The sequence below is a fragment of the Massilia rubra genome (assembly GCF_011682065.1).
In the GTDB taxonomy this organism is placed as follows: Bacteria; Pseudomonadota; Gammaproteobacteria; order Burkholderiales; family Burkholderiaceae_D; genus Telluria_A; species Telluria_A rubra.
In genome coordinates this window covers 288,358-344,969 of record NZ_VUYU01000004.1, presented here as the reverse complement: position 1 = coordinate 344,969, position 56,612 = coordinate 288,358, and the positions used below count along the sequence as shown (strand labels likewise).

Below are 56,612 nucleotides of genomic sequence, written 5' to 3'. Positions count from 1 at the left end.
ACCCTGGCCGCCGCCGCCCTTCTCGCACTGGGCACCGGTGCCGCCTGTGCCGAGGTCACCGAGCAAGACGCCATCCAGGCGCAAGTGGCCGGGGCCATGGCCTCGGGCGACTACGCCACCGCCAAGTGCCCCAACCTCACCGTCGACAAAGAGCGCCTGGCCGAACAGATCAAAAAGTCCGGCAAAACAGCGGAACAACTGCGCGCGAGCGAAAACTACGCTGAGCAGCGCGATGTCATCAAGACCATCGCCGCCACCGACAAGGCCCTCATGCTGTGCATTTTGCTGCCACAGGCGCACGGCGGATACGGCCGCGGCATCGTCGTCGAGAAAGAATAGCGGTGAACCCATCCCGCCTCAAACAGCACAAGCCAAACTGAAGGTGCGTCATGTGGAAGGGACGGCAGCCGGCATGCTGTTCCTGTTGTCGCCGATCTTCCCCGCGCTCTTCGCGGCCCCAAAGCAGTGAATTGATAAAAACTATCGCTTGGATATATTTAATTGCCTTTGACTAAATAGTTGACTCAACTACACTCCTTGCATCGAATCACCACTGAGGAGTTGCAAGCATGAGCCAAGACCAACAGATCACCACCGCTTCCGGCATCCCGGTCGACGACAACCAGAACTCCATCAGCGCGGGCCCGCGCGGCCCCTTGCTGCTGCAAGACTTCCACCTGATCGAAAAGCTCCAGCACTTCAACCGCGAGCGCATTCCCGAGCGCGTGGTGCACGCCAAAGGCTCGGGCGCTTATGGCACCTTCACCGTCACGCACGACATCAGCCACTTGACCAAGGCCCGGCTGTTTGCCGCCATCGGCAAGAAGACCGACACCTTCGCGCGCTTCTCCACCGTGGGCGGTGAGCGCGGCAGCGCCGACACCGAACGCGATCCACGCGGTTTCGCCCTGCGCTTTTACACGGAAGAAGGCAACTGGGACCTGGTCGGCAACAACACGCCGATGTTCTTCATCAAGGACCCGATCAAGTTCCCCGACTTCATCCACACCCAAAAACGCTGCCCGCGCAGCAATCTCAAGTCGCCCAGCATGATGTTCGACTTCTGGAGCCGTGCGCCCGAAAGCCTGCACCAGGTGACGATGCTGTTTTCGGACCGGGGCACGCCGGACGGCTACCGCCACATGGACGGTTTCGGCAGCCATACCTATAGCCTGATCAACGCCGCCGGTGAACGCGTCTACGTCAAGTGGCACTTCAAGACGCGCCAGGGCATCAAAAACCTCAGTGCGGCCGACGCCGCGCGCATCGCCGGCGAAGACCCGGACTACGCCCAGCGCGACCTGTTCGGCGCCATCGAACGCGGCGACTTCCCGCAGTGGGAAGTGCGGCTCCAAGTGGCCAGCGAGCAGCAGCTGGAAGACTGGGAAGCGCGCACCGGCTGGAATCCGTTCGACCTGACCAAAGTCTGGCCGCACCGCGACTTCCCGCTGCACCCGGTCGGCATCTTCGAGCTCAATCGCAATCCCGACAATTACCACGCCGAAGTCGAACAGGTGGCGTTTTCGCCGGCGAACGCTGTGCCGGGCATGGGCTACTCGCCGGACAAGATGCTGCAAGGCCGCCTGTTCGCCTACCACGACGCCCAGCTGTACCGGGTCGGCACCAACCACCAGCACCTGCCGGTGAACGCGCCACGCTGCCCGTTCCACAACCAGCAGCGCGATGGCGCGATGGCAGTCAATAACGGCGGTGCGGCGCAAAACTACGCCACCGTCAACGCCACCGGCAGCGCACCGCGCGGCATGGGCCACGGCGAACCGGAACTGGCGCTGCGCGGCGGCGCCGGCCGCTTCGATGGACGCGGCATGGAAGACGACTACACCCAGGCCGGCAACCTGTTCCGCCTCCTGACGGCGCAGGAGAAGCTGAACCTGTGCGCCAACCTGGCCGGTCCCCTGAGCCAGGTCAGCGACGAGATCCTGCAGCGCCAGCTGGCCCACTTCGACAAGGCCGACAGCGCTTACGGCGACGGCGTGCGGGCCGCGCTGAACATGAAGTAAGGATGCTGTGCGCGGGCCGCGCCGGCCCGCGCATCACTGCTTCTTGAAGCCCAGCTTCTTCATGGCCGCCGTCAGCGTCTTGGCGGCTTTTGCGTAGCCGTCCCACGGCGCGTTGCCGTGATCGAGACGTGTATGCGCGTTATGCACCGTCCACTGGTCGCCGGACTTGAGCGCGGCCAGTTCATCCCACCCCACCGGCACCGAAATCCCCAGCCCCGGCCGTACCCGCGCCGACCATGCGCAGGCGGTGGTGGCGCCACGCCCGTTGCGCAGGTAATCGATGAAGATTTTGCCAACCCGGTTTTTCGGGCCGCTCTTGAACGCAAAGCGCTCCGGCAAGGTAAGCGCCATATGCCGCACCACCTCTTGCGAAAAGTCCTTTACCGTGTCCCAATCGAGGCCGCCCTTGATCGGCACCACGACATGCAAGCCCTTGCCGCCGCTGGTTTTCAGAAAAGACGGCAGGCCCAGTTCGTCCAGGAATGCGTGCATCAGCTGCGCCGCCTCCTGGATCGCGGCCCAGTCGACGCCTTCGCCCGGGTCCAGGTCGAACACCATGCGGTTGGGCGCCTCGTAGCTCTTGCCGGTGGCGTTCTGGGTATGAAACTCCACCACGTTCCACTGCGCCGCCGACAGAATGCCGCCCACGCTGCCCACTTCGAGCATCGGTGGATGCTCCGGGTCGAGCGCCGGGTCCATCTGCTTCACGCCGGGCAGCTTGTCCACGTCAGCATGCTTCTGGAAAAACAGCTCGCCCCCCACGCCGCTCGGGGCGCGCACCAGCGACACCGGCCGCCCTTTCAGGTGCTCCATCATCATCGCGCCGACCAGCGCGTAATAGCGAATCAGCTCGATCTTGGTGGCGCCGCTTTGTTTGTCGATCACGCGCTCGCCGTGGGTCACCTTCAGGGTTGCGGGCAGCTTGCCTAGCGGCGCCACCGGCCCCGCTTTCGCGCTTGCGCTCTTTGCTTTGGTTTTGCTTTGCGTCTGCATCGACTCCTCCATATGTGTGGCGACTTCACGCCCGATCGCCCTGGCCGGCTTGTCGCTGCGCAGGCCCTGGAACACGGCGTGGCGGATTGCCCCGGCGCTGGTCCACTCGGCAAAGCTGACCTCCGCCACCAGCGTGGGCTTGACCCAGTGATGCTTGCGGCGCGCCACCGCCTTGGGCGGAAACGGGCTCTCGTCCGTATCGAGGGCGCTTAGTTTTTCTTTCAGGTCGCGCAGCACGGCCTGGGTAAAGCCGCTGCCGACGTTACCGGCGTAGCGCAGCACGCCGTCCTTGTCGTGGGTGCCGAGCAGCAGCGCGCCGATGCCGGTGCGCGCACCCTGCGGATCGGTATAGCCGCCGATGACGAATTCCTGGCGCTGGCCGCATTTGAGCTTGATCCAGTCGGGCGAGCGGCGCGTGACGTAGAGCGAATCGCGCCGCTTGCCGATTACCCCCTCCAGTCCCAGCTTGCAGGCGGCAAGCACCAGTTCTTCCGGATCGGTCCCGAATTCGCCCGAAAAGCGCACCGCGTCCGACGACGCCTTGCCAAGTGCCGCGCCAAGCAGCGCGCGCCGCGTTTCGAGCGGAACGTTGCGCAGGTCGTATCCCTTGAAATACGGCGCGTCGAACAGGAAGTACACAATGTCGGCCGTGTTCGCGCCGTCGAAGGCCAGTTGCAGCAATCCGAAGTTGGGCCGTCCGTTCTCGTCATGGACCACGATTTCGCCGTCGTACCAGCCATCCGGCAGCTTGAGTTTGACCAGTTCCTTGTGCAGCGGTTCGAGCTTGTGGGTCCAGTCGTGGCCATTGCGGGTCATCAGTTGCACCTGTTTGCCCTCGATCCGCGCCAGCAGGCGGTAACCGTCGAACTTGACCTCGAAGATCCATTCGGCCGGGTCGCCAGGGGGCTGGTCGACCAGGGTCGCCAGTTCGGGCGAGAGCGACGCTGGCAGGGCCGCCTTGGGCGCCTGCGCCGGTATGCCGTGGCCGGTGGCCCTGGCTGCGGACTTGAGCGGCGCGGCCTTGGCTTTGGCTTTCGCCTTGGCGGCCTGCGCGCCCGGCATGGGCAACTTGCTGACACTGTCGGGCATCTCGTCGACCACCGAAAACTCGGCGGCGGGCCTGGCGTAACCGTCTTTTTCCTTGATCAGCAGCCAGGGCTCCTGCTTTTCGCCCTTGCCCTTCATACGCACCAGCACCCATTTGCCGCGCATTTTATGGCCGTGAATCTCGAACTTGAGGTTTCCGCCCTGGTAGCCCTCGTGCGGATCGCCCAGCGGCTGCCAGGTGCCCTTGTCCCAGATGATCACCTTGCCGGCCCCGTACTGCTTTTCCGGGATGGTGCCTTCAAAGCTCGCATACGAGATCGGATGGTCCTCCACGTGCACCGCCATCCGCTTGTCTTTGGTGTCATAACTGGGCCCCTTGGGCACGGCCCAGCTTTTCATGGTGCCGTCCAGTTCCAGCCGAAAGTCGTAATGCAGGCGGCTGGCCCAGTGCTTCTGGATGACGAAGGTGAGCGCATCGGGAGTCGCCTCGCCTCCCTCGGCCGGCTCGGTGGTGATCGAAAAATCGCGTTTGGACTGATACACTTTTAATGCATCCCGCATGGCGGCAACCTCGTGATTGTGGTTTTTTGCCGATTTTGGGGCCAGGCGGACAGAACGACTGTTCGCCAGCTAACCGAGCGACTTTCCCGGCTGATTGTAAGTAGTTGTAAATCGCGTCAACTGGGATGCAAGTGGCCGCGTTAGTGACTCTGTAGCACCCAAGAATTGCTCCACCATATAACCACACTGAGGAAACACCATGAAAAAAGTTATCGCATCGTTGATCGCCGGTCTGTTCGCTACCTCGGTTTTCGCCCAGGCTCCTGCCGCACCTGCCGCTGCCGCACCAATCGCCAAAGCCGAAGCAAAAGAAACCAAAGCCGTCGTCAAAGCTGACGCAAAAGCTGCCAAAGCCGACGCAAAAGCCGATGCAAAAGTAGAAAAAGCAGCCGCTGAAGCCAAGTCCGACGTCGCCGAAGCCCACGCTGACGCCACCAAAACCAAAGCCAAAGCCCATTCGAAAGCTAAAAAAGCCAAAGCAGAAGCCAAAGCCGACAAAGCTGTCGACACCGCAGAAGCCAAAAAAGACGCAGCAATGAAGTAAGTTGTTCCCGCAGTGAGAAGAAAAAGACAGGCTACCTGTCTTTTTTTTCGTCCCGTTTTTCGTTTCCCCGGATCAAAACACGTTCTTTATAAAGAATGTGCGTCGATCTCACCCTGCTTTAACCCCTTTTTTCGCGCCGCTCCGTTTCACAGTCAATGCCGGCACCAGCGCCGGCCAACCGGAGCTTCCCCATGTTCAACCGAATCCTGCCCCTGGCGCTGCTGTTTTCCGCCACGTCCTTAGCGCTCGCGCAATCGCCGCGCCTGATCCAGCGTCCACCACCGTTAATGCAGAGCGCCGCCGACGCACGGCCGATCGAACTGCAATCGCTCTCAATCAGCGCCGACATCAGTGGCGGCATGGCGCAAACGACCGTGCGCATGGAGTTCTACAACCCCAACGCGCGCCAGCTCGAGGGCAACCTGCAGTTTCCGCTGCCCGACGGCCAGCAGGTCAGTGCCTTCGCCCTTGATATCGACGGCAAAATGCGCCCCGCCGTGCCGGTCGAAAAGGAGCGCGGCCGCGCCGTGTTCGAAGAAATCGTGCGGGGCCGCGTCGACCCCGCCCTGCTCGAAGTCACCCAAGGTAACAACTTCAAGCTGCGCGTCTACCCGATCATGCCGGGCAAGACCCGCACCGTCGAACTGACCTACGCCGGCCCGTTGACGCGCAGCGCCGCCAACTGGCTCTATCAGTTGCCGCTGGCCTTTGGCGAGGTACGCAATTTCGACCTGGCCATCCGCGTCAACGACGCCGCCGAGGCGCCGCAGCTGCTCGCCAACGGCCACGAGCTGCGTTTCGAGCGGACCGGCAGCGCCTATGAAGCGCGCCTTCAGCGCCAGAACTACAAGGCCGAGCGCGAAATCGGCATCCAGACCGTGGCCTCAAGGGACGCGCGCATCTATCGCGAAACACGCCTCGGGCAATCGTGGTTCCTGGCCGAGATTCCGGTCGCGGCGGCCCCTGTGGCGCGTGCACGTCCGCGCGTCATCGGCCTGCTGTGGGACAGCTCGGGCTCGGGCGAGCAGCGCAACGTCGGACAGGAACTGGCAGGACTCGATGCCTATTTCCGCGCGCTCGGATCGGTGCAGGTGCGCCTGACGCGCCTGCGCGACCGTCCCGAAGCGCAGCAGGTTTTCGACATCCGTGGCGGCGACTGGAGTGCCCTGCGGCGCGTGCTGGAGGCCACCCGCTACGACGGCGCCAGCGCCCTCAATGACTGGAAGCCGGAAGCGAGCGTCGACCAGTACCTGCTGTTTTCCGACGGCCTGGCTAACTATGGCGCGGCGCGCGCGCCGGTACTGGCGCAGCACCAGGCGCTGTTTGCGCTGGTTTCGTCCGCGTCGTCCGACACCGGCCGCCTGGCCGCACTGGCCGAACGCAACCGCGGCCAGATCATCCGCATCGACCCCGCCGCACCTGGCCGCGCCAGCGAGGCCCTGCTGTCGGCGCAGCCACGCATCGAACAGGTATCGGCCACCGGCGCCACCGACATCGAAGCCGGCAGCGGCGTGGTTGAAGGCGGCATGCTGCGCATCGCCGGCCGCCTGCTCACCGACGACGCCACCCTCAATGTCACGCTGGCCGGCGGCACCAAGAAGGAAACCGTGAACCTGCAGATTCGCCCCGACAGCCCTCAGCATCCGCTGGCCGCGTCGACCTGGGCGACACTGCGCCTGCGCGCGCTGGAAGCGGACCCCGAGCTGCACCGCTCCGAAATCGGCCGCATCGGGCGCCGCTTCGGCATTCCGACCCGCGAAACGTCGCTGATCGTGCTCGACCGGCTGGAAGACTATGTGCGCTACGAGATCGAGCCGCCGCAGGACTACCTCGACGCCTGGCGCAAGCTCAAGGACCTGCGCGGCGGCCAGCGCAGCAGCGCGCGCGTCAAGCATCTGGAGCAGGTGGTACGACATTTCGCGAGCCGCACCGCGTGGTGGAACACGGCCTTCCCGCGCGTTGCCGCCAAACCCGCGCAAGAGCGCTACCACCCGTTCGATAACCTGAGGGCAGCGCCTTCCGCACCGATGCCGGCGCCCGCGCCTGCGCCTGTGGGGCAGGCGTTTTCAGAAAAGGCAGCGCCGGAGCCGGAGCGCGTCGAGATAACGGCATATTCAATACGACGCCCCGAGATGGCATCGATGCTTGCGCCGCAAATGGCATCGGCCAAGCAAATGAGCGTGTCCGAGCGCGCGCCGTCGATCGGCATGGGCCTGAAAAAATGGGTGCCGAACGCGCCCTACGTCAAGCGCCTGCGCGACGCCGACGCCGCCAGCGTCTACGCCATTTACCTCGACCAGAAACCGGATTACGCCAACAGCAGCGCCTTCTATCTGGACGCCGCCGACATCCTGCTCGAAAAACGGCAGCCCGACCTTGCGCTGCGCGTGTTGTCCAACCTGGCCGAAATGGACCTGGAAAACCGCGCGGTGCTGCGCATCCTCGGCTACCGCCTGTTGCAGGCCGGCGCGCCGCAGCTGGCGGTGCCGGTCTTCGAAAAAGTGCTGCGCCTGGCCAGTGAAGAACCGCAATCGTACCGCGACCTGGGCCTGGCGCAGGCCGCCAGCGGCCGTACGCAGGAAGCGATCGATACGCTCTACGAGGTGGTCGAACGGCCGTGGGACGGCCGCTTTCCGGATATCGAGACGATTGTACTGGCCGAAATCAACGCCATCGTCGCCGCCTCGTCCAAGCCGCTCGATGTGCGCCGCATCGACCCGCGCCTGCGCGCCAACCTGCCGCTCGACTTGCGCGTGGTGCTGACCTGGGACGCCGACAACAGCGACATGGACTTGTGGGTCACGGCGCCGGATGGCGAAAAATCGAGCTATCTGCACCGCTTGTCCAGCCAAGGTGCGCGCATGACCAACGACTTCACGGGCGGCTATGGTCCGGAAGAGTTTTCAGTGCGGCGCGCGGCGCCGGGCAAGTACAAGATCGAGGCCAACTACTATGGCAACCGCCAGCAGGTGGTGGCCGGCGCGACCACCTTGCAGGTCAAGCTGTTTACCGCGTTCGGCACGCCGCGCCAGAAAGAACAGGCGATCACCTTGCGCCTGAAGGACCGCAGCGAAACGGTGTTCGGGGGCGAGTTCGACATCAAGCCCTGAGTTGGCGGCGCGTCTTGATAAAGATGCGCCGCATTTAACCCCATCGGCGCAGATGGTGCGTTTCATTGGTCATGCCGGCACGCCCGGCCAACCGGAGACCACCATCTTGAACCGACTTCTCGTCCTGGCGCTGCTGTGCTTCGCCAGCAGCGCCGCGCATGCCCTTGCCCCAGCCGATTACGTGCGCCATGATATCGAGCCGCCGGCCGCCATGCTCGACGCCTGGCACCAGCGCAAAAACGCGGAAGCGCTCGACAACGACACGCAGCGCCGCGAACACCTGGAGCGGGTGATCGCCAATTATGCGCAGCGCACGGTGTGGTGGAACACGACCTTGCCGCCTCCCGCGTCCAAGGCGCCCGGTCCGGTCGTCGTCAACGGGGTACAGATCGTGACAGCGCCGAGAACATGGCTGCCAGCACACTATACATGCCACCTGCCGGCAGTCGTGCCAGACGCACCGGGAGACAATGATTCGACCACGCGCCCGATGCAAGCGCACGCAGAACAGCCGCCTCCTGTCAGCCTGGCGTCATGGACCCCTGACGCTCCCTACCTCGCCCGTCTGCGCCAGACGGCCGCCGCCGACGTGTATGCCGCCTACCTCGGCCAGAAACAGGAATACGCCAACACCAGTGGATTCTTCCTCGATGCCGCCGACATCCTGTTCGACAAAGGCCGCCGCGACCTGGCGCTGCGGGTGTTGTCGAACCTGGCCGAACTGGATCATGAGAACCGCGCGCTGATGCGCCTCCTCGGCTTCCGCCTGATGCAAGCCGGCGAGCCGGCGCTGGCCGTGCCGGTATTGCGCAAGGTGCTGCAACTGGCCGGGGACGAACCGCTATCCTACCGCGACCTGGGGCTTGCGCTGGCGGCGAACGGCCAAACCCAAGAAGCGGTCGACATCTTGTACCAGGTGGTCGAGCGCCCTTGGCATCCACGCTTTCCGGAGATCGGGAACATCGTGCTGGCCGACATGAACGCCATCATCGCCGCCGCCAACAAGCCGCTCGACCTGCGCCGCATCGATCCGCGCCTGCGCGCCAACCTGCCACTCGACCTGCGCGTGGTGCTGACCTGGGATGCCGACAACAGCGACATCGACCTGCGGATCACCGCGCCGGATGATGAAAACGCACAGTCCCTGGAAGATCCGGCGCGCTACGGTGCTCGCATGTCGCACAACATCACCCGTGGCTACGGACCCGAGGAATACTCGCTGCGCCGCGCCGCGCCGGGCAAATATCGCATCCACGCCAGCTATGCCGCCGACGGCCGGCAAGTACTGCCCGGGCCGACCAGCGTACAGGTCAAGGTAGTGAGCCATTTTGGCACACCGCGCCAGAAGGAGCAGTCAGTCACCTTGCGTATGAAGGGACGCGGCCAAACGGTATTGGTGGGCGAATTCGAGGTCAAGCCCTGAACAAGGTCAGGGCTTGATCGCTGCGATCCGGTCGCGCGTTGCGGCCGGTACCGGATAATCGGGATAGGCGGCGCGGAACCTGGTCCATTCGGCCAGCGCGTCCTTGTCCAACTTCGCCTTGAGCATGGCGTCGATCACCGCCAGCCAGTCGAGCGCGCGCTTGTCATGGGCATCGAACGGGCTCGCCTTCGACAGCTCCAGTTCGGTCTTCGACTCGCGCCCCGCCACGCGCGCGCGCGCCGGGCGCGCGGCCGGCGCCGCGGCAGCCGCCCTCGCGTCGTCGGCAACCGGTTCGGCGGGAGGCGCCGCCGCCACCCTCACTGGCGCTGGTGCTGGCGCCGGGGCCGCCACCGGTTCAGGCGCCCGCGCTGAAGCCACTACCGGTGGCGACTGCATCTCGGGAACCGGGTTGTCGCTGCTGTACCCTTGATACGACTGCTTCGAATCCTTCTGCTTCAACGCCTCCACCGGCAGCGTGCTTTCGGCAACCGTGCGTTTGATCGACGAGCCGGTGATTTCAACGCGCTGAAGTTCTTGCGATGGCGGTGCGGCGGCCACCTGCACCGGCGCCGGCGCCGGCGAAGGCGGCGCCGCCTTCATGACAGGGGCCGGCGCGGGCGCCGGAGCAGCCGCCACGCGGGCCGGAGCGGGCGCCGAAGGCGCTGGCACATCCATCGCCACCGGCGGCGCGGGCCGCTCCATGTCGAGCGTCACGTTTGCCACAACCTGCGGCGCCTCCGCCGTCGGCGCGGCGGCCATTCCGCCTTCCATGCCCGCCCCGCCGCCGCTGCCCTGGTAGATCTGGTGCCCCAGCACGCCGGCCAGCACCCCCGCCGCAATCCCGGCCGGAATGCGCCAGCGCCGCCCAAGCCCGGGCGCCAGCCGTGGCGGCGCGCCTTCGATGACGGCGTCATTGGCCGCCGCCGGCCGCGCCGCCCTGGCCTCCTGCTCCAGGCCCGCCTTGACATACCCCAGGATGGCGGCATCGAGCTTGGGGCCGGACGCCGGCTGGGTCAATCCTTGCAGACGGCGCGACAGATCGTCTTCCCCACGCAGGAAGGCGTCGAATTGTTCGTCGCTCATGTCATCGTTGTCCACTCAGGCTCCCTTCGCGCAGTTTGCGCATGGCGTAGCGCAAACGGCTCTTGACCGTTTCCACCGGTGCTGCCACCACGGCGGCGATGTCTTCGAGGCTCATGCCGCAAAACTGTTGCAGCACCAGTGCCTCTTTCTGCTCGCTCGGCAGGCCCGCCAGCGCTTCATGCAGGCTGTCGTTGCGCTGCTTGTGTTCGAGCGCCACATCGGGCGAGACCACATCCTGCGCCGCATCGGCCAGCGAGTCAAATACGTCGCGGCCATCCGTGCCGCTGCCCAGCTCCGCCGCCAACAGCGGTTGCTGCTGGCGCAGCAGGTCGAGCAGGCGGTTGCGGGCGATCTGGAACAGATAGGTGCGAAACGCCGCGTCGGGCTGATAGCGGCTGCGCGCGTGATGCAGGTTGATCCAGCTGTCCTGCACGATCTCGTCGACCCAGTCCGCACGCGGCGAACGCCAGGCGACGAAGCGGTACAGGCCCGCATGGTGACGGCGATAGAGCTCCTCGAAGGCGACCAGGTCGCCATCGCGGTAGCGCAGCATGAGCTGCTCGTCTTGTAGGGTGGCGGGCATGTGCCGCCATTGTATGGCTTGCCCTGTGAATACGCAAATGGCGCGGCTGGTCGGCCGCGCCATTTGCGAGGGGATTACAGCCCTACTGCCAGCCGCCGCCCAGGGAGCGAATCAGCGCCACGGTGGTCACCGCGCGGTCACCCCGCAGTTGCACCGCGTTGCGCTCGACCGCAGCCAGGTTGCGCTGGGAGTCGAGCAGGTCCAGGTAGCTGGAGCGGCCGGCGTTATACAGCTTTTGCGCCAGGTCGGCCGAACGGCGCGCCGACACCACGGCCGCGTCGATCTGCTCGGTCTGGCCGGCCAGGATGCGCAGGCCGGCCAGGTTGTCTTCGACTTCGGCAAACGCCACCAGCACGTTCTGGCGGTAACTCGCCACCGACTCTTCCAGCACCGCTTCGCTGCGCGCGATGTTGGCCTTGTTGCGGCCACCGTCGATGATTGGCATCGACAGCAGCGCGCCCAGCACCCACGAACGCGCGCTCCAGTTAAACAGGTTGCCGCCGCCGCCCGATTCGGTGCCAAGGCCGCCGGTCAGGCTGAGCGACGGGTACATGGCCGTTTTCGCCACGCCGATGCGCGCGTTGGCGGCGACCATCGCGCGCTGGGCGGCGGTGATGTCGGGACGGCGCTCCAGCAGGGCCGACGGCAAGCCGGCCGGAATGGCCGGCAGCAGCGCCGACTCCACCAGCGGGTTGACGTCGGCGCTGAACATGGCCGCCGGTTTACCGAGCAGCACGGCCAGTGCGTGCTCGTATTGCACGCGCTGGCGTTGCAGGCCGATCGCCTCGGCGCGCACGGTCGACAGTTCGGTCCTGGCGCGGGCCAGGTCGAATTCGCCGATGTCGCCATTGTCGTAACGGCTCTGGTTCACTTTCACGCTCTGGGTGCGCAGGTCGACCGTGCGCGCCAGGGTGGCCAGTTCGGCGTCCGTTTCGCGCAGCTTGAAGTAGGTCTGCGCCACGTCGGCCTGCAAGGCCAGCAGCACCGACTTGTAGGTCGCTTCGCTGGCCGCCGCATCGGCATTGGCCGCGCTCACATTGGCCGCCACGCGGCCGAACAGATCGAGCTCGTAGCTGGCCGTCAGCCTGGCCTGGTACACATTGCCGGGAGCGACCGACGCATCGTCGGCCAGACCGCGCGAGACGCCCGAGGTGCGGCTGCGCTGCGCGCCCATGCCGGCGCCGACCTGCGGCGAGCGGTCCGCTTGCGAGATGCCGGCCAGCGCCCTGGCCTGCTTGACGCGCGCCGCCGCCACCGCCAGGCTGGCGTTGGCGTCGGTCGCCTCGCGGATCAAGGCCGTCAGGTTGGCGTCCTTAAACGCCAGCCACCACTCGCCGCGCGCCTGCCCTTCGGCCGGCTGCGCCACTTTCCAGCGGGTGCCGTCGGCCGCTTGCAACGGCTCGGACGACTCCTTGAAGGCGGACGGCATGTCGAGCGCCGGCGCTTTCAGTTGCGGGATGCTGGAACAGGCCACCAGCAGCAGCGCCGCCAGCAAGGGTGAAATGCGCCTCATGATGGTTGTCTTCATATCAGTCATTACACTGCTCCTTCCAGATGCGCAGGCACTGCCACGCTTGATTTCTTTTCCAGCTTCTTGGCGAAGGTACGCAGCAGCACGTAGAACACCGGCGTGAGGAACAGGCCGAAGAAGGTCACGCCCAGCATGCCGCCGAACACCGCCACGCCCATCGCATGGCGCATTTCGGCGCCGGCGCCGCTCGAGAACACCAGTGGCACCACGCCCATGATGAACGCGATCGACGTCATCAGGATCGGACGCAGACGCAGGCGGCACGATTCCAGCGCCGCTTCGACGATGGTGCGGCCGTGGTCTTCGAGTTCGCGGGCGAATTCGACGATCAGGATCGCATTTTTCGACGCCAGCCCCACCAGCACGAACAGCGCGATCTGGGTGAAGATGTTGTTGTCGCCACCGGTCAGCTTGACGCCAACGAGGGCGCACAGGATCGACATCGGCACGATCAGGATCACCGCCAGCGGCAGCGTCCAGCTTTCGTACTGCGCCGCGAGCACCAGGAACACCAGCAGTACGCACAGGGGGAAGACCAGCACCATCGTGTTACCCGACAAAATCTCCTGGTAGGTCAGTTCGGTCCATTCGTACGACACGCCTTTTGGCAGCGTTTCGGCGGCGATCTTCTCCAGCGCGGCCTGGGCCTGGCCGGACGAGACGCCGGGAGCCGGGCCGCCGTTCATGTCGGCCGATACGTAGGCGTTGTAGCGCTGCACGCGGTCCGGGCCATAGGTATCCTTGATGCGCATCAGCGACGACAGCGGAATCATTTCGCCCTTGTCGTTGCGGACCTTGAGCTGGGCGATCTGGTCGGCGTGCGAGCGGAACGGCGCATCGGCCTGCACGCGCACCTGGTAGGTACGGCCAAACTGGTTGAAGTCGTTCACGTACAGCGAACCGAGGTTGATCTGCAAGGTCTGGTAGATCGTCGTCAGCGGCACGCCGAGCTGCTTGGCCTTGACCTTGTCGACGTCGGCGAACAGTTGCGGCACGTTGATCTGGAAGCTGGAGAACACCCCGGCCAGCTGCGGGTTCTGCCAGGCTTTCATCTGCATCGCCTGGGTGGCCTTATACAACTCGTCATAGCCCACGTTGCCGCGATCCTCGATCATCATCTTGAAGCCGCCCACGGTGCCAAGGCCGTTGACCGGCGGTGGCGGGAATACCATGATGAAGGCGTCCTGGATGGCGCCCAGGCGTTTGTTCACCTCGGCCGCGATCTCGGGACCGGACATGCCTTTGCCGGTGCGCTGCTCGAACGACTTGAGCGTGACGAACACGATGCCGGCGTTAGGCGCATTGGTAAAGTCGTTGATCGACAAGCCAGGGAAGGCGATCGACGATTCCACGCCCGGCACCTTGGCCACGATGTCGGACATCTGGCGGATCACGGCGTCGGTGCGGTCCAGCGAAGCCGCGTCGGGCAATTGGGCAAAACCGACCAGGTACTGCTTGTCCTGGGCCGGCACGAAGCCGCTCGGCACCGCCTTGAACATGAACACGGCGGCAACCGCCAGCACGGCGTACACCATCAGCGAAATGCCCTTGCGTTTCAGGACCACGTTCACGCCACCTTCATACTTGGTCGACGCGCGGCCGAAGAAGCGGTTGAACCAGGCGAAGAAACGGCCGAACAGTTTGTCCATCACGCGCGTCAGTCCATCTTTCGGCGCATGGTGGGGTTTCAGCAAGGCGGCGGCCAGGGCTGGCGACAGGGTCAGCGAGCTGAATGCCGAAATCACGGTCGAAATGGCGATCGTCAGCGCGAACTGGCGATAGAACTGGCCCGACAGGCCGGCCACGAAGGCGATCGGCACGAACACGGCGCACAGCACCAGGGCGATGGCGATGATCGGACCGCTCACCTCTTTCATCGCTTGCACGGTGGCGTCGCGCGGGCTCAAACCCGCTTCGATATTGCGTTCCACGTTTTCCACCACCACGATGGCGTCATCGACCACGATACCGATGGCCAGCACAAGGCCGAACAGGGACAGCGTGTTGATCGAAAAGCCGAAGCCCAGCATCACCGCGAAGGTGCCGATGATCGATACCGGCACGGCCAGCAGCGGAATGATCGATGCGCGCCAGGTTTGCAGGAAGATGATCACCACCAGCACCACCAGGGCGACCGCTTCGAGCAAGGTGTGGATGACGGACTTGATCGATGCGCGCACGAACTGGGTTGGGTCGTACTCCACGCTGAAGTCGACGCCTTCCGGGAAGTCTTTCTTCAGTTCCGCCATTTTGGCGCGTACGTCGGCCGACAGTTGCAAGGCGTTCGCACCCGGCGCTTCGAAAATACCGATGGCGGCAGCCGACTTGTTGTTGAGCAGCGCGCGCAGGGAGTAGGAATTCGATCCCAGCTCGATCCGCGCCACATCCTTGAGGTGGGTAATGGCGCCGTCGGCGCCGGTGCGCACGATGATGTCGCCAAATTCCTCGACCGACGTCAGGCGGCCCTGGGTATTGACGGTCAACTGGAACTCCGCGCCTTTCGACGGCGAAGCGCCGATCACGCCGGCGGCGACCTGCACGTTTTGCTCGCGCACCGCGGCCACCACGTCGGACGCGGTCATGCCGCGCGCCGCCACCTTTTGCGGATCGAGCCAGATGCGCATGGCGTAGTCGCCAGCGCCGAATAGCTGGGTGTCGCCCATGCCCGGGATACGCGCCAGCTGGTCCTTCACGTTGAGCACCGCGTAGTTGCGCAGGTAGACGTCGTCATAACGGCCGGTCGGCGACAACAGGTGCACCACCATGGTCAGGTTGGGCGAGCTTTTGACCGCCGTCACGCCAATCTGGCGCACTTCTTCGGGCAGGCGCGGCAAGGCGCGCTGGATGCGGTTCTGCACCTGCGACTCGGCCTGCTCGACGTTGGTGCCGACCTTGAACGTCACGGTCAGCATCAGCGAGCCGTCCGAGGTGTTCTGCGACGACATGTACAGCATGTTTTCGACGCCGTTGATCTGCTCTTCCAGCGGGGCGGCGACGGTTTCGGCGATCACTTTCGGGTTCGCGCCGGGATACTGGGCGCGCACCACCACCGATGGCGGCACCACGTCGGGATATTCGGAGATCGGCAATGCAAAAATCGACAGCAGGCCGGCCACGAATATGATGATCGACAGGACGGCCGCGAAAATCGGCCGGTCGATGAAAAATCGTGAAAAGTTCATGTGAGTTATTCCTTGGTTTTAGCCGATGCGTCGGCAACCTTGACTTCTTTTTTGGTGTCGGCGACGTCCGGGGCTTTGGCGTCGTCGGCCTTCGCTTGCGGCGCCTTGCTGTCCTGGTCCATCGCCACGATCTGCGCCGTTACCGGTGCGCCAGGCTGGACGCGCTGCAAGCCGTTGATGACGATTTTTTCGCCCGGCTTGACGCCGCTGCGCACCACCCGCAGGCCGTCCACGCTCGGTCCCAGGACCACGGCGCGGTATTCGGCCTTGCTGTCGGCGCCGATCACGTACACGAACTTGCGGTTCTGGTCGGTGCCGACGGCGCGGTCGTTGATCAGGATCGTCTTGGCCTGGGCGCCGTCGCCGCCGCCCAATTGAACCCGTGCGAACAGGCCCGGAACGAGGGTGTTATCGGTGTTGTCGAACATGGCGCGCATGCGCACGCTGCCGGTGGCCGAGTCGAGCCGGTTGTCGATGAATTCGAGCTTGCCTTCGTGCGGGAAGCCGCTTTCATTCGCCAGGCCGATCTTGACCGGCACCGTGGTGCCCTTCTGGGCCACGCGGCCGACGCGCAGGTAGGTGTCTTCGTCGCCGTCGAAGGTGGCGTAGATCGGATTACTCGATACCACCGAGGTCAGGATCACGGCGCCGTCGACCAGGTTGCCGGTGGTGACTTCGGCTTTCGAGACGCGCCCGCCGATCGGCGCGTGCACATTGGTGTAGCTCAGGTTTAGGCGCGCCGCTTCGAGCGAAGCCTGGGCCGCGCGTACGTTGGCGTCCAGTTCCTTCAGGCCCGATGCCTTTTCGTCGAACTCGCGCTGGGCGATCGCCTTGTCGCCCAGCAGGCGCTCGGCGCGGGCCAGTTCCAGCTTGGCCAGGTCGGCGCGCGCGCGGGCCGAACTGACGGCCGCTTCGGCGCGATTGGCTTCGGCCTGGTAAGGGCGCGGGTCGATCACGAACAGCACGTCGCCCTTCTTGACAATGCTGCCCGGCTTGAAGTTGACCGAGGTGATAAAGCCGTTCACGCGCGCCCGGATGTCGACCCGGTCGACCGCTTCGAGCCGGCCAGAGAATTCCTGGGTCTCGTTGACCGAACGCTCGATCACGGTGGCGGCGGTGATCGGCGGGCCGGCGGGAGCCGCCGGCTGGGCCTTGCTGTTCGCCTCTTCACACCCCGCCAGCGACAGGGCAGCCAGTCCCGCCAAGGCCATCGCGGCCGCGAGCGGGCGGGCGAAGGTCATTAATCGATTAGTGGTTTTCATTTTTTTCCTCTTATTGATGAAAATGTTTAATAAATCAGCCGGATAGACGACGAAAGACGAGCTGTGCTGTTTCAAAAGGCGAAAAGGGTCCGTACGCTGCGCCGAGGGTTTCTCAGCGCAGCTGCACGGGGGTAACTGGTGGTGGTGTTACGAGTAATGCGCTAATTCAGGATGGCGGCGTATCGAGGCCATGTAAAAAATTGCCGATTTCCTGTAACGCCACGGCCCTGCAGGCGCACTCGTTGCGCGCGGCCGTGTCGTCCAGGGGCGCCGCCGCCATGCGCTTGACCGTGGTGGTCACGCCGCAGGTGGCCAGCTTGGCGCCGTATTGTTCAGCCTCGTCGCGCAATGGATCGTCTTCGGCGGACAGGATCAGCGCGGGCGGCAGGTTTTTCAGGCGGCTCGATTGCAGCGGCGAGGCATACGGGTGGGTGCGGTCGGCCGCATTCGGCAGGTAGCCCCGGTAGCTGGCGGCGCATTGCACGGCCACCCCGGCCAGGGTGGCGTCTTGCGGAATGGCGCGCATCGAACAGGTGGACAGGCCCGGGTCGAGCATCGGCATGATCAGGATCTGGCCGACCAGCGCCGGCCCGCCGCGGTCGCGCGCCATCAGCGTGCACACGGCGGCCAGGTTGGCGCCGGCCTCGATGCCCGCCACCAGCAGGCGCTTGCCGCTCCATCCCAGCTTGGCCTTGTGCTTCTTGGACCAGGCCAGCACCGCGTGCGCATCTTCGGCGGCGGCGGGAAACGGGCGCTCGGTGGCCAGGGTGTAGCGCGACGCCAGCACCAGGTGCTGGGTCGAGCAGCTGGCCAGGTGGCGCAGGAACTCGTCCGCCTCATCGAGGTCGCCGCCGATAAAGCCGCCGCTGTGGAAGAACACGATCAAGCCATCTTTCTTGGCGCCGGCGTCACCGCCGGAATACAGACGCGCGGCCAGCGGGCCTTCGGCCCCCGCAACCTCGAGGTCGCGGATCTTCAGCTGCACCGGCGCGTCATGGGAGCTCATTGCGGCTCCGCCAACTCGTCGTCCGCACAGGCCAGCAGGGACGTGCCGAACAAGTCATGTGCAAGTGCGTCAAAACCGACGCTTTCCGCACTCGCGGCCTGCGGGAACTGGTCGGACAAGGCGGTACCCGTCAACGTCAGCATCGCCATCGCGAGTGTCACGATCATCATGATTGCTTTTTGATAACGCATAAGAGTAGCCCTTTCCTTCCGATTGTCCCGACATCCTTTGATGCAGTACGGCCACTTTAAACTTGATCTACAATCTGATAAAGAGGGCAAGAGCGAATTGATTGTTCAGGATTCTGAACAATACGGAGAAATATGAATAAATTACAAGCAATGGAAGTGTTTGTGCAGGTGGTCGACGCCGGCGGCTTTACGCGCGCGGCCGAGAACATGCAGCTCCCCAAAGCCACCGTGTCGACCCTGGTGCAGGCGCTCGAACTGGCGCTCGAAGTCAAGCTGTTGCACCGCACAACGCGGCATGTGAGCGTGACCGCCGACGGCGCCGCCTATTATGAACGCTGCCTGCGCATTCTGTCGGATGTGCGCGAGGCCGAAGAATCACTCTCGCGCAATCGCGCCAATCCGAGCGGACGGCTGCGCGTGGATGTCTCGAGCGGGTTCGCCAACGACATCCTGCTGCCGGCCCTGTCCGATTTTTTCGATCGCTACCCCGACATCCGGCTCGACCTCGGTATCGGTGACCGCCCGGTGGACCTGATCGAAGAAGGCGTCGATTGCGCCATCCGGGGCGGCAACCTGCCCGATTCGGCGCTGATCGCGCGCCGCGTGGGCGTGCTCAATTTTGTCACCTGCGCCACGCCGGGCTACCTGGACCGGCATGGACGGCCCACCCATCCGCACGACCTGGCCAGCCACCGCTGCGTCAACTACTTCTCCACCAAGACCGGCAAGATCTTCGACTGGGATTTCATCCGGGGCGATGAAGTGATCACCGTCGCAGCCCCCGCCTGCCTGGCCGTGAACGACTCCACCGCCTATATGACCGCCGGAATGCAGGGGCTCGGGCTGATGCAGATGTCGAGCTTCATGGTCGACCAGATGGTCGCCGTCGGCAAGCTCGAAATCGTGCTCCCCGACTGGAGCAGCATGCCAGTGCCGGTAAACGTGGTCTATCCCCAGAATCGCCACCTGTCGGCCAAGGTGCGCGTGTTCGTCGAATGGGTCGCCGACCTGTTTCTCACCCACCCACTCCTGCAACTGCCAAGGCCCTGATATGCACAACATCGTCTTCCTCGACCGCGACAGCCTGATGGCCGACGTGCGGCGTCCCGCATTCGAACACGCGTGGCGCGACTACGGCGCCACCAGCGCCGGCCAGGTGCTCGAACGCCTGCGCGGCGCCACCATTGCGATCACCAACAAGGTGCCGCTGCGCGCGGCCGATATTGCGCAACTGCCGGCGCTGAAGATGGTGGCCGTCGCCGCCACCGGCGCCAACAACGTCGATCTCGACGCCTGCCGCGCGCGCGGGATCGTGGTATCGAATATCCGCAATTACTCGCTGGTGTCGGTGCCGGAGCATTGCCTGAGCCTCATTCTGGCCCTGCGCCGCAACCTGAAGGCGTATGGCGCGGACGTCGACGCGGGCCGCTGGCAGGCCTCGAACCAGTTTTGCCTGCTCGATCACCCGATAGCCGACCTGGCCGGCAGCCGGCTCGGCATCGTCGGCTACGGCGCGCTGGGCAAACAAGTGGCGGCGCTCGGGCGCGCGTTCGGCATGCGCGTCGCCGTGGTGTCGCGCTCGCCGGTAGACGACGCCGATGTCGATGTCGTGACGCTGGCCGAACTGCTGGCGACGTCCGACGTGGTCAGCCTGCACCTGCCTTTGAGCGCGCAGACCACGAACATCATCGGCGCGCGCGAACTGGCCAGCATGAAGCGCAGCGCATTGTTGATCAACACCGCGCGCGGCGGCCTGGTGGACGAAGCGGCGCTGGCACAGGCGCTGACCGATGGGGTGATCGGCGGCGCCGGCTTCGATGTGTTGAGCCAGGAGCCGCCCTTGCCCGGCAATCCGCTGCTGGCGCTACGCCTGCCCAACTTCATCCTGACGCCGCACGTGGCCTGGGCCAGCGCCGGTGCCATGCAGACCCTGGCCGATATGCTGATCGATAACCTGGAAGCGTTCGAAGCGGGCAAGCCGCAGAACGTGCTCTAAAAAGTCCCCGGCAACAGGATATTGCTGTCCACGTCATTCACGTCGCGCAGGCCGCAAAACGCCATCGTCAGATCGAGCTCGTTGCGGATGATCTCCAGGCACTTGCTCACGCCCTGCTCGCCCAGCGCGCCCAGCCCGTACAGGAATGGCCGGCCGATATACACCCCCTTGGCGCCGAGGGCCAGCGCGCGGATCACATCCTGCCCCGAGCGCACGCCGCCATCCATATGCACCTCGATGCGCTTGCCGACCGCCTCCACGATGGCCGGCAGCGCCCCGATGCTCGACTGCGCGCCATCGAGCTGGCGCCCGCCATGGTTCGATACGATCAGCGCATCGGCGCCGGAATCAAGCGCCAGGCGCGCGTCTTGCGCATCCATGATGCCCTTGATGATCAGTTTTCCACCCCAGCGCCGCTTGATCCATTCCACATCGGCCCATGACAGGGCCGGGTCGAACTGCTGCGAGGTCCATGCCGACAATGACGACATATCCGTCACATCGCTGGCATGGCCGACGATATTGCCGAAGCCGCGACGCGGCGTGCGCAGGATGCCCATGCACCAGCGCGGCTTGGTCATCAGGTTGACGATGTTCGCCAGCGTCATCTTGGGCGGCGCGGTCATGCCGTTGCGGATATCCTTGTGGCGCTGGCCCAGCACCTGCAGGTCGAGCGTGAGCACCAGCGCCGAGCAGCGCGCCGCCCTGGCGCGGTCGATCAGGCGCTCGATGAAGGCGCGGTCCTTCATCACATACAGCTGGAACCAGAACGGCTTGGTGGTATGCGCCGCCACGTCCTCGATCGAGCAGATGCTCATGGTCGAGAGGGTGAACGGCACGCCGAAGCGTTCGGCGGCGCGCGCGGCCAGGATCTCGCCGTCCGCATGCTGCATGCCGGTCAGCCCGGTCGGGGCCAGCGCCACCGGCATCGCCACCTCCTGCCCTATCATCGTCGTGCGGGTGGTGCGGTCGACCAGGTTGACCGCCACCCGCTGGCGGAATTTGATCTTCGCAAAATCGTCGCTGTTGGCGCGGTAGGTCGATTCGGTCCAGGAACCGGCGTCGGCGTAATCGTAGAACATGCGCGGAACGCGCTTCTTGGCCAGTACCCGCAAGTCTTCAACGGTCGTGATGATGGTCATGCATCTCCTTGTGTGTGTTCGCCTGCGCCGCCACCCTGAGCGGCAGGTCGATGAAGAACGTGGTGCCGCGTCCCGCGCCGCTTTCGACGCGAATACTCCCTTCCAGCAGCGACGTGACGATGTTGTACGTGATATTGAGGCCCAGGCCGGACCCGCCCTGCCCCATCTTGGTCGTGAAAAACGGATCGAAAATGCGCGCCTGGTGCTCGATCGGAATGCCGACACCGTCATCGACGAACACCAGTTGCACCCGTTCCGTCCCTTGCCGGCCGGCCGTGACCGTGATCGCGCCGCCGATGCGCCCTTCGAACGCATGCAGCAAGGCGTTGTTAATCAGGTTGATCATCACCTGCCCGAACGGTCCGGGGTAGCTCTCCATCTCGATGCCGGGTTCCACCGTCAGCGTGAGCGTGTGGCCGGCCTTGCGCACCTGGTTCATCATGGTGGCCACGATTTCGTGCGCGGCCTGTTCGAGATCGAAGCGGCGCCGCTGCGCGCTGGCCTGGTCCACCGCCACCTGCTTGAAGCTGTTGAGCAGGTCGGCCGCGTTGAACAGACTGCGCATGATCAGCTCCGACGCCTCCTGCGACGCATCGATGAACACCTTCAGGTCGGAGCGGCGGATGGTGGCGCCGTCGAACTTCTCGGCGATCGCGCTGGTTTTCTCCTGCAAGGTGCTGGCCATCAGCAGGCTGTTGCCGATCGGGGTATTGAGTTCGTGCGCCACTCCGGCCACCAGCGAGCCGAGTGCCGCCAGCTTTTCCTGCGCGACCAGTTGCGCCTGGGTGCTCTGGAGCTGGCGGTAGGCGTCGGCATTGTCGAACGCCACGCCGACGTAGGACGCCAGCGTGCGCAGCATGTCGAGGTGAATGCGTTCGTAGGCATTGGTCGCATAGCTGTGCACCGACACCACGCCCAGCATGCGGCCGTTGACCGCGATCGGCACATACAACAGCGAGCGCGGCGTGGTCGGCAGAGAGCCGTCTTCGAGCGTGCCCAGGTTCTCTTCGCTGGATGTGAGCAGCAGGTCGCCGATGTAATTGCCGTACTCCTTCTCCAGGTCATTGATGAATACCTCGCGCTCGTTAACGATGCACCATACCGCCAGCTGGTTCGGCTGGTCCATGCTGCGCGAATACGGCAAATAGCGCTTGCCACCCTCCATCGCGAACGGATAGTCGATGCAGGCGCGCTCCGGCCGATACAGGCCGATGCCGAACACGCTCGCATCCATCAGCTCATTGACGTGGGCGTACAGCATCAGCATGATCGACTCGCTATCGAGTTTGGCGGTCAGCTTGCGGCCGATGTCGCTCAGGAGCGCGATATTGCGGTGCGCCTGCTCGACTTCCGCTTTCTGGCGTTCGACCGAATCCTTTTGCAGCCGCAGTTCCGCCGTGCGCGAGCCGACCAGGCGCTCGAGCAGGGATTTTTGCCGCACCAGCGCGCGCACCCGCAGGCGCAGCAGCGCATAGCCGACGCCCGCCACCAGCGCCGCCAGCGCCAGCCGGAACCACCAGGTTTTCCAGGCCGGCGGCGTAATCGTGATGGCCAGCGTGGTCGGCGCCTCGTTCCACACGCCGTCCTTGTTGCTGGCCCTGACGCGGAATACATACCGTCCCGGATCGAGATTGGTGTAGGTGGCGAAGCGCTTGCCGGCGTCGGTGCTGACCCATCCCTGGTCGAAGCCTTCGAGCTGGTACAGGTAGCGGTTGCGCTGGGGGTCGGCAAAATGCAGGGCCGCGAATTCGAGCGAGAGCACCGAATCGCGGTACGACAGCGTGAGCTCGCGCGCGTCTTCGATGGCGCCTTTGAAGGTGGCGTCGCCAAGCTGCTGGCCGGCGCGCAGCGGACGGTTGAAGATCAGGAAATCGGTGATCATGACCGCCGGCGGGTAGGGATTTTCGCGGATCGCCTCGGGACGGAACGAGGTCAGGCCATTGATGCCGCCGAAGTGCAGGCTGCCGTCGCCGCTGCGCGCGGCCGCGCCGACGAAATACGAGCCATCGGTCAGGCCATCCCTGGCGGTGTAGTGCTTGACCTGGCCGTTGGACGGGTCCAGCCGCGCCAGCCCGGCGGTGCTGCTCACCCACAGCATGCCGGCGTCGTCTTCCGCGATGCCGCCGATAGGGTCGGCGGCCCCAGTGCCGTTAAGATCATAAAAGCGAAAGCGCACCTTGCCGTCGGCCCCGGGATCGACCCGGTGCAGGCCCCCCGCGGTGCCTACCCACAGCTGGCCGGCGCGCGACTCGAACAGATAATAGATGCGGCTGTGGCGCAGGCTGGCCGCATCGGCCGGGTCGTAGCGGTAATGGGTAAAGCGGCTGGTGGCCGGGTCGAGCCGTTCGAGGCCGTTGTCGGTGCCGATCCAGACGATGCCGCGCTGGTCTTCCACGATCGCAAAGCCGTGGTTCTCGCCCAGGCTGTGCGGATTGTGCGGATCGTGGCGCCAGCCGATCCGGGTGTCGCTGGCCGGATCGTAGCGCACCACGCCGCCGCGCGTGACGATCCACAGCTTGCCGGCGCGGCCGATCAGCAGGCGCTGGATATATGAGGCGTTGGCGTCGCCGCCGAGCGGCAGCGGCGTGACGTGGCCGCCCTCCTTGTCCATCGACGACAGGCCGGTGGGCGTGCCGACCCAGACGCGCTCGCCCCCGACCGCCAGCGCCGTCACCAGCTCGCCCGCGCGCAGGCGGGTAACGCTGCCCTTTTGCAGGTCGACCTTGTTGACGCCGCCGCCGGTGGTGCCGAGCCACAGCGTGCCATGGCCGTCCGGCGCCAGCGCCCGGATCTTGTTGGAACTGAGGCTGGCCGGGTCGTCCGGCGCGTGCGCGAGCCGGTTAAAGCCGCCGCTGGCGATGTCGACCCGGTTCACGCCGCCGAACCAGCTGCCGACCCAGAGGGTGCCGCTGCGGTCGAGGAAGCTGGCCGCGATGCGGTTGTCCGACAGCGAATGGCGGTCGAGCGGCTGGTGGCGGTAGCTCACGAATGCGCCGCTGGCGGGGTCGCGCAAGAACAGGCCATCGAGTTCGGTGCCGGCCCACAGGTTGCCCTTCGCGTCGTGATACAGCGACTGCACGCGCACCGCGCCGATGCCGTCGGCCGCGCCGAACTGGCGCCGCGCCGGCTGCGCCGCGCCCAGCTGCCACGCTTCGAGCCCGGCGCCGGTGCCGACCCATAAGGTGCGGTTCGCGCCGAGCGCGAGCGAGAGCACCTGGTTGCGCCGGGCGTCGCTACGCCGGGGGTCGTCGCCCGAGGCGATCGTAAAGCGCTCGAAGCGCTGTGCGCCGCGTGCCAGCCGGTCCAGTCCACGGGCGGTCGCCACCCACAGGCTCCCGTCGGTGTCGCGCACCAGCGCGTTGACGCGGTCGTCGGAAAGGCTGGTGGCGTCGCCCGGATCGTGGCGCAACGTGGCAAAGCGCGCGCTGGCCGGGTCGAAGTGCTTGAGTCCTTCGCCGGTGGCCAGCCACAGGCCGCCGCCGCCGTCGGCCACGATGGCAGAGACCACGCGGTTGTTCATGCCATCGGCCGCGTTGCCGGCGGTCGCGTAGCGGATGAATTTGCGGGTGGCGCGGTCGTAACGGATCAAGCCGCCCTTGGTGCCGAACCACAGGCGGCCCTGGTCGTCCTCGAACGAGGCGGAGATGTAATTGTCGGCGATGCTGTCCGGATCGGCGGGATCGTTCTTGAAGACGGTCATGCGGTAACCGTCGTAGCGGTTCAGGCCCGCCTGGGTGCCGAACCACATGAAGCCCTGGCGGTCCTGCAGGATGCTCTGCACCGACTCCTGCGACAAGCCCTGTTCGAGCCCGATATGCTCGAAGCGCAGGCTGCGCACGGGAGCGGCCAGCGCCATCCCCACGCACGCCAGGCCCAGCAGCCAGGCAAGGGCCAGCCGGAACAGTGTCGCGTTCGGTCGGGTCGTCAAACGAAGCATCATGAGCATTCCACGCAGCAATTGGAGTAATCTAACAGATGGCTGGCCCGGGGTGAAAATTACTTGCCGGGCGCTCCTTTCGGTTTGCCCTCTGGACAAACGGCGAAGGCGCCACTACAATAGCGCCTTCTTCGGAAATGCAAGCGATCCGGAGAGTAGTAGAAGCACCGAGCGACAGGCGCCAGCAAAACAAGGTTCCAGAAACAAGGTGAAGCTGCTATAATAGTTGCTTAAGCGGCTGTAGCTCAGCTGGATAGAGTACTTGGCTACGAACCAAGGGGTCGTGGGTTCAATTCCTGCCAGCCGCACCAAAATTCGTAAGACGAAGGGCCTGTAGAGAAATCTCCAGGCCCTTTTTCTTTGCCCTACTGTTTGCTTGTTCGGTATTTTCAAAAGAAATGCGTGAGAAGATTTGGCAAAGTCATCGCGCACTGCTATAATATTTGCTTAAGCGCGGCTGTAGCTCAGCTGGATAGAGTACTTGGCTACGAACCAAGGGGTCGTGGGTTCAATTCCTGCCAGCCGCACCAACATTCGTAAGATAGAGGGCCTGTAGAGAAATCTTCGGGCCCTTTTTCTTTGCTCGACGGTTTGCTTATTCGGCGAGTTCTCAAGCAAGCTGTGAGAATATTTGGCGAATGAAGAAGTTGCTGCTATAATCTTTGCATACGCGGCTGTAGCTCAGCTGGATAGAGTACTTGGCTACGAACCAAGGGGTCGTGGGTTCAATTCCTGCCAGCCGCACCAATATTCGTAAGACGAAGGGCCTGTAGAGAAATCTTCAGGCCCTTTTTCTTTTTCCCACCCCCGGTGTCAGGTCTGACATTCGGACACGGGCTCAACTCTAGATGGCTGCGTAGTTGTACTTAAGGATCAGCTCGTGTCCGAATGTCAGACCTGACACCATGCGTTTAGAAAGAACGGCCGACGGTGAGCACCAGCCCGTTGCGCGAGCCGATACTGCCGCTCGAGCGCGCGTAGGCGCCCCGCTCCGCGTGCAGCGCGTCCCACGCGGCCTGCACTTTCCAGGCCTCGATGCTCATGCTCACGCCGATCCGTGCGTCGGCCCGCGCGCCGGAAGTGTAGCGCGGCACCGTTGACAGCGGGCGCAGGTAGCCGACCCGCGCGAACAAGCCCACATCGTCGGTGAGCGCCACGCCGCCATTGAGTTCCCCGTACACCGTGCGCATGCTGGTGCCCAGGTAGGCCGGCGAATACGACACCCTGCCACTGAGCCGGTCGCCGCCCAGCCCCGCATACACTTCGCGGTAGTTCAGGGCCGACATGCTGGAAAAGGTGTGGTTCGACGCCCCCACTTCCCACGACGGCCCCGCCGACATGCGCCGCGCATAGCCGGCGTAGCCGATCGCGTACACGCCGCGCGGCGTGCCGCTCATTTTGAGCTGCGACGCGAACGTGCCCGCATAAAAGCCGCTGCGGGTGTCGAACGAGAGGTTGAACTGGGCCACCGGGTCGCCCTTGCTGTAGCCGACGCCGCGATAATTATAGTCGGAGACCAGCGACACGCTGCCGCTGGCCTGGGCGCAGGCGTTGCCGCCCGCGAGGCAGCACGCCAGTGCGAGCGCAAACCGGCATCTACGCAAGGGCCGCTCCGCGCGCGGCGGCGTTCAGGGCAGGCGGACGATCTTGGGCGGCGTGACCTCGACGCAGACGCATGTACATTTTCCTGTGAGGCGGGTGACGGTGGCGCAAAGGTTGATGCCTCCCGGCTGGAGCACGATGCTCGAGCGGACCTGCGGCAAGGTGAGCCCGGGACGCAGCTCGCTCAGCACGGCCATCATGCCAGAGATATGCGCCGCTGAATAGGACGACCCCGACACCATGCCCCAGCGCGCGCCCGGCGCCGCCGTCGGGATGTCGCGCCCGGGCGCCATCAGCACGTGCGCGTTCATCTGCCGGCTGCTGTCGGCCGCCACCGCGAACACGCCAGGATGCGAGGCAGGAAAACCGCCGTCGGCGCTGGCCGCGTCCACCGCGCCCACCACCCGCACGCCGCGCGCGCAGGCGACGTCGATCAGTTCGCGCAGCAGCCGGTCGGACGGTCCCGACAGACTCAGGTTGATCACCTGCGCCCCGTGCATCAGCGCGAAATTGATCGCCTTGGCCAGCGTGAAGCTGTTGCAGCGGGTGGTACCGCCAGCCACTTGCCAGCATGCCCGCAAGGCCATCAGGCGCGCGTCCGGCGCCACGCCTTCGATTCCCACGCCATTGCCGGCCAGCGCCGCGATCACCCCGGCCACGCCGGTGCCGTGGGTCTCGGCGGCATATGCCTGGCCGTCCACGAAATTCTCCTGGAAGGCGACCTGCCCGGCCAGGTCGGGATGGTCGCTTTCGACACCGCTGTCGATCACCGCCACCAGCACCTTGCGCCCGGTGGCGGCCTTGCGCACTTCGCCCAGTTGCCACTGCAGCGCGGCCGGCTGCACCGGGTACAGCGGGTCGCTGGCCTGGGCCGAGAAGGTATTGATCGATTGCGCCCAGTCGACCCGGGCGTCGCGCGAGAGCGCTTCGACGATCTTGCCCGGCTCGGCGCCGGCCGGTTCGGCCATGCGGTAGCAGTCCACGTTCAGGGCCGGCATGGGCCAGCCTTCGAGGATGGTCAGGCCGTGTTCGCGCGCCAGCGCTTCGGCGACGCGGCGCCGCGCCAGGCGCCCGGCGTCGTCGCGGTAGTTGGCGCCGTAGGCGGCGTCGGGCCGGAAGTGCGGCGCCGGCAAATGCAGCATCACCAGGATCTGGCGCACCTCCGCCTGCGCCGGGGCCGGGGCCGGGGCCGCCTCCTGGGCGCGGCCGCTGAGCGCCGCCAGGAGCAGCAGCGCCGACACCAGCAGGCGCATCACGGTGCGCTCCGCGGCGTGAGCGACTCGGCCAGTTGCACGCCGGCGTCGGCACGCAGCACGGCAAGCGCGTTCGATTGCCCGCCCGGCGGCGCGCTCAGGACAAAGGCGCCGCTGACGGTCGGGCCGTCGACCACGCGCGCGCCGCTGGCCTGCAAGGTGCGCTGCACCTCGCGCAGGCTGGCGTCGGGCCGGAATATCACGACAATGGTGCCGGCCAGCGCGGGTGCGCCGTCACTCAAGGCCTGGTAGGCGTCGCCCTTGCCCACCGGCGCAATCATCTGGATCACCAGCACGGTGATCAAGGCGCATTGCCCCGCCAGCGCCCACGGCATCCAGCCGTTGCCGAACCAGGCGCGCAGGCCGGACGCCTTGGAAGGCGCCGCACTCGCCTGGGGGCCGAGGCGCGGCATCAGGCGCGCCAGTGCGCGCTCCGGATCGAGGCCGGGCGGTTCGGCCGGCGCCGCATGTAACTGGCGCTGCCATGCGACCTCGCCGGCGCACTGCGCGCAGTGCCGCAGGTGCGCGCGCACCGGTTCCGCTTCGGTCTCGTCCAGGGTGCCGTTGGCAAACCACGGCAGCAAATCGCGCATCGCCTGGTGCGATGCGCCGGTCGGTTCTTGGTCCAGGTTCATAACGGTTCCTCCTGATGTGCGGACAGCAGCACCCTGAGGCGCTGCCGCGCGTGAAACATCCGCGTCTTGACGGTATTGACCGGGCATCCCATCGTCTCGGCGATTTCCTGGTAGCCCATGTCGTGGTAATAGGTCAGGGTGACGACCACCCGCTGTTCGAGCGAGAGCGCCTTGAGCGCTTCGCCCACGCCCTGCTGCAACTGGTGCTGCGCGAGGGCGTGCTCCGGTTCCTGGCGCGCGTCGCCCGCCTCCAGCTCAAAATTCGATTCCACCGGCTCGTCGCGCATATTCACCGCCTTCAGTCCCTGGCGGTAGGCGATGGCGAACACCCAGGTCGACACCTTGCAGGTGTGGTCGAACGTGTGCGCCTTTTGCCACACCACCAGCATGGTGTCGTTGACGATCTCCTCGATCAGGGCGCCGTTGCGCACCATCCGGTCCAAAAAGCGCTCCAGCCGCCCGAAGTACTTCCGGTACAGCGCCTGGAAGGCGTCCCGGTCCCCGCCCGCGATGAGGGCAATCAAGGCGGTGTCGCCGCTGTCGGCCGATGCGGCAGGCGCACCCCCGAAACGCGCTCTCCATTGTTTAAGCATGCTGCGATGTTCTCCACGATGTTCTCTGCTACTGCGGTGAATACTTGCCCGAAGCGAAAAGGTTCATGCTGCCGAGAAAAAAATATGTTGCTCCGGTCCCGCCGCTGATTCTACACGTGGCAATTTTTACAAAAAATTTTCAAAAGCATTGAACCTTTTGTGTATGAGTCCGTATTGACCGTTCAATAAGACCGAACAATGCATCGTTACCACTGAAGGATCAGCATTTTGTTTGCCCTGTGCGGCCCCTCGCTTCTCGATCACTCGGCCGCCAGCCTGTTCCGGCTGTTGCTGCTCGCGCCGCTGCTGGAGGAATGCATCGTGCGCGCCGGCCTGCAGGAGTGGCTGACGCGGCGCGCAAGCCCGACGGCCTTGGTGCTGGGCTTGCCCGCTTTGGCGTTCAGCCTGCTGCACCTGATGTCGGGCGCACAAGCCATGGCGGCGGTGTTCCTGCCCGGACTGGCATTCGGACTGATTTACCGCCGCTGGCGCGACTGGCGGCTGTGCGCACTGGGTCACGCGCTGTGTAACGGTGTCGCACTGGGTTTTTGCAGTTTCAGCATCTATTAAATATCAACCAGGAGTAGCAATGACAGGATTTCGACTGAACCAATCCGGCCTGCGGCATCATATGCGCGGCGCCGGTCTGTGCGCCTTGCTGGCGATGGGCCAGGCCCACGCGGCCGACGCCCTGCACGGCAAGACGCTGTACCTGAACGGCCCGGCCGGCGGCGGCACCGCTTGCGCGCGCTGCCATACCGCGTCGCCGAGCGCCAACGTCAGCAAAGTTCTGAACGCGGCCAATAATCCGGCCGCCATCAGCGCGGCGATGGCCGCCAACAAGGGCGGCATGGGCAATATCTACGCCGGCAAATTGTCGGATGTCGACCTGGCCGACCTTGCGGCCTTCATCGGCAACCCGGGCGTGGGCGCGGCGCCGGCGGCCAGTCTCAATCCCGCCAGCCTGGCCTTCAGCGGCACGGTGCTGGGCCAGGCCAGCGCTGCGCTGGCCGCCACCCTTGCCAATACCGGCTCGGGCGCGCTCAATATCGATACCATCGGCGTGACCGGGGCGGCGGCGGCCGACTTCAGCATCGCCGGCGGCACCTGCGCACCCGGCGGCGCGGTGGCGGCGGGCGCCAACTGCACGGTGCTGGTCAGCTTCAAGCCGAGCGTCGCCGGCGCGCGCAGCGCCAGCCTGGCGGTGGCCCACAACGGCACCGGCGGCAGCAGCAGCGTGGCCCTGAGCGGCACCGGCAGCGCGGCGCCCCAGGCGACGATTGGCGTCTCGGCCACCAGCATCAACTTCGGCGCGCTGGCCACCAATGCGCCATCGGCCCCGCAAAGCATCACGCTCAATAACAGCGGCCAGGCCACCCTGACCTTCAGCGGCATCGCGCTGGCGGGCGCCAACGGCGCCATCTTCACGCTCGGCGGCGACTGCGCGGTAAGCAAACCGCTCGCGGGCGGCGCCAGTTGCGCGCTGACTGTTGCGGCGCAGCCCACCGCCAGCGGCGCGTTTTCCGGCAACCTGACGGTGGCCTCGAATGCCGCCAACGGCAACGTCACCATCGGCCTGGCCGGCAGCGGCGCCAGCGCCACGGCGGCGGCCGGCGCCACACCGAACGTGCTGGCCTTCGGCAGCCAGGCCATCGGCAGCGCCGCAGTCACGCAGAACGTCACGCTGACCAATACCGGCAACGTGGCGCTGACCTTCTCGTCGCTCGCCGTCAATGGCGCGGCCGGGTTCAGCGTGGCGCCGGGCAGTCACTGCGCCACGGCGCTGGCGCCTGGCGCCACTTGCAGCGTGCCGGTGTTGTTCGCACCGTCGGCCAAAGGCGCGTTCGCGGCGACCCTGGTAGCCACCTTCAACGGCGGCGCCGTGCAGGTGCCCCTGAGCGGCGCCGGCACCACCGCCGCCGTCGCCTCGCCCACCGTGTCGGATGCCGGTCCGATCGGTTTTGGCGAAATCCAGGTCGGTAAAAGCGCAGCGCCGCACACGACGGTGCTGCGCAATCCCGGTACGGCGGCGCTGACCATCGCCACCCTGGTGATCGACGGCGCCAACGGCGGCGACTTTGTCCTCGGCGGCTCGTGCGCGGTCAACGGCGCCGTCAGTCCGGCGGGCAGCTGCACCATCGAGACCACCTTCAAGCCGGGCGCTCCAGGCGCGCGGCTTGCCAACCTGCTGCTGGTGACCGACGGCGGCACGCAGTTTTCGCTGGCTTTGAGCGGCACCGGCACCGCCATCGCGGCGGCGCCCGCGCTCACGCTCGCGCCGCAGTCGTTCGACTTCGGTTCCAGCGCGGCGTCCAAACGTTTCACGCTCAGTAACGCCGGCACCGCCGCCATCAACCTGTCGGCGGCGACCTTCAGCGGGCCGTTTGCGCGCGTGAATGACGCCAGCGGCTGCGCGGCTTTGCCGTTTGCCCTGCAACCGGGTGCATCGTGCGACCTGGTGATCGGCTACACCCCGTCCGCTGCGGGCGCCAGCAGCGGCAGCGTCGTGCTGCAGGCCGAAGGCGGCGGCAGCTGGACTATCGCACTGGCCGGCCAGGCTGCGGCGGTCGCGCCCAACGCCAACGCGGCGCCGGCGCAGAACCAGGGCGGCGGCGGCTGTTCGTCCGTACGCGATGGCACGGATCCGATGCTGGCCTTGCTGGCGCTGCTGGCGGCCGGTGTCCTTTTCTGGCGTCGTCGCAATCCGGCGCAGTCATGATCAATCTACTTTACGGAACCGCTATGACCAACTTCAAACGCAATACACGCGCAATCGCCGCGTCCCTCGTCCTGGCGCTGCTGGCGGCGCCGGCAAGCGCGCTGGAAGCGGGCAAGCCCGCCCCGGCGTTCGACCTTGCGGGACCGGATGGCGCGGTCAAGCTCGAAAAATACGCCGGCAAGGTGGTGTATGTCGACTTCTGGGCATCCTGGTGCGGCCCGTGCCGCCAGTCGTTCCCGTGGATGAACGAGATGCAGGCCAAATACGGCGCGCAGGGTTTGCAGATCGTCGGCGTCAATGTCGACGCCAAGGTCGACGACGCGCGCACCTTTTTGGCGGGCACGCCGGCCAGGTTCGCGATCGGCTTCGATCCGGCCGGCGCCACCCCGCGCAGCTATGGCGTCAAGGGCATGCCAAGCAGTGTGCTCATTGGCGCGGACGGCAAGGTGCTGTTCGAGCATAGCGGCTTCAAGGCGGCCGACCGCGAGGAACTGGAAGCGAGAATCAAAGCGGCACTGGGAGCGAAGAAATGAAGATGATGAGCAAGATCGTGCTGCGCATCGGTGCGGTTGCGGCGCTGGCCGCCGGCGCTACCGGCTGTTCGGCCATTACCCCGGTGCAGGCCTGGGAAAAAGGCACGCTGGCCAAACCCGAGATGCTGATGGAGGGCGACGGACTCGAAGCGCGCTTCAACGAGCATATTTACAACAGCCGCGAGGCGGCGTCCGGCGGCAGCGGTGTCGGCGGCGGCGGCTGCGGTTGCAACTGAGAGATGAACGACCATATGACCACCCCACTCCTTTCCGCACCCACTCCGGCCATGGGCCACGCCATCCTGGCGGCGGCGCTGATGCTGCCAGGCCTGGTGCATGCCGAAACGCCGCCGGAGCACGCGTCGATCAGCGTCAAGCTGCTCAGTTACGAAGAAAGCCAGTCCAGCATGGACCGCATCCGCGTGCGCGCGCCCTCCATCTCGCTCGTCGCCCCGGTCGCGGGCGTGTGGTCGGTAGCCGGCTCGTTGACCGCCGACGATGTCTCGGGCGCGTCGCCGCGTTACCACACGGCGGTCTCGGGCGCCTCGCGCATGAGCGACGACCGCAAGGCCGGCGACGTTGCCGTCACCCGCTACTTCTCGCGCGGCAGCGTGAGCGTGGGCGCGGCCTATTCGACGGAGCATGACTACGACTCGCGCGCCCTGTCGGTCACCGGCACCATGTCGAGCGAAGACAAGAACACCACCTTCTCGCTCGGCCTGGGCGGATCGGACGATTCGATCAATCCGGTCAACTTCATCGTGCGCGACGAATCGCGCCAGAGCGTCAACCTGCTCGTCGGCGTGACCCAGGTGCTGGGGCCGAACGACCTGGCGCAGCTGAGCGTGACCCACAGCCGGGGCCACGGCTACTTTTCGGACCCGTACAAGGCCTTCGACAACCGTCCGCGCCAGCGCAACCAGAGCACCGTCATGGGGCGCTGGAACCACCATGTCGCGGCAACCGGGGGCACCAGCCGCCTGTCGTACCGCTACTACACCGATACCTATGGCATCCGCGCCCACACCTTCGGGGGCGAGTACGTGCAGCCGGTCGGCCAGGGCTGGTCAATCACGCCGTCGGCGCGCCTGTATTCGCAGCGCGCGGCGCGGTTTTACTTCGATCCGGTGTACGACGGCGTGCTGGGCGAGCCGTTCCGGCCCGGATACGAGAGCAACCCCGATGCGCTGTCGTCGGCCGACCAGCGCCTGTCGGGCTTTGGCGCGGTGACGCTCGGGATCAAGGTCGCAAAGCAGTTGAGCCGCGACTGGATCGTCGACATCAAGCTCGAAGCCTACCAGCAGCGCGGCAGCTGGCGCCTGTTCGACAAGGGCAGCCCGGGCCTGGAACCGCTGCGTGCCCACAGCATCCAGCTGGGCCTCACGCGGCAGTGGTAATGGACGTTCACGCGTTCCCGTTCGAGGCCATGGCCAGCCGCTGCGAGCTGCGCCTGGCGCTGCCCGCCGGTGTCGATGGCGCGGCGCTGGCGCAGGTGGCCATCGACGAGGTGCGGCGCATCGAGCGCACCTATTCGCGCTACCGGGCCGACAGCATCATCGCGCGCATCAACGCCGCCGCCGGGCAGGATGCGCTGCCCTGCGACGACGAGACCAACGCCCTGCTGGACTACGCCGGCGTGCTGCACGCCGGCAGCGGCGGCCTGTTCGACATCACCTCGGGCGTGTTGCGGCGCGCCTGGGACTTTCGCCGTCCCGTGCTGCCGGCCCGGTCAACGCTCGATGCGCTGCTGCCGCTGGTCGGCTGGCGTCATGTGGAGCGCGCCAAAGGCGCCATTCGCCTGGGGCAGGCCGGCATGGAGATCGACTTCGGCGGTTTCGGCAAGGAGTATGCCGCCGACCGCGCCGCTGCGCTGCTGCTGGCAAGCGGCGTGCGCCACGGTTACGTCAACCTGGGCGGCGACCTGCGCATCATCGGCCCGCAGCCCGATGGCGCGCCGTGGTCGATCGGCGTGCAGGACCCGCGCGATGCCGCAGGCCTGGCGGCGGCGATCCCGATCGCCAGCGGCGCGCTGGCGACCAGCGGCGACTACGAGCGCTTCATCGACGTCGCCGGCACGCGCTACTGCCATGTGCTCGATCCGCGCAGCGGCATGCCGGTCTCGCACTGGCGCTCGGTCAGCGTGCTCGGCCCGCTGGCGATTGCCGCCGGCAGCTGTTCCACCATCGCCATGCTGATGCAGGAGGACGGCCTGGCCTTCCTCGATCAATCCAGCATGGCCTACCTGGCCATCGACCAGCAAGGCCAGTGCTTCCGCAAGGATGTGTAACACGCTTCACCCCCGATTCAACTACTGGACACCTACTGGAGAACCACCATGACATCCGCACCTTTCCTGAGATGGCTGCTGTCCTTGCTCGCCATGCTCGCCGTGCTTACCCTGAGCGGCTGGGCGGGCAAGGCCGCCGCGGCCGACGACTTCCTCGATCCCGAACTGGCCTTCGTGCTGCGCACCGAAGTGCGCGCAGACGGCGTTGTGGCCCTGCGCTGGGCCATCCCGCCCGGCTACCACCTGTACCGCGACCGCCTCGGTTTCACCAGCGCCGCCGGCCAGGACCCGGTTGCCGCGCCAGCCCTGCCGGCCGGTATCCGCAAGTTCGACGAGAACTTCAACAAGGAGATGGAAACCTACGCCGGCCAGCTCGATGTAACGCTGGCCGCCATGGCCAAACCGTTCACCCTGAACGTGGCCTACCAGGGCTGCGCCGACGCCGGCCTGTGCTACGCACCCATGACCAAGACCTACCTGGTCGATCCCGCCAAACCCGGCGTGCTGACAGCGCAGGCCGAGGCGCCCGCACCGGCTGCCGCCGTTCCAGCGACGCCGGCGCCAGCCGCCACCCCTGAAGACGACACCACCCTGGCCCAGCGCACCCTGCAAAGCGGCAGCCTGTGGCGCATCGGCAGCGCCTTCCTGCTGTTCGGCCTTCTGCTGTCGTTCACGCCGTGCGTGCTGCCGATGGTGCCGATCCTGTCATCGATCATCGTCGGCGAAGGCTCGGTCTCGCGTTCGCGCGGCCTGTTGCTGGCCAGCGCCTACTGCCTCGGCATGGCCCTGGTCTACACCGCGCTTGGCGTGGGCGCGGGTCTGGCCGGCGAAGGCCTGGCCGGCGCGCTGCAAAAACCGTGGGTGCTGCTGACCTTCGGCGCGCTGCTGGTCGGCCTGGCGTTGTCGATGTTCGATGTCTACCAGTTGCAGCTGCCAAGCTCCCTGCAATCGCGCCTGTCCAGCACCGGTGGCACGGTCCAGGGCGGGCGCTTCGTGGGCGTATTCATCATGGGCGCGCTGTCGGCACTGATCGTCGGCCCGTGCGTGGCCGGTCCCCTGGCCGGCGCGCTGCTCTACATCAGCCAGACCGGCAACGCCTGGATCGGCGGCTGGGCCCTGTTTTCGATGGCGCTCGGGATGAGCGTGCCGCTGCTGCTCACGGGCCTCTCCGCTGGCAGCCTGCTGCCGCGCGCCGGCGCCTGGATGAACGGCGTCAAAAAAGTGTTCGGCATGCTGCTCATCGCGGTGGCCATCTGGATGGTCTCGCCAGTGTTCCCGGTGCAGGTGATGATGGCGCTGTGGGGCGGCTTTGCGATTTTGTGCGCGGTCTTCCTGCACGTGGGCCATGCGCTGCCGCCGCACAGCGGTGTCGGTGCGTACGCCGGCAAGGCGCTGGGCGTGGTGATGCTGGTGGCCGGCCTGTTCGAACTGGCCGGCGCGGCCAGTTCCGGACGCGATGTGCTGCAACCGCTGGCGCATCTGCGCGGCGGCGGCACGGCCGTGGCGCACGCCGAAAGCGGACCCCAGTTCACCCGCATCCGCACGGTCGCCGAACTCGAACGCGCGCTGGCCGATACCAGCACGCCGGTGCTGCTCGACTTCTACGCCGACTGGTGCGTGGCCTGCAAGGAGATGAAACGGATGACGTTCCCCGACACGGCGGTGGCCGCGTCGATGAAGAAAATGCGCCTGATCCAGGTGGATGTGACGGCCAATAACGCCGACGACCGCGCGCTGATGAAAAAATTCAGCCTGTTCGGGCCACCGGGCATCATCCTGTTCGACGCCAGCGGCAAGGAAGTGCCGCAGGGGCGCATCATCGGCTTCGTGCCGGCCCAGCGTTTCGCCGAACGCCTGCAGGCGGCGCACGGCGCGGCCGGCTAACCAAGCTTTAGAGCAGCCAGTCGATCGGCAGCAGCGAGAGCACGCCGACCGCCGCGCGCTTCCAGAAACCGGTACCGGGTTCGGTGTCGTGGCGGATCTCGGTGTCGCCCACGCGTTCGGTCCAGTACAGCGCGCCGTCGGGCGCCAGCCGCACCCGGTAGGCGCGCGCCGGGACCTGTTCGCGCAGGATCGTGGCCATGCGCGTGGCCATCGACGGGCTGTCGATCACGAATCCCATCTCGGTATTGAGGTCGGCCGAACGCGGGTCGAAGTTGAACGACCCGATGAAGACGCGCTTGCGGTCGACCGAAAACGTCTTGGCGTGCAGGCTCGATGCGGAGCTGCCGAGTTTACCGCCCTTGGCCCCTTCGGGAGCGCGCTCGCTGCCCACGCCACGGTGCAGTTCATACAGCGTCACACCCGCCTCCAGCAAGGGCTTGCGCCATTTGGCGTAGCCCGCGTGGACCGCCGCCACGTCGGTCGCTTCGAGCGAATTGGTCAGGATGTGCACGTCCATGCCGCGCGCCGCCATCGCCGCAAAATTGGCGGCCCAGGTTTTACCGGGCACGAAGTACGGCGAGACCAGGTCCACCGTCTCGCCTGGATCGCCCAGCAGGCGCTGGAGCTGATACGTCACTTTGGTTTCGGGCGCTTCGGTGCCGAGCACCTTGTCCGGGTCGTCGCTCACCAGCGTCGTGTTGGCCCACTCGAACGGCAAGGTGCGCGCGACCAGCTGCTCCACGAACGGGGACGCACGCACCGCCGCCACGTAGTCCAGCGCAGCGGCGCCCTGCCCCGCCTGCGCGTCGGGCGGGGCGCCGGCGCCGGCTTGCGCGACCAGCAGGCCCACCGGATAGGCCGAACGGCTGTTCCAGTAGCGGTCGAAGTCGCGCGAGACGGCGTCCACCACCGGGCCGACCGCCATCACATCGAGGTCGATGAACAGCAGGCTGCCGGCCGCGCCGAAGTATTCGTCGCCGATATTGCGTCCGCCGATGATGGTGGCCGCATTATCGGCGGTGAACGATTTGTTGTGCATGCGCCGGTTCAGGCGCGAAAAATCCGACAGGTAACCCAGCGCGCGGTGGGCGCGCATGACAAACGGATTGAACAGGCGTACTTCGATGTTGGGCTCGGCGTCGAGCGCGGCGAGCAGCGGGTCCAGGCCCTGCGTGTTGTTATCGTCGAGCAGGAGGCGTACGCGTACGCCGCGCGACGCCGCCGCGCGCAAGGCGTTCAGCATCAACATGCCGGTGGTATCGTTGCGCCAGATATAGTACTGGACGTCGAGGCTGCGCTCGGCGGCGTTGGCCAACATGGCGCGCGCGGCGAAGGCGTCGCGCCCGTTGGCCAGCGAGTACAGGCCCGACATGCCGGGATGTGCCGCGTTGAGCGGCGCCAGCGCCGTGTCCAGGCGCGTGGCCGGGGTGACGGAATCGGCGGCGAGGTAGTGGCTCGGCGTGCGCCCATCGAGCGCGGGCAGGCCGGCGCAGCCGCCCAGCGCGAGCGCCAATAGCAGCAGCGCGGCCAGCGTCGATGTGAATGGACCTGTTTTCATGCTTGCTCCGGACCGGGTTAATCCAGGCCTAATCTGTGTGCGCGACAATGTTAATGTTTTCCCTACGGACCCCGCCCATGAAAAGAAATCCACCATGAACGTCAGCCTCGGGCCATTCAGCTTCCAGACGGCGCACTTGCTGTTGCTGATATCGCTACTTATAGCATGCGGCGTCGGCAACTGGGTTGGTCGCCATCAGAAGGTCAAGACCGGCAAAGTACTGCTCGACATGCTGCTGGCCGGCCTGGTGGCGGGCCGCATCGTGTTCGTGGCCAGCTGGTTCGCGCAGTACCGCGCCGCGCCGCTGTCGATCATCGATATCCGCGACGGCGGTTTTACGCCCTGGGCGGCGCTGCTGTCCGCCCTGGCTTTCGGCGCCTGGCGCATGCGCGGGCAGCCGCGCCTGCGCAATCCGCTGGCGGCCGGCGTGCTGGCTGGCGCGCTGGCGTGGTGTACCTCGGGCGCGCCGCTGCTGCTGAACCTGAGCGAGCGCAAGCCCTTGCCGAGCGTGGCGCTGGTCACGCCGGGCGGCGCCCCGGTCAGCCTGGCCGCGCTGGCGCAGGGGCGGCCGGTGGTGCTCAACCTGTGGGCCAGCTGGTGCCCGCCCTGCCGCCAGGAGATGCCGCTGTTGGCCAGCGCCCAGCAACGCAACCGCGATGTGGTGTTTGTTTTCGTCAACCAGGGGGAAGATGGCCAGAGCGTGATGGCTTACCTGAACGGCGGCCAGGTGGCGCTGGAGAACGTGGTGCTCGACAGCAGGTCGGCCATGGGGCGCGAGGTGGGGTCGAGCGCGCTGCCGACCACCCTGTTCTACGACGCCGGCGGCAGGCTTGCCAACTCGCACCTGGGCGCGGTCTCGGCCGCCTCGCTCGAAAGCAAGCTGGCCGGTCTGCGGAAACGGGACTAGTTTCCGTCCTTACATATCGTCCATCGCGGCGAACAGGCCGGCAGGCAACTCCTGCTCGATCTGCACGATCCGGTTGCGCCCGTCCCGCTTGGCTTCGGCCATGGCTTTTTCGGCGCGCTGGATCATCATGTCGGCCGTTTCGGCCGGCGCATTGGTGGTCAGCCCGGTCGAAAACGTGATCGTGCGGCCCGGCGTGACGGTTTCCCAGTCGAACGCGCCAACCTTGGCGTTGAGGCGGTTCATCGCCAGCACCCCCTGGTGCAGCCAGGTGGCCGGCAGGATGATGCCGAATTCATCGCTCTCGATGCGGCCGAAACGGTCCAGCGTGCGCAGCAGCTCGGTGGCCGAGCGGGTGACCGCCTGCAGCACCGCGTCGCCGCTGTCGTGGCCGAACTGCAGGTTGACCTCCTTCATGTGGTCGATGCCGATCATGGCCACGCAGAACGGCTGGCCGGTGCGCGAAGAGCGCTGCAGCTCTTCGGCCACCAGTTCGGTCAGCGCGCGCCGGTTCAGCGCGCCGGTCAGGGTGTCGTGGCGCGTCAGCGACTCGGTCAGGTCCAGGATTTCCTGCTCTTTTTCAGCCAGCCTGGCGCGCAAGGGCGCGCATTCCGGGCAACCGTCGCATTGTGTGCTCATGAAAGATTCCTTCGAGATTGTGCTTGTACGCAAAGCTTAACGCCGGAGTTACCTGCAATCAAGCATTATCGCCACGCGCTTGCGACTCCCGCTTGCGGCACGCGCTTGCGGCTCCCGCTTGCGCCACGCGCTTGCCGCTCCCGCTTGCGGCGCCCGCTTGCGGCGCCCTCTTTCAGCGGCCGGCACGGACGGAGGCGCGCGCCCCCTGCGCCAGCGCCGGATCCAGGCGGCGGATGGCAAAGCGGTTGCGCCCGTCGTTCTTGGCCGCGTACAGGGCCTCGTCCGACAGCGCCAGGTAATCTTCCATGCTGGCGTCCCCACCGCCGATGGCGATGCCGACGCTGGTCGTCACCTGCACCTGCTTGCCGGCGCACAGGAAGGGCGTGCGCGCCATGTCGAGGATTTTGCCGGCCAGGATTGCCGGTTCGGCATCATTGCTCACGCCTTCGAAGATCGCCACGAATTCGTCGCCGGCCAGGCGCGCCACGCTGTCGGTCGAGCGCACCGCCGCGCGCAGGCGTTTTGCGAACTCGACCAACACCTCGTCGCCGCCCTTGTGGCCGTAGGTGTCGTTGATGGCCTTGAAATGGTCGATGTCGAGGTAGGCCAGCGCGACCACGCTGTCGGCGCGCGCGGCGCGGGCCAGTGCGGCGGCGAAAGTTTCCTCGAACATGCGGCGGTTGTCGATGCCGGTCAGGATGTCGGTACGGGCCTGGGCGGCGAGCTTGACTTCGGCCTCCTGGCGCTGTTGCGAAAGCGTGAAGAAGGCGCGGCTTAATTCGCCGAATTCGTCGCGCCGGCACACGTTGAACACGTCGATCCCGACCGTGCCATCGACCATCCCGGCCACATGCCCGCGCAGTTCGCCCAGCGGACGCAGCAAGCGCAGGATGGCCAGCCAGCCGGCCAGTCCGGCCAGCGCCGCCACCGCGACCGAGGCCAGCAGCGCGGTCGGGCGCAGGTGGATCAGCGGCGTGAACGCTTCGGCGACCGGATACACGGCGCCGACGATCCAGTCGGTCTTGTGCAGGCGCTTGTAGGTGATCAGGGCCCGCACGCCGGTCGTGGTGGGGCCTTCGACCCAGCCTTCGAAGCCGCCCAGCGCGGCGCTGGTGGCGGGATTGGCGCCGCCCGGCTCGTCCTGCACGCGCTGCAGGATGCGCGCCTTGTTCGGGTGGTGGATCACCGTGCCGTCGCCGGTGATCATGAACAGGTAGCCGGTGTCGCCCGAGCCGAGCGCGGCAAGCTGGCCGAAAAAGCGCGGCCGCTGCAGGTCGATGGCGCCGCCCAGCATCAAAATCAGCTTGCCGTCGGCGTCGTACAGCGGTTCGGTGATCAAGATCACCGGCTTGCCCGACAGGGTGCTCTTGAACGGGCGCGAGATGACGCCTTCGCGCGCGGCGACGGTGTCGGTAAAGTAAGCGCGCTTGCCAAAGTTAATCTTGTCGTTGGTGCGCCGGTCGTTCATATTGGCCCGCATGGTGCCGCCGCTGTCGAACACCAGCACATTGAAAAATTCGTCGCGCAGGCCCGCGTGCGCTTCCAGGAAGGCTTGCAGGCCGCCGCCTGGCTTGCCGTCGGTGTGGCCGAGCTCCTCGCGCAGGGTTTTGAGGAGCGTCTGGCGCGCCTCCAGGTCGGCGTCGATGTAGGCGGCCGCGCTCGACAACAGCGCCACCTGCTGCGAGCCGATCACATCGCGCATCTGGCGCTCGGCCAGTTGCAGCGACACGAAGGTCAGCACGCTGGTGGCCAGCAGCACCAGGCCGATCACCAGCACGGTCAGGCGGAACTTGAGCGTTGCTGGATTGAAGGTAAGTCGCATCGGTGTCGTTTTTCGGCAATGGTGACGCGTGGGCACGATGCCACGCACGCCATTTTACCTTGCCGCCGTCTTGATTACCCGGCAGCATGTCAATGGCGCGCCTAACACATCCGTGCAAGCGAACGCGACTATTTTGTAAAAAAGCTTAACATATATACATTGTTGGGGATTACCGCTGTAGGCAGGACGTGCAAACGGCGCCGCGCGGCGGAATCACCTGTAACATAGGAAACTAACGGACCAGTGCATGCGCCGCTTCAACGCCGCCCTGCCGGCCCGATTCGTGATCAAACCGAAGACCAAAAGGTGTACACAGTGCAGCCACAAACCCTCGCCACCAGCCCGACGCCGTCGGCAACGACCCGTCCCCACATCCTGATCGTCGACGACAATGCCGACGCCGCCGACACGCTCGGCACCTATCTCCAACTGTCCGGCTACGAGGTGACCATCGCCACCGATCCGTACGCCGCGCTGAACCTGGCGCGCGAACTGCGACCGCAGGTCTGCGTGCTCGACATCGGCCTGCCTGGCATGAATGGCAACGTGCTGGCGGAAAACCTGCGGCGCTTGCCGGATACCTCGGGCGCGGTGCTGATCGCCCTGACCGGTTACGGCCAGGCCTACGACAAGCAGCGTTCGCTGGGCGCCGGATTCGATCATTATTTCGTCAAGCCGGTCAATCCGGGCTCGATCAAGGACTTGATCGACCGCATGCCGTAAGCTGTCCGCGCCCTGCGCCGGCGTCTGTTGACGAATCAAAATACAACACCGGCTGCCGGCGCGGCCGGGCGGGGGTGGGTCGGCCGGCCGGCCGCGCGCGCAGTGTCGATGGTAAATGCTCATTGCAAACGGTATAATTTTCGGCTCTCGCGGCGCCCGCAGCCGTTCACATTACCGCCCGCATTCATGACCGATCCCGCCATCCCTGCCCGCCTTCCCGCTTTTCTTTCGGATGCGGGCGGCATGGGCGCCGCCTTCGCCGCCGTCGACTGGGCCAGCACCTCGCTGGGGCCGATCGCGCTGTGGCCGCAAGCGCTCAAGACCAGCGTCGCGCTGATGCTGCGTTCGCCCGTTGCGATGACGCTGCTGTGGGGACCGGACGGCGTCATGCTCTACAACGCTGCGTATTCGGTGTTTGCCGGAGAAAACCATCCTGCCATCCTGGGCACGCCAGTGTGCGCCAGCTTTCCCGATGTGGCCGGGTTCAACCGGCAGGTGCTGTCGGTGGTGCTGGCCGGCGGCGCCCTCTCCTACCGCGACCAGGAACTGAGCTGGACCCGCAACGGCGCGCTCCAGCAGTTCTGGCTCAACCTCGACTATTCGCCGGTGCAGGGCGACGATGGCCGGGTCGATGGCGTGATCGCGATCGTCATCGACACCACCGCCAAGGTACTGGCCGAACGCCACGCGCGCGGCGAGATTGGCCGCCTGCACAGCATGTTCGAACAGGCGCCCGGCTTCATGGCACTGCTCGGCGGCCCGCAGCACGAATTCATCCTGGCCAACAATGCCTATCTCGACCTGGTCGGCAACCGCGACCTGATCGGGCGCAGCGTGCGCGAGGTGCTGCCGGAAGCGGCGGAACAGGGGTTTATCGCGCACCTCGACCGCATGTTCAGCAGCGGCGAAGCGTTTCGTGGCAACGACGTCGCCTTTGCCATCTCGGCCACCGAGGCCGCGCCGGCGCGCCAGGTCTACCTCGACTTCGTCTACCAGCCGGTGCGCGACGACAAGGGCGCGATCTGGGGCGTGTTCGTGCAGGGCGCCGACGTGACCGAGCGCGTCAACGCCGAACGGATGACCCGCGCCAACGAGCGCAAGTTTCGGGTCTGGGCCCAGGCCATGCCCAACCACGTCTGGTCGGCCCGCGCCGACGGCTACCTCGACTGGTTCAACGAGCGCGTGTACGCCTACAGCGGCGCGGCCAAGGGCACGCTCGATGGCGACGGCTGGGCCAGCCTGGTCTACGAGCACGACCTGGCCGCCGCCGCCGCGCTGTGGCGCCAGGCCATCGCCGAGCGCGTCGTGTACGAGACCCAATTTCGCCTCCGCCGCGCCGATGGCTCCTTCCGCTGGCACCTGTCGCGCGCCTTGCCGATCTTCAGCGACAGTGGCGAGCTGATCAGCTGGATCGGCACCAATACCGACATCGACGACCACAAGAGCAGCGCGCTGGCGCTCGAACGGCTCAACAGCACGCTGGCCGAGCAGGTCAGCGCCCGCACCGCCGAGCGCGACCGCATGTGGCGCCTGTCGACCGACATCATGCTGGTGGCCGATTTTGACGCCCGCATCATTGCCGCCAATCCCGCCTTCAGCGCGATGCTGGGCTGGGATGCCGCCACCGTGGTCGGACAGTCGTTCATGGACCTGGTTCACCCGGACGACCGCGCCGCCACGGCGCAACAAGTGAGCGCGCTGGGCACGGGCGCGACCACGTTCCGCTTCGAGAACCGCTACCGCCGGCGCGATGGCGGCTACAGCACCCTGTCGTGGAGCGCCGCGCCCGACAATGAATTCATCCACGCGGTCGGGCGCGACATCACGGCCGAGCGCCAGGCCGCCGCAGCGATGCGCCAGACCGAACTGGCATTGCAGCAGGCCCAGAAAATGGAAACCATCGGCAAGCTGACCGGCGGCGTGGCGCACGATTTCAACAACCTGCTGCAAGTTATCTCGGGCAACCTGCAATTGCTGTCGAAAGATGTGCAAGACAACCCGCGCGCGGCCCAGCGCGTGGAAAACGCCATGGCCGGGGTCGCGCGCGGCGCCAAGCTGGCCAGCTACCTGCTCGCCTTCGGGCGGCGCCAGGCGCTCGAACCGAAGGTGGTCAAGATCGGCAGCTTCGTGCTCGGCATGGAAGACATGCTGCGCCGCAGCCTGGGCGAAGCGATCGATATCGACACCGTGATCTCGGACGGCTTGTGGAACACCCTGGTCGATACGGCCCAGGTCGAAAACGCGCTGCTGAACCTGGCGATCAACGCGCGCGACGCCATGGATGGACGCGGCCGCCTGAGCATCGAAGTCGGCAACGCCGTGCTCGACGAGCTGTACGCCAGTTGCCACTCGGAAGTCGACGCCGGGCAGTACGTGATGCTGGCCGTGAGCGACACCGGCAAGGGCATGACGCCGGAAGTGCTGGCGCAGGCGTTCGAGCCCTTCTTCTCGACCAAGCCGGAGGGCAAGGGAACCGGGCTGGGCTTGTCGATGGTGTACGGCTTCGTCAAGCAATCCGGCGGGCACGTCAAGATTGACAGCGAAGAGGGACACGGCACCACGGTCCGCATCTATCTGCCGCGCTCGTTCGAGATGGAAGAGGCGCAGGCGATGCCGGTCGATTCCGTGTATGTCGGCGGCACCGAAACCATTCTGGTGGCGGAAGACGACGACGGCGTGCGCGCCACCGTGGTGGATATGTTGAGCGAGCTCGGCTACCGCGTGCTCAAGGCCAGCGACGCCGCCAGCGCGCTGGCCGTGATCGACAGCGGCGTGCAGGTCGACCTGCTGTTTACCGATGTGGTCATGCCAGGCCCGCTACGCAGCCCCGACCTGGCGCGCAAGGCCCGCGAGCGCTTGCCCCAACTGGCGGTGCTGTTTACGTCCGGCTACACCGAGAACGCCATCGTGCATGGCGGGCGGGTCGACGCCGGCGTGGAACTGCTCGGCAAGCCCTACACGCGCGAAGCGCTGGCCAGGAAAATCCGCCATGTGCTGGCCAACCAGAAGCAGAAACTGCTCACCTTGCCGGATCAGCCTGCCACCCTGGCGCCGGCGGCGCTGCGCGTGCTGCTGGTCGAAGACGAGCCGGCGGTCGGCGAAATCACCTTTGAAATGCTCAAGCTGATGGGGCATGCGGTGGAGTACGCCACCGATGCCCAGGCCGCGCTCGACGCCGTGGCACGCACCGGCTTCGACGTGATGATTACCGATGTCGGCCTGCCCGGACTGCCGGGCAATGTACTGGCGGAAAAGGTGCGGGCGATCCTGCCGGGACTGGCGGTGGTGTTTGCCACCGGGCAGATCCACCCGGGCGTGGCGCCGGGCGACCTGGTGCTCAGCAAGCCCTACGACATGAATGCACTGGTGGCGGTGATGCAGAAAATCATCGAGCGCAGGGGCTGAGACGCTACTTTTTGGTCCAGTAGCCGAATTCGCTCTCGTAGCAGTTGGTATCGATTTCGGCGATCTTTTCCTGCATCACCGCTTGCGCATCCTGCACGGCCTGGTTGTAGATCGACGGGCCGATTTCGCGCAGGCAAAAGTCGAGCAGCAGGCGCGCCTTGAGCACGCCCACCTCTTCATCGAAATTCTTCATGCAATAGCGCTGCAGCGACGACAACAGCCGCTCCTCGGTTTCCTGGTTCAGTTTAATGGCCATCGTTGTTTCATGTGACGTGATCGGGAGCCGCAGCTTAGCAGAATCAGGCTGGGTCAGGAACGGCGCCGGCCGGCTCGCGGTACATGATATCGGTGCGCAAGACGTATTTGGTGCCGCTTTCCACCACCGAACCCTGATGCATCTGCCGATGCGGGAACACCAGCGCGGAACCGGCTTTGGGCTTGATGCTTTCCCACGCAAAATCGGTATGGCCGCCGGTAAAATCGTCGTTCAGATAAAGCAGGATGGTCAGGAAACTGACCTCCGTGTCGCTGCGCTCGTAGTTGCCGTCCTTGTGCGCCTTGAAGAACTGCGCGCCGTGATAGCGGTAAAAGCGGAAGCGCTCGTTAAAGCCGCTCAGTTCCCAGTCGCGTTGCAGCGGCGGCAGGAAGGGCGCGGCGCGCTGGTACAGCTGGTCGGCCAGCGTGGCGTTATCGTAGATAATGCGGTCGTTATTCCGAAAATCGAGCGCCATCAGCTCGCCCGTGCTGGTTGTCAGGCCGGCGGCCGTGTAGCCAATCGCTTCGCTCTCGGCGATATGTCGCGCGCATTCTTCCGGGGTAAGAAAATCATGGATATAGAAGATACCCATGCCAAATTTTTCGATGTGCATGATAAGTTGTCCTGTCGATGAGGTGAAATTGCGAACGTTCCCGGTGCATGGAACGCGCCGTCATCGGTTGAACCACTTCTCTTTTGCAAGCTCACAGGGCTTGATATCGTATTGCTGGCCGTCGTAGCGGATCAGCGACACACTCAGCCTCTCGTCGTCGTTCTCCACCTCGCGCAACTCGCCGTGGAAGATCATGGCCGCGGCGGTGGTGTGCGGATCGTTCGGCAGCACTTTGCAGGTGCCGGCCAAAATCCGGCCGCCAGCGACAAACCGGTCGAGCTTCAGGAAAGCGCCCAGGGCATGCAAAGCCTGCTCATCGCACGCCTGCACGGCGAACGCGGATGCGCCCCATGCAGAAAGTACCAGCGCGGCGAGCGCTTTTTTCAGGGTTTTCATCGTTCTCTATTTTATGGACAGCCAAAAACAAGCGGACATTTACGCAATGGCGACATTCAGGCCGCTGTTAACGCTTGTCGCGATACGAGGGTATTGCAGCGCGATAACATTTGTCAAGGTGGCTGAGCAATTCCAGGAATTCGCTCTTGTCGATATTCATATTCAATTCTTTGCTCGACACGACCTCGCCGCGCAGGGCGAGCAAGTCATTGCGCAGCTTTGCCAGCGCCTCGCAGTTGCGCGCGGCATTGACCTTGCCGAGCGATGCCGCCACGCCGTCCGCCGAAAAATCGAACGCTTGCACGCCGCAACACCCGGCCACGCACTGCGTTTCCAGCGCCGCCCACATGCTTGCCAGTTCCGGCATCAAATGGTCGATCTTCACCGCCGTGCGATAGCGCCCGCCCAGGTCAATGTGTTCTATCCAGGTATCCGGCCCGGTTGCGATGGCGTCTTTTGGACGCGGGACTGTTTGATTCATCGCTTTTCCCTTTAATGGCCACCATTTAACTATACCAAAGTATAAGTGCCGCTTGCAGCAGTCCCCCTATACTCGTCTGCCACCCGTTCGGACGACAAGCACACCATCATGCAAACCGCATTTTCCCTGCGCCGGGCGAGCGCCGCGCTGGCCCTCGTGCTCGCTGCCTTCACCATTCCGGCAGCCGCCGCACCATCGGCGGCGCTGCTGCAACGCTGCGCCGCCTGCCATGGCGCGACCGGCAACACGGCCGCCGCGCTGTATCCCAATCTGGCGGGCCAGTCCGCCGCGTATATCGAACTGCAACTGAATAATTTCCGCAGCGGCGAACGGCCCCACGCGCAGATGCGCGCCGTCGCCGGCCAACTGACCGGGCCCGAAATGCGCGAGCTCGCCGCCTTTTACGCGGCCCAGCCGGTCAAGCCCCAGCCGTCGCTCGATGCCGCCCTGGAACAGCAGGGTCGCCGGATTTTCGAGCACGGCAGCACCGGGGGCGCCCCGGCCTGCGCCGGCTGCCACGGGCCGCAGGGCCACGGCCAGGCGCCGTTCCCGCGCATCGCCTCGCAGCCGGCCAGCTACACGCTGGAACAGTTGAAGGTGTACCGCGACGCGCCCAAATTCAACAATCCGCTGGCCACGGCGATGAAAGAAGTGGCCGTCAAGCTCGGCGAGGCCGACATGCGCGCCGTCGCGGCCTATCTGGCAACCGTGCGCTAAGTGCGCCACCACGCTGTCGCCGCCGATCCAGGTCTGGCCGCCGTGTCGGTAAAACCGGAAGGCCAGGACCGGCAGCAGCGCCCGGACCAGCGTTGGCATGCGGTCACACAAACGCCATCTTGCGAAAATGCCGGCATGATACGGGATTGCGGCGGCGCAGCAAACTGATCCAAGCCGCAGGCGCGCTGGCATGGCATGATCGCGCTCACCCATTAACAGAAAGTCAATGCGCGATGTCCGCCGCCTTCCCTCCCATCCGCGTCCTGGTCGCCGACGACCACAGCCTGCTGCGCGAAGGCATCGTCGCGCTGCTGGCCGGCGACAGCGGCATCGAGGTCGTCGGCCAGGCCGCCAACGGTGAAGAAGCGCTCGAATGCTTCATCCGCCTGCGGCCGGACGTGACGCTGATGGACCTGCAAATGCCGCTCATGGGCGGGCACGAGGCGATGCTGGCGATCCGCGCGCTGGCGCCAAACGCGCGCGTGCTGGTGCTGACCACCTACAAGGGCGACGCCCGCATTGCGCGCACGCTCGGCGCCGGTGCTTGCGGCTATCTGCTCAAATGCGCGATCCGGCTCAACCTGGCCGATGCGATTGCCCGCGTGCACGCCGGGCACCGCTATATTCCAGCCGAGGTGGCTGCCGAAATGGCCAACTACTTCGGCAGCGATAATTTGTCCGGACGCGAGCTGGAAGTGCTGCGCCTGGTCGCCGACGGCAATTCGAACCGCGAAGTGGGCGTGCGCCTGGCTATCAAGGAAGAAACCGTCAAGGCGCATGTGAGCGCGGTACTCTCCAAGCTCGGCGCCAGGGACCGCACCCACGCCACCACGATCGCGCTGCGGCGCGGCATCCTGACCTTGTAACCCACCTTTACACGTTTACCGAGGCAATTGAATGAATCAAGCGAATGACAACGACGCCCTGCGCGCCAGCCTGCAAGCGGTGCCGCGCGCCCTGCGCACCCTGCACAAAGCCCTGATCGATGTGGAAACCGTATATTTCGGCGCGGTCGGCAGCCCACTTGAGCACTTGCAACTGATCACCAATCATCCCCATTTCGCGTGGCTGCAAGCGATGTCGGCGCTGATGGCTGCGCTCGACGAAGCCCTCGACGAGCCGGACACGCTGACCCGCGAGGCCGTCGCCGGCTGGCGCGCGGCGATCGAGGAACTGGTCGGCCCAGGCACGGCGGCGGCGAGCGCGTTCCGCACCAAGTACATCATCCTGCTGCACGACTCGCCGGATGTGGCGATTGCCCACGGCGCCTTGCGCCAGTTGCTGGGACACTTGCCGAAGCAAATGTAGATTCCCGAACTGGCGGAGTCGGGAGATTGGCCGGCAGCGGCAAGCGCATGGCAGGCGCTTGAAAACCATCGTGACATACTGTCCTATAATGGCGCAACGGCTGGCCGCAAGCATGGCCGGCCATCGGACGGGAGCTGCGCGTATGACACTGGAATGGACGGAATCGCTCGATGCAATCGATTGGGACGAGCTGTCGGCGCTGTACAAGATCGCGCTCGGCGACAAGCCTGCGGCCGAGCTTGCCATCGTGTTTGCCAACAGCCGTTACTGCTGCTTCGTGCGGGCGCACGGACGCATCGTCGGCGTGGGCCGCGCTTTGGCCGATGGGATCGATACGTCCTACCTGTGCGATATCGCCGTATTGCCTCAATACCAGGGTACGGGCTTGGGCAAGCAAATCGTCGCCAGGCTGGTCGCGCTGTCGCAGGGACACAAGAAGATCTTGCTATACGCGGTGCCCGGCAAGGAGCCGTTCTATCGCCGCTTCGGCTTCAGGCGCATGACGACGGCCATGGCGCTGTTCGACAACGAGCCGCTGGCGCGCGAGCGCGGCTACCTCGCCGACGAGGCGTCGTAACCCGCCCGTCGCCGGCATGGCGCGCCACCGCATTCAACGACTTTCTGACGCGGGACACCAGAGCTCAGGCAAACGCCTTGCGCAGCACCTGCTGCAAGGTACGCGGCGCCTTGCCGGAGAGCTTTTGCACGTCGCCGGTGACGATATCGAACATTCCAGATGCCATCCCATGATGCAGGCAGATCACGGCGCGCGCGATGTCCGGCGGCGTGCCCATGACCTGCAGCGCGGCGCGCATTGCCGCTTCCGTCATCGGCAGGAAGCCCATCCCGGCGCCCGAGGCCTTGGCGATGATGGCGGCACGCTGCTCGCCGGTGAGCGCCGCCGGCCCGGTCAGATTGTAGGTCGCGCCCACATGACCGTCGGTCGTCAGCAGGCCGGCGGCGGACGCGGCCACGTCGTCGCGCGCGACGTAAGCGACGCGGTTTTCGGTGAAGCAGGCCAGCAAGCCATGTCCCAGCGACCCCAACGCCTCTTCGGCCAGCGCTTCGGCGAAGTAGTTCATGCGCAGGATGCTCCAGCGCGGCGCCGTGCGCATCAGGTGCTGTTCGGCGGCGAAGTACGGCGCGTACAGGTCAGGTTCGGCGATATCGCGCGCGCCGCAGCTCGACAGGATCACGATGTGCCCTACCCCTGCGGCGACGGCCGCGTCGATCGCCGCAATGTTCTGGCGCGAGCGCACGCCCGGCGCCAGCGCGATGGTCGGAATCAGCAGCAGGCGGTCCAGCCCCGCATACGCCGCCGCCAGCGAAGACGGCTCATCGTAGTCGCCAAAGCGCCCTTGCAACGGGGCTGCGATGGCTTGCGGCGTGCGCGAAATACCGACCAGTTCGTGACCGCCGCCGCGCGCGGCGAGTTCCTTGAGCGTGGATTGGCCAAGATGGCCGCTGGCGCCGCTGATACCGATCTGCATCGTTTTCCGCTTTCCTTGTGTTCACATGGTTGTTGTTTCCTGCGCAATGGTATGCGATTGGCAATGAAAATTCAAACCTATTTAGATAGGCGCGACAACGTGTCCTGGCACCGCCAAGCGGCTAAGCGAAAACGCCTGGCATGGCAGATGTGCGAATGGGCCTGGCCTGGACTGGCATCGACCGACACGCTTGGCGCGCCCTACTGGCACGGCTACAGGCCGGCGTCATCCCTGAACTCGTCGAGCATCGCATCGAAATCGTCCGGACCGAAGTGCGCGGCTTGTTCGGGCAACAGCCAGGTCGAGACCGTGTCGAGATACATCAGTAGCTCTTCCGGGTCGCCTGCGTCCACCCTGCCCTGGAACCAGCTTGCGTATCCGGGAAGCTCGGCCAGCACGTAGTCGCGGGCGCGCTCATGCTCCATGTCGCGATTCCTAACGCAAGGCGGGCACTGGCGCGGAACCGGCCGCCAGCTTGCGCGGCGCGTGGGCCGCTCCGCTCACCGTGAACGTGCCCACCACCGCGCTCAGCTCCCGGGCCTGCTCCTGCATCGAGGCGGCGGCGGCCGCCGCCTGCTCGACCAGCGCCGCGTTTTGCTGGGTGACCTTGTCCATCTGCGCGATCGCCTGATTCACCTGCACGATGCCGGCGCTCTGCTCCTGGCCGGCGGTGGTGATCTCGGCCATGATATCGGTCACCCGGCGCACGCTGGCCACCACTTCCTTCATGGTCGTGCCGGCAGTGTCGACCAGCTTGCTGCCGATCTCGACCTTTTCGACCGAATCGCCGATCAGGCCCTTGATCTCGCGCGCGGCCGCCGCGCTGCGCTGGGCCAGGTTGCGCACTTCGGTCGCCACCACCGCGAACCCGCGTCCCTGCTCGCCGGCGCGCGCCGCTTCCACCGCCGCGTTCAGGGCCAGGATGTTGGTCTGGAAGGCAATGCCGTCGATCACGCCGATGATGTCGGCAATGCGCCTGGCCGATTCGTTGATCGAGCCCATGGTGCCGACCACTTCGGCCACCACCGCGCCGCCGCGCATCGCCACGTCCGACGCGGCCGAGGCCAGGGTGTTGGCCTGGCGCACGCTGTCGGTGTTGTGCTGCACCGTCGTGGTCAATTCTTCCATCGAGGCGGCGGTTTCTTCCAGCGAACTGGCCTGCTCTTCCGTACGTCCGGACAAGTCCATATTGCCGGCCGCAATTTCGCTCGACGCGGTCGAGATGGTATCGGTGCCGGCCCGGACCTTCATCACCAGTGCGGCCAGGCTGTGCTGCATGGTGCGCATGGCCACCATCAAGCTGTCGGGAGCGGCGTCGGCATCGACCACAATGTTGGCGGTCAGGTCGCCCGCCGCGATCGAGGCGGCGATTTCGGCGGCGTAGTGCGGTTCGCCCCCGAGCTGGTGCATGACGTTGCGGGTCAGCCAGAAGGCGATGCCGCCGCCCAGCAGCACGGCCCCGGCCGCCAGCGCAAGGCTCAGGATCAGGGTGGCGCGGGTCTGCTTGGTCAGCTCGCCCTTGGCGATATCGACGGCGCCGTTTTTCGACTTGATCAGTTCCAGCAAGTCGCTGCGCATCTGGCGCCACAGCGGGGTCTCGTCGGCATTGAGTTTCTTGATGGCGGCGGCCTGGTCGGCCTTGGCCAGTTCGACCACGGCAGCCTGGATCTCGGTCTGGCGCTCGTGCAAGGTTTTCAGCGTTGCCAGGGACTGCGAGACGCTGGGGTCGTCCCTGGCCAGTTCCACCGCGGTGCCGTGGGCCTTGCGGAATTCGTCACGGGCCGCGCTCAGGTTCTTGTAGCCCTGCTGGTTCTCGGGCGCCAGGATGATGTTGCGCAGCGCCTGGCCCATTTGCAGGCCCTGCGCATACAGGGTGGTGCTGGCGCCCAGGAAGGCTTGATCTTGCTTGATGAATACTTCGAATTTCGTGGTCGCATTTTGCATGCCCGCAATGGCGACGCCCAGGGCGATCGTAAACAGGGTGAAAACAATCACCATGCACAAGGCCATTTTGTTCCGTAGTTTCATTGTGCTCAACCTCGTTCGTTGGGAATGCGCGGCGGCCGGCAAGACTACACCGGCGACAAATAGAGTGTTTCAGTACAGCACTAATTCTACCGACAATGACCAGCGTGACCGGCCTTGATTTACACAAATGGGGCCACGGCGCAACACAACTTAAAGCAATGGCAACAGGCGCGAGCAAGCCTGCGCCGGCGCGCCGCATCCATGCATCCGACAGCCCGGATCAGGGCTTGATGTAGGCGTGTTCTTCCTGCGTTTGCAGGCGCGCCACTTCGGCCACGCCGGATGGCACAATGGTCGCTTCGGGCAACACGCGCTTGCGGTCGATCTTGCGTGCTTCCAGGGTGTTGTTGCAGACCCTGAACTTGACGTTGCGGTTCGACAGTTCCTGCACCACCGCGTCGTATGGGTTGCCGTTCTTGTCCTTGGCGTCTTCCAGCAAAAAGTCGATGCCGGGGCCGTGCGTGACGACCACGATCTTCGCTTTCGGGCTGGCGTTGAGGTGATTGCGCACATTGCCGAGCGCACCCATGGCGTTGGCGCTGTCGGTCACGTGATAAACCACTTTTTCTTCGCGCTGGGCGGCGCTGGCCGGGGCAATGGCGACGGCGGCAACCACCATCACGGCGGCCATGGTGCGGAACAATTGCATGCTAACTCCTGTCAAAACGGTCAAGGGGATGGCGCGACCGGCAGTCGCTTCTGCTGCAGGCTTTCGCGTTCCATCAGCAGGTAGGTGCCGTAGGCGTTAAGGCGGTTGGCCTGGGCAAACGCGGGGTACTTGTCGAACGCGCTCCAGTCGATCTTACCGTATGCCTCGTCGAACGAGGTCAGTTCGGCTACCGCGTCGCCCATCACGCGGCGCAAAAACGTCAGGTAGTCGCGCGTGAGCGCCATATCCCTGGCCGGTGTGCGCGACAGTTCGCCGTGGCCAGGAATGGCGGCCTGCGGCGCGAGCGCGACCATGCGATCGAGTGCTTCGAGCCAGACGCGGCTGTCGGCCTCGCCCACGAAGGGAATGCGGCCGCTGAAAAACAGGTCGCCCGCGAACAGCACCTGGTCGTTGTCGACGGAGAGCATGATGTCGTCCGGCGCGTGGGCGCCGCTCATGTCGATGATCTTGAAGCGCACGCCGCCCATTTCGAAGGCGATGCTTTTACCGTCGGCAAAACTGAGCCAGCGGTCGGCGCCGGTCAGGCGCGTGGCGTCGTTCACCCAGGGCGCCAGCGCCTCCTTGCGCTGCGCCAGCCGGGTGGCCGCCAGGTCGGAAGCGAGATACTCCCTGCCCCGCTCGTGCGCCCAGATCTGCGCGCCGCGCGCCTTGAAGGCCTGCAAGCCATAGAAATGGTCGGCGTGGAAATGGCTGACGATCACACGCCGCACCGGCTGCGCCGTCACCTTGCGGATCGCCTTGAGCATCGCTTCGCCGAGCGCCGGCGTGCCGAGCGCGTCGAACACCACGACGCCGTCGCGCGTGACCACGAAGCCCGCGTTCGACATGAAGCCCCGGTTGGCTGCCTCGGCCATGCCGGAATGGCCCTGGAAGTAGTACACATGCGCCGACACCTTGACCGGCGTGAGCACCTGGGCTCGCGCAGGCGTGACGGCATGCGCCGCCGGGGTGGCCAGCGCCAGCAGGCAGGCGAGAATCGGGATGGCGAGTTTCATGGCAGTCCTTTCAGAATGTGACTATTGGCCGGCGATCTTGCGCTGCGCCTGCGCCAGCGCCTCGTCGAGGTAAGCGCCATACATGCCGGCCACGTCGCCCCCGACCAGCGCCGGGGCCAGCAGCGCGCCGTCGGCGCCCAGCAACAGCACGGTCGGCGCAATGCGCACCTGGTAGCGGGCGGCCAGCGCGGCGCCACTGCTCGCTTCCTGGTTCGGTCCGGTGAAGGGCCTTGTTGCGGTCAGGCCGACCTCGCGCAGCACCGGGCGCGCTTGCGCCGCGCCCTCGCGCGTGAGCGGCAGCAGGTAATTGCGGCGCACCACGTCGCAATAGCCGCAGCCGGGCAGCGAAAACAGCACCAACAATGGCTGGCCGCGCTGCGCCGCCAGCGCCGCGTCGGCCGACAGGTCGCGTGGCGACGCCAGGGCCGGCGCGCCGGCGGCCAGGGTATCGGTTCCGAGCAGGGCCAGCACCGCCAGCAGGGCCGCCTGGCGCCGCAGCCAGCCGGCCAGCGCGACAATGCGGATCACGGCGCCCCGGCTGCTCATGCGATGATGCCCGGATTGCCCCGCATGCCGATCAGGCGCGGCGTGTTGAGCTTGCGCGGGGTGACGGTTTTCTGCTGGCGCAACCACTGCGCCACCACGTCCCACACCGGCTCGCCCGTGGCGCCCTCGGCCACCGGGGCCCAGCCGGCCACCTTGTAGGCCTTGCCGGCGTCGAGCGGCTTGCCGTGCAGGCGCATGTCGCTGATGCGCGCGCCCATCGCCGCGTTCGGGTCGATGGCGTAGCTCATGCCGCCCACCCGCACCATGTCGCCGCCCTGCTGGTAATACGGGTCGGGATTGAACAGGTTGTCGGCCACGTCTTCCAGGATGGTCTTGATGGTGCTGCCGGTCATCTCGGTCAGGGTGCTGTACGAGTAGGTTGTGGCGGTCTGGTCCATCAGGTGTTCCATCAGGATCGGGCTGTCGGGAAGCAAGGATGTGCCCCAGCGAAAGCCCGGCGAGAAGGCGATGTCGGCGCCCTTGACCTCCATCAGCGCGTCGATGATCAACTGGTCGAAGGTGCCGTTGAAATTGCCGCGCCGGTACAAGGTGCCCTGGGTGACGGCCAGCTTTTCGTTGAGCTTGGCCTCGTAAGGGGCGCGCACCTTCTTGATCAGCGCGGCCATGTCCTTGTCGGCCGGCAGGAAGTTGGAAAACACCGGCAGCAGGCGGTACTGGAAGTTGCGCACCTGGCCGCCGCGTACGTCGAAGTCGAGCACGCCGAGGAACTTGCCGTTGCTGCCGGCGTTGGTCACCAGGGTCTTGCCGCCGCCATTGGCCACGATCACCGGTTGCGGCACGCCGTCGTGCGTGTGGCCGCCCAGGATGGCGTCGATGCCGCGCACGCGCGAGGCCATTTTCAGGTCCACGTCCATGCCGTTGTGGGATAGCACCACCACGACTTTGGCGCCCTTGGCGCGCGCCTCGTCCACCATCTTCTGCA

At 65.7% G+C, this 56,612-nt stretch carries 49 protein-coding genes and 3 tRNA genes (2 of these 52 only partly in view); 24 read left to right on the top strand and 28 right to left on the bottom strand.

What is annotated here, in order from left to right:
- Together F0185_RS08300 and F0185_RS08295 are read left to right on the top strand one after the other, a co-directional pair.
- On the top strand, window positions 1-339 hold the 3' portion of the coding sequence (locus F0185_RS08300) for a hypothetical protein (RefSeq protein WP_167223326.1). Its footprint begins 12 nt before the window's first position; only the last 339 of its 351 coding nucleotides appear in the window; its start codon lies off the left edge, out of view; the stop codon is at window positions 337-339.
- A gap of 230 nt (window positions 340-569) precedes the next feature.
- Entirely contained in the window at window positions 570-2,021 is a 1,452-nt protein-coding gene (locus F0185_RS08295; RefSeq protein WP_167223324.1) for a catalase, read from the top strand.
- Between the two features lie 33 nt (window positions 2,022-2,054).
- Here the strand turns inward: F0185_RS08295 and ligD are convergent, their stop codons facing one another.
- Complete coding sequence (ligD, locus tag F0185_RS08290; RefSeq protein ID WP_167223322.1) at window positions 2,055-4,622, bottom strand: DNA ligase D; 2,568 nt, start codon at window positions 4,620-4,622, stop codon at window positions 2,055-2,057.
- Between the two features lie 199 nt (window positions 4,623-4,821).
- Between ligD and F0185_RS08285 the strand changes: the two genes are divergently transcribed.
- The 3 genes from F0185_RS08285 to F0185_RS08275 all read left to right on the top strand — a co-directional run bounded on the left by F0185_RS08285 (window position 4,822) and on the right by F0185_RS08275 (window position 9,699).
- On the top strand, window positions 4,822-5,166 hold the full coding sequence (locus tag F0185_RS08285; protein WP_166884537.1) for a hypothetical protein: 345 nt from the start codon (window positions 4,822-4,824) through the stop codon (window positions 5,164-5,166).
- A gap of 191 nt (window positions 5,167-5,357) precedes the next feature.
- Window positions 5,358-8,276, top strand: a complete 2,919-nt coding sequence (locus tag F0185_RS08280) for a DUF2135 domain-containing protein (RefSeq protein ID WP_167223320.1) — start codon at window positions 5,358-5,360, stop codon at window positions 8,274-8,276.
- 106 nt (window positions 8,277-8,382) lie between these two features.
- On the top strand, window positions 8,383-9,699 hold the full coding sequence (locus tag F0185_RS08275; protein WP_167223318.1) for a DUF2135 domain-containing protein: 1,317 nt from the start codon (window positions 8,383-8,385) through the stop codon (window positions 9,697-9,699).
- 6 nt (window positions 9,700-9,705) lie between these two features.
- Here F0185_RS08275 and F0185_RS08270 read toward each other — a convergent pair whose 3' ends face one another.
- From F0185_RS08270 to F0185_RS08240, 7 genes are all read right to left on the bottom strand, one after another.
- On the bottom strand, window positions 9,706-10,782 hold the full coding sequence (locus tag F0185_RS08270) for a hypothetical protein (protein WP_167223316.1): 1,077 nt from the start codon (window positions 10,780-10,782) through the stop codon (window positions 9,706-9,708).
- A 1-nt stretch (window position 10,783) separates the two neighbouring features.
- Window positions 10,784-11,365, bottom strand: a complete 582-nt coding sequence (locus F0185_RS08265; RefSeq protein WP_229476825.1) for a sigma-70 family RNA polymerase sigma factor — start codon at window positions 11,363-11,365, stop codon at window positions 10,784-10,786.
- An 82-nt stretch (window positions 11,366-11,447) separates the two neighbouring features.
- Window positions 11,448-12,893: an efflux transporter outer membrane subunit gene (locus F0185_RS08260; RefSeq protein ID WP_167223451.1), complete on the bottom strand. Its 1,446-nt coding sequence runs from the start codon at window positions 12,891-12,893 to the stop codon at window positions 11,448-11,450.
- A gap of 8 nt (window positions 12,894-12,901) precedes the next feature.
- On the bottom strand, window positions 12,902-16,078 hold the full coding sequence (locus F0185_RS08255) for an efflux RND transporter permease subunit (RefSeq protein ID WP_166884532.1): 3,177 nt from the start codon (window positions 16,076-16,078) through the stop codon (window positions 12,902-12,904).
- Window positions 16,079-16,083: 5 nt separating this feature from the next.
- Entirely contained in the window at window positions 16,084-17,340 is a 1,257-nt protein-coding gene (locus F0185_RS08250) for an efflux RND transporter periplasmic adaptor subunit (RefSeq protein WP_167223314.1), read from the bottom strand.
- Window positions 17,341-17,506: 166 nt separating this feature from the next.
- Complete coding sequence (locus F0185_RS08245; RefSeq protein WP_167223312.1) at window positions 17,507-18,346, bottom strand: alpha/beta hydrolase; 840 nt, start codon at window positions 18,344-18,346, stop codon at window positions 17,507-17,509.
- On the bottom strand, window positions 18,343-18,537 hold the full coding sequence (locus tag F0185_RS08240) for a hypothetical protein (RefSeq protein ID WP_166884526.1): 195 nt from the start codon (window positions 18,535-18,537) through the stop codon (window positions 18,343-18,345). The genes F0185_RS08245 and F0185_RS08240 overlap by 4 nt, the downstream gene beginning before the upstream one ends.
- A gap of 132 nt (window positions 18,538-18,669) precedes the next feature.
- Between F0185_RS08240 and F0185_RS08235 the strand changes: the two genes are divergently transcribed.
- On the top strand, window positions 18,670-19,587 hold the full coding sequence (locus tag F0185_RS08235) for a LysR family transcriptional regulator (RefSeq protein WP_167223310.1): 918 nt from the start codon (window positions 18,670-18,672) through the stop codon (window positions 19,585-19,587).
- A 1-nt stretch (window position 19,588) separates the two neighbouring features.
- Window positions 19,589-20,533: a D-2-hydroxyacid dehydrogenase gene (locus tag F0185_RS08230; RefSeq protein WP_167223308.1), complete on the top strand. Its 945-nt coding sequence runs from the start codon at window positions 19,589-19,591 to the stop codon at window positions 20,531-20,533.
- On the opposite strand, the gene F0185_RS08225 is transcribed toward F0185_RS08230, so the two are convergent.
- Both F0185_RS08225 and F0185_RS08220 read right to left on the bottom strand, forming a co-directional pair.
- Window positions 20,530-21,675 (bottom strand): alpha-hydroxy acid oxidase, encoded by a 1,146-nt coding sequence (locus F0185_RS08225; protein ID WP_167223306.1) that lies wholly within the window; start codon window positions 21,673-21,675, stop codon window positions 20,530-20,532. The genes F0185_RS08230 and F0185_RS08225 overlap by 4 nt on opposite strands.
- Window positions 21,653-25,615, bottom strand: coding sequence for a two-component regulator propeller domain-containing protein (locus F0185_RS08220; protein ID WP_229476824.1), 3,963 nt, complete (start codon window positions 25,613-25,615; stop codon window positions 21,653-21,655). The genes F0185_RS08225 and F0185_RS08220 overlap by 23 nt, the downstream gene beginning before the upstream one ends.
- A gap of 231 nt (window positions 25,616-25,846) precedes the next feature.
- Here F0185_RS08220 and F0185_RS08215 point away from each other — a divergent pair.
- The 3 genes from F0185_RS08215 to F0185_RS08205 all read left to right on the top strand — a co-directional run bounded on the left by F0185_RS08215 (window position 25,847) and on the right by F0185_RS08205 (window position 26,359).
- Window positions 25,847-25,923: transfer RNA gene (locus F0185_RS08215), tRNA-Arg, on the top strand.
- A 142-nt stretch (window positions 25,924-26,065) separates the two neighbouring features.
- Window positions 26,066-26,142, top strand: a tRNA-Arg gene (locus tag F0185_RS08210).
- 140 nt (window positions 26,143-26,282) lie between these two features.
- Window positions 26,283-26,359 (top strand) — tRNA-Arg (locus F0185_RS08205).
- A gap of 164 nt (window positions 26,360-26,523) precedes the next feature.
- Here F0185_RS08205 and F0185_RS08200 read toward each other — a convergent pair.
- Genes F0185_RS08200 through F0185_RS08185 form a run of 4 tightly spaced genes read right to left on the bottom strand, consistent with a single transcriptional unit; the run spans window position 26,524 to window position 29,695 of the window.
- A complete protein-coding gene (locus F0185_RS08200; protein WP_167223304.1) occupies window positions 26,524-27,216 on the bottom strand; it encodes a TorF family putative porin in 693 nt (230 codons plus the stop codon).
- A gap of 24 nt (window positions 27,217-27,240) precedes the next feature.
- A complete protein-coding gene (locus F0185_RS08195) occupies window positions 27,241-28,467 on the bottom strand; it encodes a S8 family peptidase (protein ID WP_167223447.1) in 1,227 nt (408 codons plus the stop codon).
- The gene (locus F0185_RS08190; protein WP_167223302.1) at window positions 28,467-29,102 is read right to left on the bottom strand and encodes a zf-HC2 domain-containing protein; all 636 of its coding nucleotides are present in this window, start codon (window positions 29,100-29,102) and stop codon (window positions 28,467-28,469) included. The genes F0185_RS08195 and F0185_RS08190 overlap by 1 nt, the downstream gene beginning before the upstream one ends.
- Entirely contained in the window at window positions 29,099-29,695 is a 597-nt protein-coding gene (locus F0185_RS08185; RefSeq protein ID WP_167223300.1) for an RNA polymerase sigma factor, read from the bottom strand. The genes F0185_RS08190 and F0185_RS08185 overlap by 4 nt, the downstream gene beginning before the upstream one ends.
- 228 nt (window positions 29,696-29,923) lie before the next feature.
- Here F0185_RS08185 and mrtJ point away from each other — a divergent pair, with 228 nt between their 5' ends.
- Genes mrtJ through dsbD form a run of 7 tightly spaced genes read left to right on the top strand, consistent with a single transcriptional unit; the run spans window position 29,924 to window position 37,118 of the window.
- Complete coding sequence (gene mrtJ / locus F0185_RS08180; protein WP_167223298.1) at window positions 29,924-30,265, top strand: JDVT-CTERM system glutamic-type intramembrane protease MrtJ; 342 nt, start codon at window positions 29,924-29,926, stop codon at window positions 30,263-30,265.
- A gap of 19 nt (window positions 30,266-30,284) precedes the next feature.
- Window positions 30,285-32,414 carry a choice-of-anchor D domain-containing protein gene (locus F0185_RS08175; RefSeq protein WP_229476823.1) on the top strand — a complete coding sequence of 710 codons (2,130 nt, stop codon included), beginning with the start codon at window positions 30,285-30,287 and terminating at the stop codon, window positions 32,412-32,414.
- 23 nt (window positions 32,415-32,437) lie between these two features.
- Complete coding sequence (locus tag F0185_RS08170; protein ID WP_167223296.1) at window positions 32,438-32,947, top strand: TlpA family protein disulfide reductase; 510 nt, start codon at window positions 32,438-32,440, stop codon at window positions 32,945-32,947.
- 2 nt (window positions 32,948-32,949) lie between these two features.
- A complete protein-coding gene (locus tag F0185_RS08165; protein WP_167223443.1) occupies window positions 32,950-33,183 on the top strand; it encodes a DUF4266 domain-containing protein in 234 nt (77 codons plus the stop codon).
- A gap of 15 nt (window positions 33,184-33,198) precedes the next feature.
- On the top strand, window positions 33,199-34,344 hold the full coding sequence (locus F0185_RS08160) for a DUF3570 domain-containing protein (RefSeq protein ID WP_167223294.1): 1,146 nt from the start codon (window positions 33,199-33,201) through the stop codon (window positions 34,342-34,344).
- Entirely contained in the window at window positions 34,344-35,234 is an 891-nt protein-coding gene (locus F0185_RS08155) for an FAD:protein FMN transferase (protein WP_167223292.1), read from the top strand. The genes F0185_RS08160 and F0185_RS08155 overlap by 1 nt, the downstream gene beginning before the upstream one ends.
- 48 nt (window positions 35,235-35,282) lie before the next feature.
- Window positions 35,283-37,118, top strand: a complete 1,836-nt coding sequence (gene dsbD / locus F0185_RS08150) for a protein-disulfide reductase DsbD (protein ID WP_167223290.1) — start codon at window positions 35,283-35,285, stop codon at window positions 37,116-37,118.
- Between the two features lie 7 nt (window positions 37,119-37,125).
- Here the strand turns inward: dsbD and F0185_RS08145 are convergent, their stop codons facing one another.
- Window positions 37,126-38,676, bottom strand: a complete 1,551-nt coding sequence (locus tag F0185_RS08145) for a phospholipase D family protein (protein WP_167223288.1) — start codon at window positions 38,674-38,676, stop codon at window positions 37,126-37,128.
- A 94-nt stretch (window positions 38,677-38,770) separates the two neighbouring features.
- On the opposite strand from F0185_RS08145, the gene F0185_RS08140 reads away from it, so the two are divergent.
- The gene (locus tag F0185_RS08140) at window positions 38,771-39,583 is read left to right on the top strand and encodes a TlpA disulfide reductase family protein (RefSeq protein WP_167223286.1); all 813 of its coding nucleotides are present in this window, start codon (window positions 38,771-38,773) and stop codon (window positions 39,581-39,583) included.
- Window positions 39,584-39,592: 9 nt separating this feature from the next.
- Here the strand turns inward: F0185_RS08140 and F0185_RS08135 are convergent, their stop codons facing one another.
- Window positions 39,593-40,219: a GGDEF domain-containing protein gene (locus tag F0185_RS08135; protein ID WP_167223284.1), complete on the bottom strand. Its 627-nt coding sequence runs from the start codon at window positions 40,217-40,219 to the stop codon at window positions 39,593-39,595.
- 172 nt (window positions 40,220-40,391) lie between these two features.
- Window positions 40,392-42,041, bottom strand: a complete 1,650-nt coding sequence (locus F0185_RS08130) for a sensor domain-containing diguanylate cyclase (RefSeq protein ID WP_167223282.1) — start codon at window positions 42,039-42,041, stop codon at window positions 40,392-40,394.
- A 315-nt stretch (window positions 42,042-42,356) separates the two neighbouring features.
- Between F0185_RS08130 and F0185_RS08125 the strand changes: the two genes are divergently transcribed.
- On the top strand, window positions 42,357-42,764 hold the full coding sequence (locus tag F0185_RS08125) for a response regulator (RefSeq protein WP_166884498.1): 408 nt from the start codon (window positions 42,357-42,359) through the stop codon (window positions 42,762-42,764).
- A gap of 186 nt (window positions 42,765-42,950) precedes the next feature.
- The gene (locus F0185_RS08120) at window positions 42,951-46,169 is read left to right on the top strand and encodes a hybrid sensor histidine kinase/response regulator (RefSeq protein WP_167223280.1); all 3,219 of its coding nucleotides are present in this window, start codon (window positions 42,951-42,953) and stop codon (window positions 46,167-46,169) included.
- A gap of 4 nt (window positions 46,170-46,173) precedes the next feature.
- Here F0185_RS08120 and F0185_RS08115 read toward each other — a convergent pair whose 3' ends face one another.
- The 4 genes from F0185_RS08115 to F0185_RS08100 all read right to left on the bottom strand — a co-directional run bounded on the left by F0185_RS08115 (window position 46,174) and on the right by F0185_RS08100 (window position 47,915).
- Window positions 46,174-46,425 (bottom strand): DUF2164 domain-containing protein, encoded by a 252-nt coding sequence (locus F0185_RS08115; RefSeq protein WP_166884494.1) that lies wholly within the window; start codon window positions 46,423-46,425, stop codon window positions 46,174-46,176.
- Between the two features lie 43 nt (window positions 46,426-46,468).
- Entirely contained in the window at window positions 46,469-47,038 is a 570-nt protein-coding gene (locus F0185_RS08110) for a 2OG-Fe(II) oxygenase (protein WP_167223278.1), read from the bottom strand.
- 60 nt (window positions 47,039-47,098) lie between these two features.
- The gene (locus F0185_RS08105) at window positions 47,099-47,434 is read right to left on the bottom strand and encodes a hypothetical protein (protein ID WP_167223276.1); all 336 of its coding nucleotides are present in this window, start codon (window positions 47,432-47,434) and stop codon (window positions 47,099-47,101) included.
- Between the two features lie 67 nt (window positions 47,435-47,501).
- Window positions 47,502-47,915: a DUF6331 family protein gene (locus tag F0185_RS08100; protein WP_167223274.1), complete on the bottom strand. Its 414-nt coding sequence runs from the start codon at window positions 47,913-47,915 to the stop codon at window positions 47,502-47,504.
- A 108-nt stretch (window positions 47,916-48,023) separates the two neighbouring features.
- On the opposite strand from F0185_RS08100, the gene F0185_RS08095 reads away from it, so the two are divergent.
- From F0185_RS08095 to F0185_RS08080, 4 genes are all read left to right on the top strand, one after another.
- A complete protein-coding gene (locus F0185_RS08095) occupies window positions 48,024-48,632 on the top strand; it encodes a c-type cytochrome (RefSeq protein ID WP_167223272.1) in 609 nt (202 codons plus the stop codon).
- A gap of 233 nt (window positions 48,633-48,865) precedes the next feature.
- Window positions 48,866-49,498 (top strand): response regulator, encoded by a 633-nt coding sequence (locus F0185_RS08090; RefSeq protein WP_167223270.1) that lies wholly within the window; start codon window positions 48,866-48,868, stop codon window positions 49,496-49,498.
- Between the two features lie 31 nt (window positions 49,499-49,529).
- Window positions 49,530-49,940 (top strand): hypothetical protein, encoded by a 411-nt coding sequence (locus F0185_RS08085; RefSeq protein ID WP_167223268.1) that lies wholly within the window; start codon window positions 49,530-49,532, stop codon window positions 49,938-49,940.
- Window positions 49,941-50,082: 142 nt separating this feature from the next.
- Complete coding sequence (locus F0185_RS08080) at window positions 50,083-50,517, top strand: GNAT family N-acetyltransferase (protein WP_167223266.1); 435 nt, start codon at window positions 50,083-50,085, stop codon at window positions 50,515-50,517.
- Window positions 50,518-50,581: 64 nt separating this feature from the next.
- Here F0185_RS08080 and F0185_RS08075 read toward each other — a convergent pair whose 3' ends face one another.
- The 7 genes from F0185_RS08075 to soxB form a co-directional block, all read right to left on the bottom strand.
- Window positions 50,582-51,430: an NAD(P)H-binding protein gene (locus F0185_RS08075; protein WP_167223263.1), complete on the bottom strand. Its 849-nt coding sequence runs from the start codon at window positions 51,428-51,430 to the stop codon at window positions 50,582-50,584.
- 212 nt (window positions 51,431-51,642) lie between these two features.
- On the bottom strand, window positions 51,643-51,855 hold the full coding sequence (locus F0185_RS08070; RefSeq protein ID WP_167223261.1) for a hypothetical protein: 213 nt from the start codon (window positions 51,853-51,855) through the stop codon (window positions 51,643-51,645).
- Between the two features lie 10 nt (window positions 51,856-51,865).
- Complete coding sequence (locus F0185_RS08065; protein ID WP_167223259.1) at window positions 51,866-53,458, bottom strand: methyl-accepting chemotaxis protein; 1,593 nt, start codon at window positions 53,456-53,458, stop codon at window positions 51,866-51,868.
- A 220-nt stretch (window positions 53,459-53,678) separates the two neighbouring features.
- The gene (locus tag F0185_RS08060) at window positions 53,679-54,107 is read right to left on the bottom strand and encodes a DsrE family protein (RefSeq protein ID WP_167223257.1); all 429 of its coding nucleotides are present in this window, start codon (window positions 54,105-54,107) and stop codon (window positions 53,679-53,681) included.
- Between the two features lie 20 nt (window positions 54,108-54,127).
- The gene (locus F0185_RS08055) at window positions 54,128-55,123 is read right to left on the bottom strand and encodes an MBL fold metallo-hydrolase (RefSeq protein WP_167223255.1); all 996 of its coding nucleotides are present in this window, start codon (window positions 55,121-55,123) and stop codon (window positions 54,128-54,130) included.
- Window positions 55,124-55,144: 21 nt separating this feature from the next.
- Window positions 55,145-55,669: a thioredoxin fold domain-containing protein gene (locus tag F0185_RS08050; RefSeq protein ID WP_167223253.1), complete on the bottom strand. Its 525-nt coding sequence runs from the start codon at window positions 55,667-55,669 to the stop codon at window positions 55,145-55,147.
- Window positions 55,666-56,612, bottom strand: the 3' portion of a protein-coding gene (soxB, locus tag F0185_RS08045; RefSeq protein ID WP_167223441.1) for a thiosulfohydrolase SoxB. The gene runs 766 nt beyond the window's last position; 947 of the gene's 1,713 nt are visible here — the last part of the coding sequence; the start codon falls outside the window, past its right edge — the gene reads right to left on this strand; it ends in the stop codon at window positions 55,666-55,668. Before soxB ends, F0185_RS08050 begins: the two co-directional genes overlap by 4 nt.

What these genes read in the sequence shown, in the direction of transcription:
- F0185_RS08295 (WP_167223324.1), top strand. Translation starts at nt 570, where the DNA reads ATGAGCCAAGACCAACAGATCACCACCGCTTCCGGCATCCCGGTCGAC.
- ligD (WP_167223322.1), bottom strand. Translation starts at nt 4,622, where the DNA reads ATGCGGGATGCATTAAAAGTGTATCAGTCCAAACGCGATTTTTCGATC.
- F0185_RS08285 (WP_166884537.1), top strand. Translation starts at nt 4,822, where the DNA reads ATGAAAAAAGTTATCGCATCGTTGATCGCCGGTCTGTTCGCTACCTCG.
- F0185_RS08280 (WP_167223320.1), top strand. Translation starts at nt 5,358, where the DNA reads ATGTTCAACCGAATCCTGCCCCTGGCGCTGCTGTTTTCCGCCACGTCC.
- F0185_RS08270 (WP_167223316.1), bottom strand. Translation starts at nt 10,782, where the DNA reads ATGAGCGACGAACAATTCGACGCCTTCCTGCGTGGGGAAGACGATCTG.
- F0185_RS08265 (WP_229476825.1), bottom strand. Translation starts at nt 11,365, where the DNA reads ATGCCCGCCACCCTACAAGACGAGCAGCTCATGCTGCGCTACCGCGAT.
- F0185_RS08260 (WP_167223451.1), bottom strand. Translation starts at nt 12,893, where the DNA reads ATGAAGACAACCATCATGAGGCGCATTTCACCCTTGCTGGCGGCGCTG.
- F0185_RS08255 (WP_166884532.1), bottom strand. Translation starts at nt 16,078, where the DNA reads ATGAACTTTTCACGATTTTTCATCGACCGGCCGATTTTCGCGGCCGTC.
- F0185_RS08250 (WP_167223314.1), bottom strand. Translation starts at nt 17,340, where the DNA reads ATGAAAACCACTAATCGATTAATGACCTTCGCCCGCCCGCTCGCGGCC.
- F0185_RS08245 (WP_167223312.1), bottom strand. Translation starts at nt 18,346, where the DNA reads ATGAGCTCCCATGACGCGCCGGTGCAGCTGAAGATCCGCGACCTCGAG.
- F0185_RS08240 (WP_166884526.1), bottom strand. Translation starts at nt 18,537, where the DNA reads ATGCGTTATCAAAAAGCAATCATGATGATCGTGACACTCGCGATGGCG.
- F0185_RS08235 (WP_167223310.1), top strand. Translation starts at nt 18,670, where the DNA reads ATGAATAAATTACAAGCAATGGAAGTGTTTGTGCAGGTGGTCGACGCC.
- F0185_RS08230 (WP_167223308.1), top strand. Translation starts at nt 19,589, where the DNA reads ATGCACAACATCGTCTTCCTCGACCGCGACAGCCTGATGGCCGACGTG.
- F0185_RS08225 (WP_167223306.1), bottom strand. Translation starts at nt 21,675, where the DNA reads ATGACCATCATCACGACCGTTGAAGACTTGCGGGTACTGGCCAAGAAG.
- F0185_RS08220 (WP_229476824.1), bottom strand. Translation starts at nt 25,615, where the DNA reads ATGATGCTTCGTTTGACGACCCGACCGAACGCGACACTGTTCCGGCTG.
- F0185_RS08195 (WP_167223447.1), bottom strand. Translation starts at nt 28,467, where the DNA reads ATGCGCCTGCTGGTGTCGGCGCTGCTGCTCCTGGCGGCGCTCAGCGGC.
- F0185_RS08190 (WP_167223302.1), bottom strand. Translation starts at nt 29,102, where the DNA reads ATGAACCTGGACCAAGAACCGACCGGCGCATCGCACCAGGCGATGCGC.
- F0185_RS08185 (WP_167223300.1), bottom strand. Translation starts at nt 29,695, where the DNA reads ATGCTTAAACAATGGAGAGCGCGTTTCGGGGGTGCGCCTGCCGCATCG.
- F0185_RS08175 (WP_229476823.1), top strand. Translation starts at nt 30,285, where the DNA reads ATGACAGGATTTCGACTGAACCAATCCGGCCTGCGGCATCATATGCGC.
- F0185_RS08170 (WP_167223296.1), top strand. Translation starts at nt 32,438, where the DNA reads ATGACCAACTTCAAACGCAATACACGCGCAATCGCCGCGTCCCTCGTC.
- F0185_RS08165 (WP_167223443.1), top strand. Translation starts at nt 32,950, where the DNA reads ATGATGAGCAAGATCGTGCTGCGCATCGGTGCGGTTGCGGCGCTGGCC.
- F0185_RS08160 (WP_167223294.1), top strand. Translation starts at nt 33,199, where the DNA reads ATGACCACCCCACTCCTTTCCGCACCCACTCCGGCCATGGGCCACGCC.
- F0185_RS08155 (WP_167223292.1), top strand. Translation starts at nt 34,344, where the DNA reads ATGGACGTTCACGCGTTCCCGTTCGAGGCCATGGCCAGCCGCTGCGAG.
- dsbD (WP_167223290.1), top strand. Translation starts at nt 35,283, where the DNA reads ATGACATCCGCACCTTTCCTGAGATGGCTGCTGTCCTTGCTCGCCATG.
- F0185_RS08145 (WP_167223288.1), bottom strand. Translation starts at nt 38,676, where the DNA reads ATGAAAACAGGTCCATTCACATCGACGCTGGCCGCGCTGCTGCTATTG.
- F0185_RS08140 (WP_167223286.1), top strand. Translation starts at nt 38,771, where the DNA reads ATGAACGTCAGCCTCGGGCCATTCAGCTTCCAGACGGCGCACTTGCTG.
- F0185_RS08135 (WP_167223284.1), bottom strand. Translation starts at nt 40,219, where the DNA reads ATGAGCACACAATGCGACGGTTGCCCGGAATGCGCGCCCTTGCGCGCC.
- F0185_RS08130 (WP_167223282.1), bottom strand. Translation starts at nt 42,041, where the DNA reads ATGCGACTTACCTTCAATCCAGCAACGCTCAAGTTCCGCCTGACCGTG.
- F0185_RS08120 (WP_167223280.1), top strand. Translation starts at nt 42,951, where the DNA reads ATGACCGATCCCGCCATCCCTGCCCGCCTTCCCGCTTTTCTTTCGGAT.
- F0185_RS08115 (WP_166884494.1), bottom strand. Translation starts at nt 46,425, where the DNA reads ATGGCCATTAAACTGAACCAGGAAACCGAGGAGCGGCTGTTGTCGTCG.
- F0185_RS08110 (WP_167223278.1), bottom strand. Translation starts at nt 47,038, where the DNA reads ATGCACATCGAAAAATTTGGCATGGGTATCTTCTATATCCATGATTTT.
- F0185_RS08105 (WP_167223276.1), bottom strand. Translation starts at nt 47,434, where the DNA reads ATGAAAACCCTGAAAAAAGCGCTCGCCGCGCTGGTACTTTCTGCATGG.
- F0185_RS08100 (WP_167223274.1), bottom strand. Translation starts at nt 47,915, where the DNA reads ATGAATCAAACAGTCCCGCGTCCAAAAGACGCCATCGCAACCGGGCCG.
- F0185_RS08095 (WP_167223272.1), top strand. Translation starts at nt 48,024, where the DNA reads ATGCAAACCGCATTTTCCCTGCGCCGGGCGAGCGCCGCGCTGGCCCTC.
- F0185_RS08090 (WP_167223270.1), top strand. Translation starts at nt 48,866, where the DNA reads ATGTCCGCCGCCTTCCCTCCCATCCGCGTCCTGGTCGCCGACGACCAC.
- F0185_RS08085 (WP_167223268.1), top strand. Translation starts at nt 49,530, where the DNA reads ATGAATCAAGCGAATGACAACGACGCCCTGCGCGCCAGCCTGCAAGCG.
- F0185_RS08080 (WP_167223266.1), top strand. Translation starts at nt 50,083, where the DNA reads ATGACACTGGAATGGACGGAATCGCTCGATGCAATCGATTGGGACGAG.
- F0185_RS08075 (WP_167223263.1), bottom strand. Translation starts at nt 51,430, where the DNA reads ATGCAGATCGGTATCAGCGGCGCCAGCGGCCATCTTGGCCAATCCACG.
- F0185_RS08070 (WP_167223261.1), bottom strand. Translation starts at nt 51,855, where the DNA reads ATGGAGCATGAGCGCGCCCGCGACTACGTGCTGGCCGAGCTTCCCGGA.
- F0185_RS08065 (WP_167223259.1), bottom strand. Translation starts at nt 53,458, where the DNA reads ATGAAACTACGGAACAAAATGGCCTTGTGCATGGTGATTGTTTTCACC.
- F0185_RS08060 (WP_167223257.1), bottom strand. Translation starts at nt 54,107, where the DNA reads ATGCAATTGTTCCGCACCATGGCCGCCGTGATGGTGGTTGCCGCCGTC.
- F0185_RS08055 (WP_167223255.1), bottom strand. Translation starts at nt 55,123, where the DNA reads ATGAAACTCGCCATCCCGATTCTCGCCTGCCTGCTGGCGCTGGCCACC.
- F0185_RS08050 (WP_167223253.1), bottom strand. Translation starts at nt 55,669, where the DNA reads ATGAGCAGCCGGGGCGCCGTGATCCGCATTGTCGCGCTGGCCGGCTGG.